The sequence below is a fragment of the Acinetobacter sp. YH01005 genome, from assembly GCF_013420465.1.
GTDB classification, from domain to species: domain Bacteria; phylum Pseudomonadota; class Gammaproteobacteria; order Pseudomonadales; family Moraxellaceae; genus Acinetobacter; species Acinetobacter amyesii.
In genome coordinates this window covers 1-57,671 of record NZ_VOYA01000013.1, presented here as the reverse complement: position 1 = coordinate 57,671, position 57,671 = coordinate 1, and the positions used below count along the sequence as shown (strand labels likewise).

51 protein-coding genes and 2 tRNA genes (1 of these 53 running past the window's edge) are annotated in these 57,671 nt (G+C 41.8%); 28 read left to right on the top strand and 25 right to left on the bottom strand.

Annotated features, from left to right (window positions below):
* Both FTT72_RS10615 and FTT72_RS10610 read left to right on the top strand, forming a co-directional pair.
* Nucleotides 1–291, top strand: the end of a protein-coding gene (locus tag FTT72_RS10615) for a 3-deoxy-D-manno-octulosonic acid transferase (RefSeq protein ID WP_180178335.1). 990 nt of this gene lie to the left of the window's left edge; 291 of the gene's 1,281 nt are visible here — the last part of the coding sequence; its start codon lies off the left edge, out of view; it ends in the stop codon at nucleotides 289–291.
* A gap of 227 nt (nucleotides 292–518) precedes the next feature.
* Complete coding sequence (locus FTT72_RS10610; RefSeq protein ID WP_180178334.1) at nucleotides 519–1,229, top strand: 16S rRNA (uracil(1498)-N(3))-methyltransferase; 711 nt, start codon at nucleotides 519–521, stop codon at nucleotides 1,227–1,229.
* Here FTT72_RS10610 and FTT72_RS10605 read toward each other — a convergent pair.
* On the bottom strand, nucleotides 1,215–2,186 hold the full coding sequence (locus FTT72_RS10605) for a mechanosensitive ion channel family protein (RefSeq protein ID WP_078193200.1): 972 nt from the start codon (nucleotides 2,184–2,186) through the stop codon (nucleotides 1,215–1,217). The genes FTT72_RS10610 and FTT72_RS10605 overlap by 15 nt on opposite strands.
* Nucleotides 2,187–2,309: 123 nt before the next feature.
* Nucleotides 2,310–2,888 carry a DUF805 domain-containing protein gene (locus FTT72_RS10600; protein ID WP_168379414.1) on the bottom strand — a complete coding sequence of 193 codons (579 nt, stop codon included), beginning with the start codon at nucleotides 2,886–2,888 and terminating at the stop codon, nucleotides 2,310–2,312.
* Nucleotides 2,889–3,172: 284 nt separating this feature from the next.
* Between FTT72_RS10600 and acs the strand changes: the two genes are divergently transcribed.
* The gene (gene acs / locus FTT72_RS10595; protein ID WP_180011584.1) at nucleotides 3,173–5,116 is read left to right on the top strand and encodes an acetate--CoA ligase; all 1,944 of its coding nucleotides are present in this window, start codon (nucleotides 3,173–3,175) and stop codon (nucleotides 5,114–5,116) included.
* A 305-nt stretch (nucleotides 5,117–5,421) separates the two neighbouring features.
* The gene (locus FTT72_RS10590) at nucleotides 5,422–6,600 is read left to right on the top strand and encodes an acyl-CoA dehydrogenase family protein (RefSeq protein ID WP_180178333.1); all 1,179 of its coding nucleotides are present in this window, start codon (nucleotides 5,422–5,424) and stop codon (nucleotides 6,598–6,600) included.
* 73 nt (nucleotides 6,601–6,673) lie between these two features.
* Here FTT72_RS10590 and FTT72_RS10585 read toward each other — a convergent pair whose 3' ends face one another.
* The 4 genes from FTT72_RS10585 to msuE all read right to left on the bottom strand — a co-directional run bounded on the left by FTT72_RS10585 (nucleotide 6,674) and on the right by msuE (nucleotide 11,204).
* The gene (locus FTT72_RS10585) at nucleotides 6,674–7,288 is read right to left on the bottom strand and encodes a riboflavin synthase subunit alpha (protein WP_180022763.1); all 615 of its coding nucleotides are present in this window, start codon (nucleotides 7,286–7,288) and stop codon (nucleotides 6,674–6,676) included.
* Nucleotides 7,289–7,412: 124 nt separating this feature from the next.
* A complete protein-coding gene (locus FTT72_RS10580) occupies nucleotides 7,413–8,831 on the bottom strand; it encodes a deoxyribodipyrimidine photo-lyase (protein ID WP_180178332.1) in 1,419 nt (472 codons plus the stop codon).
* A gap of 495 nt (nucleotides 8,832–9,326) precedes the next feature.
* The gene (sfnG, locus tag FTT72_RS10575) at nucleotides 9,327–10,433 is read right to left on the bottom strand and encodes a dimethylsulfone monooxygenase SfnG (protein WP_078190545.1); all 1,107 of its coding nucleotides are present in this window, start codon (nucleotides 10,431–10,433) and stop codon (nucleotides 9,327–9,329) included.
* A 39-nt stretch (nucleotides 10,434–10,472) separates the two neighbouring features.
* A complete protein-coding gene (gene msuE / locus FTT72_RS10570; protein WP_180175605.1) occupies nucleotides 10,473–11,204 on the bottom strand; it encodes an FMN reductase in 732 nt (243 codons plus the stop codon).
* Between the two features lie 374 nt (nucleotides 11,205–11,578).
* On the opposite strand from msuE, the gene FTT72_RS10565 reads away from it, so the two are divergent.
* On the top strand, nucleotides 11,579–12,229 hold the full coding sequence (locus FTT72_RS10565) for a response regulator transcription factor (RefSeq protein WP_078190543.1): 651 nt from the start codon (nucleotides 11,579–11,581) through the stop codon (nucleotides 12,227–12,229).
* Nucleotides 12,230–12,654: 425 nt separating this feature from the next.
* On the opposite strand, the gene FTT72_RS10560 is transcribed toward FTT72_RS10565, so the two are convergent.
* Entirely contained in the window at nucleotides 12,655–13,422 is a 768-nt protein-coding gene (locus FTT72_RS10560; RefSeq protein ID WP_180135104.1) for a hypothetical protein, read from the bottom strand.
* A gap of 429 nt (nucleotides 13,423–13,851) precedes the next feature.
* Nucleotides 13,852–17,340: a PAS domain-containing hybrid sensor histidine kinase/response regulator gene (locus tag FTT72_RS10555; protein WP_180022766.1), complete on the bottom strand. Its 3,489-nt coding sequence runs from the start codon at nucleotides 17,338–17,340 to the stop codon at nucleotides 13,852–13,854.
* Between the two features lie 181 nt (nucleotides 17,341–17,521).
* Between FTT72_RS10555 and FTT72_RS10550 the strand changes: the two genes are divergently transcribed.
* Complete coding sequence (locus tag FTT72_RS10550; RefSeq protein WP_078190540.1) at nucleotides 17,522–17,854, top strand: DUF485 domain-containing protein; 333 nt, start codon at nucleotides 17,522–17,524, stop codon at nucleotides 17,852–17,854.
* A 1-nt stretch (nucleotide 17,855) separates the two neighbouring features.
* Complete coding sequence (locus tag FTT72_RS10545) at nucleotides 17,856–19,571, top strand: cation acetate symporter (protein WP_180002715.1); 1,716 nt, start codon at nucleotides 17,856–17,858, stop codon at nucleotides 19,569–19,571.
* 88 nt (nucleotides 19,572–19,659) lie between these two features.
* Here FTT72_RS10545 and FTT72_RS10540 read toward each other — a convergent pair whose 3' ends face one another.
* Nucleotides 19,660–20,034: a hypothetical protein gene (locus FTT72_RS10540; protein ID WP_180008801.1), complete on the bottom strand. Its 375-nt coding sequence runs from the start codon at nucleotides 20,032–20,034 to the stop codon at nucleotides 19,660–19,662.
* 254 nt (nucleotides 20,035–20,288) lie between these two features.
* Here FTT72_RS10540 and FTT72_RS10535 point away from each other — a divergent pair, with 254 nt between their 5' ends.
* Nucleotides 20,289–20,984, top strand: a complete 696-nt coding sequence (locus FTT72_RS10535) for an ion channel (RefSeq protein WP_180178331.1) — start codon at nucleotides 20,289–20,291, stop codon at nucleotides 20,982–20,984.
* Nucleotides 20,985–21,042: 58 nt separating this feature from the next.
* On the opposite strand, the gene omp33-36 is transcribed toward FTT72_RS10535, so the two are convergent.
* Nucleotides 21,043–21,942, bottom strand: a complete 900-nt coding sequence (gene omp33-36, locus FTT72_RS10530) for a porin Omp33-36 (protein WP_180059333.1) — start codon at nucleotides 21,940–21,942, stop codon at nucleotides 21,043–21,045.
* Nucleotides 21,943–23,040: 1,098 nt separating this feature from the next.
* Here omp33-36 and FTT72_RS10525 point away from each other — a divergent pair.
* Nucleotides 23,041–24,747 (top strand): diguanylate cyclase, encoded by a 1,707-nt coding sequence (locus FTT72_RS10525; RefSeq protein ID WP_180173731.1) that lies wholly within the window; start codon nucleotides 23,041–23,043, stop codon nucleotides 24,745–24,747.
* A 59-nt stretch (nucleotides 24,748–24,806) separates the two neighbouring features.
* Here FTT72_RS10525 and FTT72_RS10520 read toward each other — a convergent pair whose 3' ends face one another.
* Entirely contained in the window at nucleotides 24,807–25,616 is an 810-nt protein-coding gene (locus tag FTT72_RS10520) for a toxin-antitoxin system YwqK family antitoxin (RefSeq protein WP_168379426.1), read from the bottom strand.
* A 202-nt stretch (nucleotides 25,617–25,818) separates the two neighbouring features.
* Between FTT72_RS10520 and blaOXA the strand changes: the two genes are divergently transcribed.
* Nucleotides 25,819–26,670, top strand: coding sequence for a class D beta-lactamase (gene blaOXA, locus FTT72_RS10515; RefSeq protein WP_373686913.1), 852 nt, complete (start codon nucleotides 25,819–25,821; stop codon nucleotides 26,668–26,670).
* Between the two features lie 390 nt (nucleotides 26,671–27,060).
* Here the strand turns inward: blaOXA and FTT72_RS10510 are convergent, their stop codons facing one another.
* Together FTT72_RS10510 and uvrA are read right to left on the bottom strand one after the other, a co-directional pair.
* Entirely contained in the window at nucleotides 27,061–27,600 is a 540-nt protein-coding gene (locus FTT72_RS10510; RefSeq protein ID WP_180178330.1) for a hypothetical protein, read from the bottom strand.
* A gap of 32 nt (nucleotides 27,601–27,632) precedes the next feature.
* Nucleotides 27,633–30,464, bottom strand: coding sequence for an excinuclease ABC subunit UvrA (gene uvrA / locus FTT72_RS10505; protein WP_180088773.1), 2,832 nt, complete (start codon nucleotides 30,462–30,464; stop codon nucleotides 27,633–27,635).
* A gap of 179 nt (nucleotides 30,465–30,643) precedes the next feature.
* Between uvrA and FTT72_RS10500 the strand changes: the two genes are divergently transcribed.
* From FTT72_RS10500 to FTT72_RS10490, 3 genes are all read left to right on the top strand, one after another.
* On the top strand, nucleotides 30,644–31,027 hold the full coding sequence (locus tag FTT72_RS10500; protein ID WP_180108840.1) for a hypothetical protein: 384 nt from the start codon (nucleotides 30,644–30,646) through the stop codon (nucleotides 31,025–31,027).
* Between the two features lie 134 nt (nucleotides 31,028–31,161).
* A complete protein-coding gene (locus tag FTT72_RS10495; RefSeq protein ID WP_078190528.1) occupies nucleotides 31,162–31,500 on the top strand; it encodes a GlpM family protein in 339 nt (112 codons plus the stop codon).
* Nucleotides 31,501–31,689: 189 nt separating this feature from the next.
* On the top strand, nucleotides 31,690–32,412 hold the full coding sequence (locus FTT72_RS10490; RefSeq protein WP_180173734.1) for a hypothetical protein: 723 nt from the start codon (nucleotides 31,690–31,692) through the stop codon (nucleotides 32,410–32,412).
* A 423-nt stretch (nucleotides 32,413–32,835) separates the two neighbouring features.
* Here FTT72_RS10490 and tenA read toward each other — a convergent pair whose 3' ends face one another.
* A complete protein-coding gene (gene tenA, locus FTT72_RS10485; protein ID WP_078193179.1) occupies nucleotides 32,836–33,501 on the bottom strand; it encodes a thiaminase II in 666 nt (221 codons plus the stop codon).
* A 207-nt stretch (nucleotides 33,502–33,708) separates the two neighbouring features.
* Between tenA and FTT72_RS10480 the strand changes: the two genes are divergently transcribed.
* From FTT72_RS10480 to ssb, 3 genes are all read left to right on the top strand, one after another.
* Complete coding sequence (locus FTT72_RS10480) at nucleotides 33,709–34,794, top strand: DUF475 domain-containing protein (protein ID WP_078190525.1); 1,086 nt, start codon at nucleotides 33,709–33,711, stop codon at nucleotides 34,792–34,794.
* Nucleotides 34,795–34,949: 155 nt separating this feature from the next.
* Complete coding sequence (locus tag FTT72_RS10475) at nucleotides 34,950–36,314, top strand: MFS transporter (protein ID WP_180113644.1); 1,365 nt, start codon at nucleotides 34,950–34,952, stop codon at nucleotides 36,312–36,314.
* A gap of 51 nt (nucleotides 36,315–36,365) precedes the next feature.
* Entirely contained in the window at nucleotides 36,366–36,953 is a 588-nt protein-coding gene (ssb, locus tag FTT72_RS10470; RefSeq protein ID WP_078190523.1) for a single-stranded DNA-binding protein, read from the top strand.
* A gap of 244 nt (nucleotides 36,954–37,197) precedes the next feature.
* On the opposite strand, the gene FTT72_RS16160 is transcribed toward ssb, so the two are convergent.
* Both FTT72_RS16160 and FTT72_RS10460 read right to left on the bottom strand, forming a co-directional pair.
* The gene (locus FTT72_RS16160) at nucleotides 37,198–37,674 is read right to left on the bottom strand and encodes a transposase family protein (RefSeq protein ID WP_218946159.1); all 477 of its coding nucleotides are present in this window, start codon (nucleotides 37,672–37,674) and stop codon (nucleotides 37,198–37,200) included.
* Entirely contained in the window at nucleotides 37,622–38,035 is a 414-nt protein-coding gene (locus FTT72_RS10460) for a transposase family protein (RefSeq protein ID WP_180002753.1), read from the bottom strand. The genes FTT72_RS16160 and FTT72_RS10460 overlap by 53 nt, the downstream gene beginning before the upstream one ends.
* Nucleotides 38,036–38,258: 223 nt before the next feature.
* Between FTT72_RS10460 and FTT72_RS10455 the strand changes: the two genes are divergently transcribed.
* A complete protein-coding gene (locus tag FTT72_RS10455) occupies nucleotides 38,259–39,263 on the top strand; it encodes a T6SS immunity protein Tli4 family protein (RefSeq protein ID WP_180002755.1) in 1,005 nt (334 codons plus the stop codon).
* A 486-nt stretch (nucleotides 39,264–39,749) separates the two neighbouring features.
* Nucleotides 39,750–40,313, top strand: a complete 564-nt coding sequence (ahpC, locus tag FTT72_RS10450) for an alkyl hydroperoxide reductase subunit C (RefSeq protein WP_078190520.1) — start codon at nucleotides 39,750–39,752, stop codon at nucleotides 40,311–40,313.
* 68 nt (nucleotides 40,314–40,381) lie between these two features.
* On the opposite strand, the gene FTT72_RS10445 is transcribed toward ahpC, so the two are convergent.
* Together FTT72_RS10445 and ycaC are read right to left on the bottom strand one after the other, a co-directional pair.
* Nucleotides 40,382–41,305: a LysR substrate-binding domain-containing protein gene (locus FTT72_RS10445; protein ID WP_180178329.1), complete on the bottom strand. Its 924-nt coding sequence runs from the start codon at nucleotides 41,303–41,305 to the stop codon at nucleotides 40,382–40,384.
* Between the two features lie 107 nt (nucleotides 41,306–41,412).
* On the bottom strand, nucleotides 41,413–42,045 hold the full coding sequence (gene ycaC, locus FTT72_RS10440; RefSeq protein ID WP_180025950.1) for an isochorismate family cysteine hydrolase YcaC: 633 nt from the start codon (nucleotides 42,043–42,045) through the stop codon (nucleotides 41,413–41,415).
* A 322-nt stretch (nucleotides 42,046–42,367) separates the two neighbouring features.
* Between ycaC and FTT72_RS10435 the strand changes: the two genes are divergently transcribed.
* The 3 genes from FTT72_RS10435 to FTT72_RS10425 all read left to right on the top strand — a co-directional run bounded on the left by FTT72_RS10435 (nucleotide 42,368) and on the right by FTT72_RS10425 (nucleotide 45,804).
* Nucleotides 42,368–43,246, top strand: coding sequence for a pirin family protein (locus tag FTT72_RS10435; RefSeq protein WP_180025915.1), 879 nt, complete (start codon nucleotides 42,368–42,370; stop codon nucleotides 43,244–43,246).
* A 430-nt stretch (nucleotides 43,247–43,676) separates the two neighbouring features.
* Nucleotides 43,677–44,975, top strand: coding sequence for an FAD-dependent oxidoreductase (locus FTT72_RS10430; RefSeq protein ID WP_180178328.1), 1,299 nt, complete (start codon nucleotides 43,677–43,679; stop codon nucleotides 44,973–44,975).
* Nucleotide 44,976: 1 nt separating this feature from the next.
* On the top strand, nucleotides 44,977–45,804 hold the full coding sequence (locus FTT72_RS10425) for a cyclopropane-fatty-acyl-phospholipid synthase family protein (protein WP_180178327.1): 828 nt from the start codon (nucleotides 44,977–44,979) through the stop codon (nucleotides 45,802–45,804).
* Between the two features lie 51 nt (nucleotides 45,805–45,855).
* Here the strand turns inward: FTT72_RS10425 and FTT72_RS10420 are convergent.
* From FTT72_RS10420 to FTT72_RS10410, 3 genes are all read right to left on the bottom strand, one after another.
* Nucleotides 45,856–45,931 (bottom strand) — tRNA-Thr (locus FTT72_RS10420).
* Nucleotides 45,932–46,120: 189 nt separating this feature from the next.
* On the bottom strand, nucleotides 46,121–46,348 hold the full coding sequence (locus tag FTT72_RS10415; protein WP_078190515.1) for a hypothetical protein: 228 nt from the start codon (nucleotides 46,346–46,348) through the stop codon (nucleotides 46,121–46,123).
* 428 nt (nucleotides 46,349–46,776) lie between these two features.
* Nucleotides 46,777–46,867 (bottom strand) — tRNA-Ser (locus tag FTT72_RS10410).
* A gap of 123 nt (nucleotides 46,868–46,990) precedes the next feature.
* Here FTT72_RS10410 and FTT72_RS10405 point away from each other — a divergent pair.
* A complete protein-coding gene (locus tag FTT72_RS10405; protein ID WP_078193161.1) occupies nucleotides 46,991–48,871 on the top strand; it encodes a potassium transporter Kup in 1,881 nt (626 codons plus the stop codon).
* A 202-nt stretch (nucleotides 48,872–49,073) separates the two neighbouring features.
* On the opposite strand, the gene FTT72_RS10400 is transcribed toward FTT72_RS10405, so the two are convergent.
* Nucleotides 49,074–49,790, bottom strand: a complete 717-nt coding sequence (locus tag FTT72_RS10400) for a hypothetical protein (RefSeq protein WP_180178326.1) — start codon at nucleotides 49,788–49,790, stop codon at nucleotides 49,074–49,076.
* A gap of 263 nt (nucleotides 49,791–50,053) precedes the next feature.
* On the opposite strand from FTT72_RS10400, the gene FTT72_RS10395 reads away from it, so the two are divergent.
* Both FTT72_RS10395 and FTT72_RS10390 read left to right on the top strand, forming a co-directional pair.
* A complete protein-coding gene (locus tag FTT72_RS10395) occupies nucleotides 50,054–51,142 on the top strand; it encodes a DNA/RNA non-specific endonuclease (RefSeq protein ID WP_180178325.1) in 1,089 nt (362 codons plus the stop codon).
* A 117-nt stretch (nucleotides 51,143–51,259) separates the two neighbouring features.
* Nucleotides 51,260–51,508 carry a hypothetical protein gene (locus FTT72_RS10390; protein ID WP_180110436.1) on the top strand — a complete coding sequence of 83 codons (249 nt, stop codon included), beginning with the start codon at nucleotides 51,260–51,262 and terminating at the stop codon, nucleotides 51,506–51,508.
* Nucleotides 51,509–51,605: 97 nt separating this feature from the next.
* Here the strand turns inward: FTT72_RS10390 and aqpZ are convergent, their stop codons facing one another.
* On the bottom strand, nucleotides 51,606–52,292 hold the full coding sequence (aqpZ, locus tag FTT72_RS10385; protein ID WP_180178324.1) for an aquaporin Z: 687 nt from the start codon (nucleotides 52,290–52,292) through the stop codon (nucleotides 51,606–51,608).
* A gap of 165 nt (nucleotides 52,293–52,457) precedes the next feature.
* Entirely contained in the window at nucleotides 52,458–53,468 is a 1,011-nt protein-coding gene (locus FTT72_RS10380; protein WP_180178323.1) for an AraC family transcriptional regulator, read from the bottom strand.
* A gap of 111 nt (nucleotides 53,469–53,579) precedes the next feature.
* Here FTT72_RS10380 and FTT72_RS10375 point away from each other — a divergent pair, with 111 nt between their 5' ends.
* Entirely contained in the window at nucleotides 53,580–54,200 is a 621-nt protein-coding gene (locus tag FTT72_RS10375; protein ID WP_180178322.1) for a hypothetical protein, read from the top strand.
* Nucleotides 54,201–54,575: 375 nt separating this feature from the next.
* On the opposite strand, the gene hisF is transcribed toward FTT72_RS10375, so the two are convergent.
* Nucleotides 54,576–55,337, bottom strand: coding sequence for an imidazole glycerol phosphate synthase subunit HisF (gene hisF, locus FTT72_RS10370; protein WP_320109244.1), 762 nt, complete (start codon nucleotides 55,335–55,337; stop codon nucleotides 54,576–54,578).
* A 110-nt stretch (nucleotides 55,338–55,447) separates the two neighbouring features.
* Between hisF and FTT72_RS10365 the strand changes: the two genes are divergently transcribed.
* The 3 genes from FTT72_RS10365 to FTT72_RS10355 are packed head-to-tail and all read left to right on the top strand — an operon-like array spanning nucleotide 55,448 to nucleotide 57,484.
* The gene (locus tag FTT72_RS10365) at nucleotides 55,448–56,398 is read left to right on the top strand and encodes a homoserine kinase (RefSeq protein WP_111884520.1); all 951 of its coding nucleotides are present in this window, start codon (nucleotides 55,448–55,450) and stop codon (nucleotides 56,396–56,398) included.
* Between the two features lie 27 nt (nucleotides 56,399–56,425).
* Nucleotides 56,426–57,052 carry a DUF1294 domain-containing protein gene (locus FTT72_RS10360; RefSeq protein ID WP_180022370.1) on the top strand — a complete coding sequence of 209 codons (627 nt, stop codon included), beginning with the start codon at nucleotides 56,426–56,428 and terminating at the stop codon, nucleotides 57,050–57,052.
* A 39-nt stretch (nucleotides 57,053–57,091) separates the two neighbouring features.
* Nucleotides 57,092–57,484: a hypothetical protein gene (locus FTT72_RS10355; RefSeq protein WP_168378990.1), complete on the top strand. Its 393-nt coding sequence runs from the start codon at nucleotides 57,092–57,094 to the stop codon at nucleotides 57,482–57,484.
* Nucleotides 57,485–57,671 lie beyond the last annotated feature (187 nt).

The window sequence follows — 57,671 nt, the reverse complement described above, 5'->3', positions numbered from 1 at the left end:
GGTTCTTTAAATGAACCTGGTGGTGGGCATAATATTTTGGAGCCCATTACGTTACATGTCCCGACAGTATTAGGTCAGCATTATTTTAATTTCCAAACCATTGTGGATGAGTTTGTAGCGGCCCATGCGGTTGTGGTTGTGCCGGATTTTGAGCAGGCGGTCAGTGCATTGGTTGACATCATTCAAAATACTGCGAAAGCGCGGGCTTTAAATGATGCAGCTCAGATGATTATGCAAAAGAATACAGGGTCATTGGCTCAACATATTCAGGTGATTGATCAGTACCTTTAAGTTTTAATTTTGCGATACATTAATTTTTATTAGGCAAGTTTTATCACGGCCTTATTTTATGGTGATCGTTGAACATCCTATTCGTAGGCATAATCTACTTTTAAAGGATTAAAAGTAGCAAAAATCCTCTGTACGCTGAAGGTACTTCCTGTACCTCAGCGCACAGGCGACATCCATGTCGCCTGTCCTCAATGACATATGCTTTGCGTGAATTGATATGGTTATTTATGAACATCGTCTTGCTTGATCCTAGTCAAACTGAATCTGAACTTTGGAGTATTAGCGCCAAACGTCAAATTGAGCATTTAAAAAACCATGTGAATATACAGGTGGGCGATACACTCAAAGTCGGTATTCGGGAAGGAAAACGCTATTTAACCCAAATCGTCAGTATCAGTGATGAGCGCATTCAACTTAAACCCTTACAAGAAGAAGAAGTACCTGCAAAGCATCCGGTGACTTTAATTGTGGCAATGCCTCGTCCGAAAGTGTTGCGCCGTCTGATCATGGATGCCGTCACTTTAGGTGTAGAAAAAATCATTTTGCTGCACAGTTATCGCGTGGATAAAAGCTATTGGCAGACCCCATTTTTACAGCAGCTCGATCACTATGTGACGTTGGGTTTGGAGCAGGCAGGTGACACCATTGCGCCCAAAATTGAACTGTATAAACGCTTTAAACCCTTTGTGGAGGATGTTTTACCGAGCATGATTTCATCGGACTATCCGGCTTATGTGGCGCATCCTTATGTTGAAGATGTGATGCCTACAGGGATTCAACATGGATGTACGATCATTATTGGACCTGAAGGTGGATTTATCCCTTATGAGGTGGATTTACTCATAAAAAACGGCTGCCAAGCAGTCAGCTTAGGCAACCGAATTATCCGGACAGAAACTGTGATTCCGTACGTTTTAGGGCGATTATTTAGCTGTTGACGCTTCTGTCTCAGCTTGATCACCACGGTAAACTTTAACTTCCTGTACAGGGTAAGGAATTGAAATTCCATTTTGATTGAATGCTTGGATAACGTGTTCTTGCACTTCACTGATTGAGTTCGCAGTGGTGGTTTCAGTGGTATCTACCCACCAACGGACATTCAGATTGACCGAGAAATCAGCCAAAGCATTCACGTTTACGGTAAATGCAGGCTGGCTCAAGATGGTTGGGTCTTTGTCCAAAATAGCCAAAACAATGTTTTTAGCTTTTTGAATATCATCTTCGTAACCAATACCCACCACAAATTCACAACGACGACGTTGATAAGCGGTATTCACCGTTACCGCACTGGTGTAAACCGTCGCGTTTGGAATCACGATACGACGACCATCTGGAGAACGTAGGAAGGTTGCACGGATCTGAATATCTTCAACAGTACCTTCCATTCCTGACACAATAATGTCATCACCGATTTTGAACGGTTCGCCGAGGAGAATCAAAATACCCGACAGTAAGTTCTGGAAAATATCTTTAAACGCGAAACCGATTGCGACCGAACCAATCCCCAATGCACTCATGAGCTGACCCGGTGTGAAACCTGGGATCGCAATGACCATTGCAATCAGGAAACCGAAGAACATAATGGCTGAGCTACCGACACGGTTCAGGACCAAAACTAGATTTTGTTTTGAATAAGAACGGTCAGTGAGCGCTTTACGAACAAAGAATCTAAAGAGTTTTGACAGTAGATAGAAGATCGTAAAAACAATTAATGCGATACAAATATAAGGCAGGCGTTCCCAAAATCCATCGACAAATTTATCGATCGTTGAGTATGCGTCATTATATTTAGAGGTATGTTCCAGCACGGTTTGTGCGGTTTTTTCTGTTGCCTCTTGCAAAAGTTGAGTCGTGCCTTGAGTGACATCACTCAAGGCATTTTCTTTTTCAGCCACGAGTTTTCCAAATGTTCAGATTTTTCGCTATTTTGCCTGAAATTAGTGGCGAAAATAACCCTCATTTACAGGCTTGCGAACAGATGTATCAAAATTCAGACAGGCTCAAATTCGGTCAGTGGCTTAGAAGTATTCAGTACCTTGTTGAATGATTTCTGTAGGCGATTCAATTTCTCCGCTACCCATCATATACGAGGTGATGCTACCTGTAGCCAAGAGCGACAAGACACTGATTAAAATCATCAACCATGCCAGAATTTTTTCCCAAACCGCAGCAGGGCGTGGCGCGCCGTATTGATTTACGGTCGGTGTGCCTGAGGCCAATAATAAATACAGGATAAAGAACAGATTGATCACGGGGATAAATAATAATAGTAGCAACCAACCGGCTTTATTGAGGTCATGCAGCCGACGCACGACAAAGACACAATAAAAATAAATGTAGAGAATAATAATCGCCAAATAGGCGAGGCCAGATACCCCTGTGAATATGCCAACAAATTGCTCATTTAACGCCATGGTATTGATGTTGAAAATACCCACAGCAAGGCTTAAGGCGATCAAGGCAAAAAAGCTGATGATATTGAGAAAGCCATACCAACCAATCATGCTCAGTCGACCAAAACGTCCATCTGGTTTCAAGGGATTGTCCGATGTAGTGTTCGTCTGACGGGAAAAGAAAGAAGAGTCTTGGGTATTCATGCTTGGGTCAACTCAACGTGTATGGAAGAATAAAAATGCGGAATGCTGAGTAAAATTACCTTTGCATTATAGGTTCAAATGAACTGATCAGATACTGAATTGAAACATGTTTTTGTTGAAATTTTGCTCAAAAATATGCTTTAAATGGGAAAGAATAATACGACCAAAGCATGATTGCTGCGATTAAAAATTAATCGTCATACTGCTGTGATGCAGAAATTATAAAAGTAGAAATGTGGCATGGCATCTCGTGATGAGATGAATCAGATCAAGGAAAATACAATATGAAAGAGATCTATCCAGTACCTGAAAGTTTTAAAAAAACCGCGCGCATCAATGAGTCGGAGTACTTTGAGCGTTATCAAAAATCGATTGAACAACCAGATGAGTTTTGGGCGGAGCAAGCGCAAAAGATCGATTGGATCAAACCGTTTACCCAAGTTAAAAATACCAATTTTAAGCAAGATGATTTCAAGATCGAGTGGTTTGCTGACGGTGAACTGAATGTCAGTGCCAACTGCCTCGATCGACATTTAAAAGAACATCCACATAAACCGGCCATTATTTGGGAAGGTGATCATCCTTCACGGCATAAAATCATTTCTTTTGAAGAACTGCATGATGAAACTTGCCGTTTTGCCAATGTGCTGAAAAAACATGGCGTGGGTAAAGGCGACCGTGTGGTGCTGTATATGCCAATGGTACCCGAAGCGGCAATTGCGATGTTGGCTTGTACCCGAATTGGTGCAGTACACTGCGTGGTTTTTGGCGGATTCTCACCAGACTCATTGGCAAGTCGTATTGATGATAGTCAGGCGAAAGTCGTGATTACTGCGGATTGTGGGATGCGTGGTGGTAAGCCCATCCCACTCAAAGAAAATGTCGACCTTGCACTCGACATCGAAGGCACATCTTCGGTTCAAAATGTCATTGTGGTGCACCGTACAGGTAACCCGATCGAAATGAAAGCGGATCGTGATTTGTGGTATCACATGGAAATCATGTCGGTTAATGATATTTGTCCACCTGAACCCATGAATGCCGAAGACCCGCTGTTTATTTTATATACATCAGGTTCAACTGGAAAACCGAAAGGTGTATTGCATACCACGGGAGGCTATTTAACCTATGTGAATTGTACTTTCCGTGAAGTTTTTGACTTAAAACAAGATGATGTGTTTTGGTGTACCGCAGATGTCGGATGGATCACTGGGCATTCATATGTATTGTATGGCCCATTGTCGAATGGTACCACGACCGTGATGTTTGAAGGGGTGCCGCAATATCCAAGTTGGGCTCGGACCGGACATATTGTCGATAAACATAACGTCACTATTTTATATACGGCACCGACTGCAATTCGCGCCATGATGCGAGAAGGGGATGCCTTTGTCCGAGAAAGTGACCGCAGTAGTCTGCGTTTACTAGGTTCGGTGGGTGAACCCATTAACCCAGAGGCATGGAATTGGTACTACACCGTGGTAGGTGAAAGCCGCTGCCCAGTGGTGGATACATGGTGGCAAACAGAGACGGGTGGTTTCATGATTACGCCATTGCCGGGAGCAACCGATTTAAAACCGGGTTCAGCGACGCGTCCATTCTTTGGTGTACAACCTGCGATTGTCGATGCTGAAGGCAATGAGCTTGAAGGTGCCGTAGAAGGCAATTTGGTGATTAAGGATTCTTGGCCGGGACAAATGCGAACCATTTGGGGTGATCCTGAGCGCTTTATTGAAGCTTATTTCTCCACTTATCCGGGGACGTATTTTACAGGTGATGGCGCACGTCGTGATGAGTCTGGCTACTATTGGATTACGGGCCGTGTGGATGATGTCTTGAACGTTTCAGGGCATCGATTAGGAACGGCTGAAATTGAAAGTGCGCTGGTTGCACATGATGCTGTGGCAGAGTCTGCGGTGGTGGGTATGCCGCATGATATTAAGGGACAGGGGATTTGCGCCTTTGTGACCTTACAAGCCGGGACAGCCGAGACGGATGAGTTGCGTCAGGAACTGGTGGCTTGGGTACGAAAAGTCCTTGGACCAGTGGCAACGCCAGATGCACTGCATTGGGCGCCAGCCTTACCAAAAACCCGTTCTGGTAAAATCATGCGCCGTATTTTAAGAAAAATTGCGGCCAATGAGCTGGACTCTTTAGGCGACACTTCGACCTTGGCAGAACCTCAAGTGGTTGAACATTTGATTGTGACGGTTTATCCGAAGTCATAAGAGCAATTTGAGCATGAGTGATCATGTTCTGATGAAAGTTCACTATGGCTTATACCAAGGATTATTAAAGCAATAATGAACGTCCTTTCTCCTATAAAAGTTGATTAGGATGAAGGGACGTTCATGATGCATTTTATCCATCCTAAATACGACGTATAAAATGATCAAATTATAAGTCGCCTGAATCTTGGTGACTTAGATTTCATGAGATATAGATTTTACAGATATAGACTGCAGGCATTGAGATAAGCTGAATGCCTCTACTTTGTTAAGCTAAAACGGTAACAGAATAATCAGACAGACATATGAACGCTTCAACTCCATTGACTCAAGATCCGATCGATATTGCCAAAAAACTGGCGGCAGAATTTGCCACGACGGCTGCTCAGCGTGATAAGCAGGGGGGAAATCCCAAAGCTGAACGTGATTTGATTCGTCAAAGTGGTTTGCTTGCATTGTCCATTGGAAAACAATACGGTGGACAGGGTGCAGATTGGCTGACGATTTTTAAAACCATTCAAACCATTGCTCAAGTGGATAGCTCATTGGCGCATGTTTATGGTTTCCATCATTTATTGATTGCAACGGTACAGTTGTTCGCGCAGCCAGAGCAATATGGCCCGTGGTTTGAACAGACTGCACGTGAGCATTTATTTTGGGGCAACACCCTAAACCCTTTAGACCGCCGTACTACAGCGACGCAACTGTCTGAACATGAATATGTGTTTCATGGCGATAAAAGTTTTTGTTCGGGTTCCATGGATTCCGACATTTTGCTGTGTTCTGGCTTCAATGAAGATGGAAAATTATTGATCGGGGTGATTCCTACAGCACGTGAAGGCGTCAGTTTTGTCGGCGATTGGGACAATATGGGACAACGTCAAACCGACAGTGGAAGCAGCCATTTTGAACAGGTCAAAATTTCCAAAGATGAATTACTACTGAACCCGGGGCCTTTGAGTACACCGTATTCAAGCTTACGTCCGTTGATTGCACAGTTGATCTTTGTGCATATGTTTTTGGGGGTGGCAGAAGGGGCTTTTGAAACAGCAAAACAGACGGTTCAAAACCAAAAAGCGTGGTCAAAATCATTGGCTGAAAATGCAGTGAATGACCCTTTCATTCAAAAGCATTTTGCTGAGTTTTATGTGCAATTAGAAAGTGTACGATTATTGGCAGATAAAGCGGTTCAGCGTTTGCAATGGGCTTGGGAGATTGGTGCAGCTTTAACGGCGGAACAACGTGGAGAAGTTTCTATTGCGATTGCAACAGCCAAAATTGCGGCCACCAATAGTGCGCTGTACATTACGCAAAATATTTTCCAAGTGATGGGCGCACGTGCCACGACGGCCAAATTGAATTTAGATCGCTTCTGGCGCAATGTACGTACCCAGACCTTACACGATCCGATTGATTATAAATATCAGGAGGTCGGTGAATGGGTGCTTACAGCCAAAGTGCCAGATCCAAGTTTTTATTCTTAAACGTATATTGCACATGAGCCAATAAAAAAGCCTCCGAAAGGGAGGCTTTTTTGCAATGTAATTTCAGTCGATCTTAACGCTGATGAATATTTTCTAAGGTATCGACTAAGGTTCGCGTTGTTTGATCAATTTCATAATTCACGGCATCACCGACTTGGACATCTTTCCATGTAGTGAGGCGCAGTGTTTCAGGAATGAGATCGATTGAAATTTCACTATTGGCACGATCAACACGGTTCACAGTCAAACTGCAACCATTGAGTCCAATAAAACCTTTGAGAAAGAAATATTTAATATTGCCTGCCGGAATGTGAATATCGAGATGAAAGGTTTCCCCACGATGTTCTAAGTTTTTGATCGTGGCTGTGCCTTCGATATGACCATATAGATTGTGACCACCATTTTCTGCGCCAACTTTGGCTGAGCGTTCGACATTGACCTCATCACCGGCCTTGAGAGCTTTTAGCGTGGTGAGTTGATTGGTCAAATCTGAGACATCAAAATGTACTTGGTTGGCTGCCAAATCAATATGTGTGGCCGTTAAACACACGCCATTAATCGCCACACTTGCCCCGATAAAGACATCATGAAAAAAATTCTGATGATTTGAAATCACCAAGGTTGTGAAGCCATTGCCTTGACGAATGTCTAAGACTTTTTCTAAACCTTGCACGATGCCTGTATACATGTGAGCGTCTCTAAAATGATTTGCGTTTTCTGTATTGTAGGGACAAAACGACCGATCGGCTATGCCTTAGAGTGACCATTTCAGTACAGCGTTTTGATCCCTAGCAGTTCGATCTTGGCAGTCTCTACAATGCTCGGAATGTTTCAATTGCCGCTAGGCGAGACTGCTTTAAATCGACAATCGGCTGAGGGTAGTTCAATTCTAGTTGAGGATTTTTGGCAAAGGGTTGGTGAATTTGTTTGGCATCCAAATCTGCGAGTTCAGGTAGCCATTGACGTAAATAATCCCCGTTCGGATCAAATTTCTGAGATTGGCTGATCGGGTTAAAAATCCGAAAATAAGGTACAGCATCTGTACCCGTCGAGGCGCACCATTGCCAACCGCCATTATTGGCCGCTAAGTCGCCATCGACAAGGTGCTGCATAAACCATTGCTCCCCCAACCGCCAATCGATCAGTAGATTCTTACTGAGGAACATGGCACAAATCATCCGCACCCGATTATGCATCCAACCCGTAGCCAGTAGTTGACGGATCCCTGCATCGACAATTGGAATGCCTGTCTGACCTTGCTGCCATGCAGCCAAGTCTTGTGGTGCATGGCGCCATTTTATTTTTAAGGTTTTGGTTTGAAACGGCTGGTGCTGAGATACCTGCGGGTAGTCAAATAAAATGTGTTGGTAAAATTCACGCCAAAGTAGCTCATCGAGCCACGTTTGTTGCCCTCTGTGGTCGATCTGGAAATAGCCACCTTGTTCACGAAACAGGGCTTGCAGACATTGGCGAATAGACAAGATGCCCAAGTTGAGATACATGCCAATTCGACTGGTAGCATTGAGCGCTGGATAGTCCCGATCATCAGCATAACGACTCAGATGTTGTTCTATAAATTCATCTAAGCACTGCTGTGCATGATTTTCCCCAATCGGCCAAAGCTCGATTTGAGCTGCTAACAGCCCTGCGGGATAAAAAGGACGAAGATCGAATTCGGTTTGCCACAGCGGATGCGAGGCGAGAGCCGCTTGGGCTTCAATAGCGGGATAACAAGTAGGCAGACTGATACTCAATTTTTCGTAGCAATTTTTCTTAAATGCACCGAAAACTTGATAAGGATGTCCAGATTGATTGCGAATACTGCCAACAGGAAACAGGGTGCGGTCATGGTACAGCTCAACAGAGATGTGCTGCTGTTCTAATAACTGTTGTACTTCGCGATCTCGTTTAAGTTCATTCACACCATGTTCAATATGTGCATGAACAGTGTGTATATTGAGCTGAGTACATAAGGTTAATAGCTCAGTGGCGATGTCTGACCAATCGGGAATATGCTGAATAATCAGTGGAATATTTAGTTCAGCCAATTGCTGTCGCAAAAGTTCCAGTTGGGCAAGATAGCGATGGATTTTAATAGGGGCATCATCATGCCTTGCCCATTGTTCAGGAGAAAGCGCAATAAAGGCAACAGTTGGACCAGACTGTGTCGCCTGCCACAGTGCGCTATGGTCATGTTGTCTTAAATCTTGTCGAAACCAAACAAGTTGCATGTTTATTGCCTCGTTTTTGTTGGAAATATCACCAGAATTACGGGGGTATCTATTGGTAATGAAATTATCTAAAAAATCGATTTCTATAAAAAAACCATATAATATCTATGGTTTAACTTAACCGATTGCGCACAATCCTGTCAGCTTAAGCGTACAAGTAACGAAGTTTTTAGACGCTATGCGCGCTTTTAAATTTTACCTAAGATGAACTTATACAGGAACAGGACGTTCCGGAACATAAAACAATAACAAAGTGTTCACCATCAGGACTGTGAAGCAAGACAGGAGTCATGCTTAAGTATCCATATAGAAAAAGCCCGACAGGATGTCGGGCTTTTTCTTTGTCTATAGGTTAGCTCATTTTCTAGAATCAAAGCATATCTTTAAATGGGACTCGAGATAAAAAATCCCCTAAGCCGAGCCTTAGGGGAGGAAAGTGAAGTGAGCCGATTGTGATTATTATGCTGATTTTATGAGCTGTGACTGCATCAACAATTATGCTGATTTAGCCTGCACAACTTGCTGCTGTTGAGCTTCCAGTTCACGAACCAGTGGCAACACTTTTTCGCCAAAGTATTCCACTTCTTCAATGAAGTGGAGAAAACCTGAGAGAACCAAATCGACGCCTACACTTTTGAGTTCCACAATGCGTTCTGCAATTTGTTGTGGCGTACCAATCAGATTGGTTTTAAAGCCGTCGTTGTATTGAACCAAATCTTCAAAAGTAGATTTTGCCCAGTTACCTTCGCCTTCTTTTGTGGATGCACCTGCTTCACGAGTTGCATCGCCAAAGGCATTGACCGCTTCAGTATTGGCATTGTCGATAATAGCTTGAAGCACCGCTTGGGCTTCTTCCTCAGTATCTCGGGCAATGATGAAGGCATTCACCCCGATTTTGACCTGATGGTTATTGGCCTTGGCTTTTTCACGAATATCATCGATCTGCTTTTTCAACTCAGCAGGGGTATTGCCGTTGGTGAAGTACCAATCGGAAACACGTGATGCCATGTCACGTGCTGCACGTGAACTGCCACCTTGGAAGATTTCAATATGCGGTTTTTGCACCGGTTTCGGAGATAGAGTGTAGTCTTTAAATTGATAGTATTTACCATCAAAACTAAAGTTATCCTGCGTCCAAACACCTTTTAGGCTACGAATGAATTCTTCAGAACGCGCATAGCGTTGATCATGCTCGGGCCATTCTTCTCCAATCGCATCAAACTCACCACGGAACCAACCACTCACGACATTAATCGCAATACGGCCATTGGTGAGATGATCGATGGTCGCCAATTGTTTCGCAGCCAGAGCTGGTTTCCAAGGGCCGGGTAAAATCGCGGCAATGACTTTGAGCTTTTCAGTTTTGGCCAAAATTCCATGGCTGAAACTAACCGATTCATGTTGATTTTCCGCGTTATAGCCTGCGGTAAAACGAATTTGAGTCAGCGCATAATCAAAGCCACTTTTTTCTGCAGCTTGTGCCAAACGCACGTTATAGTCATAGCTCCAATCGGTACGCTGTTCAATATTACTGACCACCAAACCACCACTGACGTTTGGTACCCAATACGCAAATGTAATGTTTTTTTCTTGTACTGACATTTTGCAAACCCTCGGGATCGAATTGTTATGCTGTGGTGTTTAAGCCACTTGCGTTTTTGGCTTTTTACTATGCAGTCGAGCTTCAGCGGCATCCAAACTTGGAACAGCTGCAGAAGGAAGAACTTCTTCTTGCTCGATTTGCTTATTAATGCCCAAGTTTTGGTTGGCTTGTTGAGACTTGGCTTTCACCACTTCAGCACGCTGACCTTTGGCTGGAGCCCATTCCAAAATCGGCAGCGCACGTGCTACAGCTAAAGTAATGCGGTCACGGAGTAATTCACTATGAATGGTGTATTCAGGGGTGAAATCACGATCTGTTGCATAGACCCCAATCGGTAATGTTTGCGCTTGGAAGAAACTGAATAATGGACGCAGTTGATGTTCAAGCACTAAGGCATGGCGTTCAGAACCACCCGAAGCTGCAAGCAAGACAGGTACATCGACCAATGCAGTTTGTTCGACAAAGTCAAAGAAGTGTTTAAACAGACCTGTAAATGAAGCACGGTAAACTGGTGTTCCAACAATCAGTGCATCAGCAGCTTCAACGGCAGCAAGGTCATCTTGTACACGTTGTGGCAATTGGTTACGGTAAATCGCCCCACCTAATAAATTGCCAATTTCACTAAACTTAATAAAATGCACATTGATTGGAGTCGCATTACCGAGCTCATCAACAATGGCTTGTACCAAAGCTTCAGTTTTAGATGGATTGTTTAGACCACCTGACACAGCAACAATATTCAGGGGTTTTTGTAGATTAATTTGAGACATTTTTTAAACCTAAAAGTGTGGTTTCTCGGAATGCCTTTTATTAATCCCGATGGGTGGATCACTGTAAAATAACGAAAATCAGAAAAGTTATCTGATTTTTAGATATATTGGAAAAACCACAAGATTCGTGAAATTTCAAATTTTAAACTGTTGATATTTCAACATATAATGCTTAGATATAAGCATTTTTACTGTGTTGATAAAATTTATATGAAAATATGATTAGATTTAAAGATTTATAGAAAATGCGAAAAAAGACGCATTTTAGGTGAAAATCTACATTTTAAATGCAAAAAAATAAGTTCTTGCATATCCTTCACATAGCATGTGTGGTTAGAATAGGGTCATTGTGCACAAGATCTCTCACGTTGCTTATGAATATTTTAATCGTTGATGATCACCCGCTGTTTCGTCATGCTTTAATTCAGGCGGTTCGTTATAGTTTGCCTCAGGCGCAAATTCATGAGACTGCAGCAGTCAATGAATGCTATGAACGTCTTGAAAATGGCCCTGAGCCTGATCTTGTGTTATTGGATTTAAACTTGCCGGGTGCTTCAGGCTTTTCTGCCTTGGTGCATATACGCGCACAATATCCATCGATTCCAATCATTGTGGTCTCTGCGCATGAAGAAGCGTCGATTATTCAACGTGCGATTGCACATGGCGCAATGGGTTATATTCCAAAATCTGCGCATCCAAGTCACATTGGTGAAGCGATTCGTCAAGTCTTAGAAGGCGAGATTTGGTTACCACCAAATTTACCAGCCAACATGAACTTTGACCCACGTGCTGCAGATGAAACGGCATTGGCAGAACGTATTCAGTCTTTAACACCGCAACAATTCCGCGTGTTAATGATGGTGGCGGAAGGTTTGTTGAATAAACAAATTGCCTATGAGTTGGATGTGTCTGAAGCAACCATCAAAGCACATGTGACGGCGATTTTCCGTAAGTTGGGCGTACAAAACCGAACTCAAGCTGTTTTGGCAATTAATGCATTGAATATTGAAGAAAAGAAAATCTAAGGATTTTTTCAAAAAAAAGACCTCCATCGTGGAGGTCTTTTTTTATGCTGTTTAAGCGATAGAACAATGCGAATTAAACCAATAACTGATATTACGCACCTAAAAGTAATTTCGCATTTTTAAAATGATTTTTAAGTCAGTTCGACGGAGTCTTACATCTAGGGATTAAATAAAGGGATCAGCCTTCGGCTGGAGGTACTTTTGTTTCGGCAAAAGTACCCAAAACCATTGTCATCCGCAAAACTCGTTCACTTGCGCCAAATTATTCAAAGTATCGCAAAAACATTTGTGATTAGAAGTCGTCCTGTCTCAAACACTTGCGGATGACGTTACCGCGTATCGTTCTTTTATTTGAATCAAATTGTGCTTCTGATGTTACTGCGTAACATCAGTTAATACCTTATATAAACAACTTCAACAATAACTTAAGCAATATAGTCTTGCTTAGGCGTCAGATCGGTACAATACAAAGGATTGAGCGCACATTGCAGTTCATCAATTTGTTCATCGGACACATAGCCGCGCGCTTTGAGATAATCTGCGACACGGTCATCACGTAAACTTAGAAAAGTAGCATCATAAACACCCAAATCCACAAATAGGGCTGCAGTTTCTAAGCTGTTAAAACGGTCCAGATAGACATCATTGTCGTACATCAGGAAGATATGGTCTTGCTTGGAGTTGGCATCGACATTTAAACGTTGTGCCAATTCAAATGGCGCTGTTTTAATAAACAGTAAATCAGATAATTCATCAAACTGTGTTTTATCCAGCTGGTTTTTGTCGGTTTTGACTTTACCGAGCCAAGCTTTAAATACTAAGACCGCACCACCACGCAGTAGCATGCTCCAAATCTGATGACGGGTGTCCAAACCTAAGCTATTGGATTCTGCTTCTAAATTTTGCAGCAGTAGATCTTCTTGTTCTGCCAGTCGATCGAATAAGCCAAGACCTTGGGGTTTGTAAGCATTCGGTGCAAAGACATCAAAATTCAGTTCGTCAAATACTTGTAAAGCGAGAGGAACGGCACTGCGATAGAGCGTTTCCAGCGCTTCGACTTGCACATCACTTAATTTGCTGAACTTAAATAATTGACGCCAATCGATCTCTGGCAAAATGGCATTGGCACCATACTGACGATGAAACTGTAGATTTTGATCAAAACCATGCGGCATTGTTTCTGAAATATTCACAAGATCACTCCTAATATGCGGGGGAGATCAGCTTCTCAAGTGTTGAGTTATGATGCTTCTTGAATTGGCTTGAAACTGATCAACTTCTTATGAATATTTTTAAAACGAACGGCCGCAGCTAAATATACGACTAAAGTTTTAGTTTTTATTTTTGGTTATAAAAATATGATTTAAATCAAATAGATTTTTAATTGTAACTAAGTGTACAAGTGTTCACTCACGCATTCGATATCTTTTGCCATAGGCAATCTTAATTTGATATTTATGGCTAATAAATAGACGAAATATCGGGGCTATTTTGAATGGTCTTGCCGTTGAGACAAATTTTTTTGCCAGTTAGGTAAGTTTAAGTAAAAGCAAGGTAAACAAAAGCCCATTTCATGTGAATGAAATGGGCTACTTTTCACAGAGCGATGTCCTGTAACAACGCTACTGATTTGAAATTTTTAAACCAGATAACCATGAACGCAGTGAAGCCGGTTTCAATGGTTTTTTCAGTAAGACGATGTTTAACTCTTTTAGACGTTGCGGTAGTTCAGGATCAGAATCTGCGGTAATCAGCGCCACAGGGACATTTTCCTGACGGTTATCTAAAATAAAGTCGAGACCGATCTTGTTGTTATTCAAGTGTTGGTCAACCAACCAAACTTGAATATTTTCTTGTTGAATCAACTCCATGGCCTGTTCAGGTTCAGTGGCTTTAAAGACTTGATAGCCCCATTTGGTCAGTAAGGTCGACATCCCTTCCAAAATGGTTTCATCATTGTCTAAGCACAGAATCTTATAGGCTTTGGTCTTCAGCGGAACCGCTTGAGTCGGTGCAGCGACCACTTTTGGCGCAGCGACCACAGGCACTTCAATCATAAAACACGAACCATGACCAAGTTCTGAGAACACATGCACTGGGTAGTCGAGTAGGCTGGTCATGCGTTGCACGATGGCTAAACCTAAGCCCAGACCCTGTTCGCCCCATGGAGAGGTATGTCCACAGCGTTCGAACTCTTGGAACAACTTAATGCGCTGTTCTTCCGCGATCCCAGGACCTGTATCCCAAACGCCAATACGAATATGTCCTGGACGTGCTGAACGTAGCACACCCACCACAACACGACCACGCGCCGTATAGCGTAGGGCATTGCTGACGAAGTTTTGAATAATACGACGAATCCACTGTGGGTCGGTGTCAATCCAGAACTGAGCATCATGTACGGTCAGTTTGATATTACGCTGTGCTGCAATCGATTTAAATTGCAGTTCAAGATCGCTGAGTAAGTCATGCAGTGGATAAGGCTGACGTTTCGGCTGGATCGTTCCACCTTCGAGTCGTGCAATATCCAAGAGGGCAGAGAGCATACTTTCCGCACCATGCAGCGCACGATCAAGTTGCTGAAGCGTTTTACGATCATCGTCATTTTGTACGCTTTGCTCGAGGGCGGTACTGAACAGGCGAGCAGCATGCATCGGTTGCAATAAGTCATGGCTTGCGGCAGCAATAAAGCGGCTTTTCGACATATTGGCTTTATCGGCTTGCTCACGTGCCAATTGTTGTTCAGACAGGGCATCTGCCAACTGTTGGGTACGGTCTTGTACACGCCCTTCAAGCAAGGCTTCATTTTCACGGAATGCAGTAATATCGGCAAAGGTCGTGACGAAACCGCCGCCTTCGATTGGGTTCCCGCGCATCTGAATTACACGGCCATCTTTACGGATCCGTTCAAATTCGTGTGCGCTGCCGACTTGCATCCAATGCATACGTTTACGCACATGTTCTTCGACTGAACCGGGACCACATTCGCCGCGTTCAGCGTTATAACGAATCAAGTCTGAAATTGGACAACCGACATAGACAATGTCTTTTGGATAATCAAACAGTTTGAGATATTGATTATTCCATGCCACCAAACACATATTTTCATCAACTACGGACACACCTTGAGTCATATGGTCGATCATGGTCATGATCAGGTTTTGGTTAAAGCGCTGCCACTGTGAGGCTTGGTCAAGAATATTTGCGACCTGACCGAGTGCTAAACCATTATTGACCATGGCTGTGGTGAGTAGGGTACGGGCAGATGCCGCACCGATGGTGCCGGCAAGATACTGTTCGGTAAAACGCCACCACATGCCGTTGGCGCTGCTATTTTCATTCAAAACGACATTGTTTTGTGCGCAGAACTGGTTGAAGGCGCGCATAGTTGGACCTTCACCGGTAATGCGTTTTGCCAAAGTAATCAGATCACCTACTTTTAAGCGTGCCACATCATGGTGAATATAGCTGATGTCGTTTGATGTACTTTGAGCCGGGAGGGGCTTGGTTTCATAATAAAAGAAACTTTCGGCCTGAATTTGCTCGGCAACACTTGGACGGAAGACGCGGGAAATCCAAATATAGAGGGTGATATTTAAACCCAGTGCCCAAACTACGCCATGGGTAAGTGGATCGAAAGATTCAAACCCTAACAGTGCTTCAGGACGTAACCAACTCAAGCCTAGCGGACCCTGACTTAAAAGATTTTCGGTAAATGTTTTAAATTGTTCAGGCAGGCTACGCAATACGGTTGGTAATAACAGGGTATAAGCCCACATGCCAAAGCCGACCAACAGACCTGCATATACGCCTTGCTTACTTCCGCCGCGCCAATATAAACCACCAATTAACGCCGGTGCAAACTGTGCCACAGCACTGAAGGCCAATAGGCCAAATACCGATAATTGGTCAATGTCATTGAAGAAATGGAAGAACAAGAAGCCCAATAACATGACCGCTAAAATACATACACGACGTGTGAATTTCAGTACGAGTGGTAGGCGTTTGTCATGACGTGACAATAAGCGTGTACGCCACAGTGCAGGCATGATCAAGTCATTACTGAGCATAATCGACAAGGCCACTGACGACACCAACAGCATACCTGTCGATGCTGAAAAACCACCGAGAAACGCAAGTAAGGTCAACCAGTCTTGGTTATAACTCAAAGGCAGTGAGAGCACGGCAACATCGGGGATTGCCAAGTAGGCAGGTGCTGCATGCAGCGCCCAACTGGCAATCGGGATGATCGCGATAATGGTTAAAATCAGATAAATGGCAAACCAACGACGAGCACCACGGATATGCTTTTCATCTCGCAGTTCAACCACCGCGACATGGAACTGACGTGGTAGACAAATAATCGCTAATGCAGCCAATAAAGTTTGAATCCAAAAGCTTTCTGGCACACCTTTGAGCTGAACATCTTTAAAGGTGGTGTTGATGTCATGGCTGATTTGAGCCATGTTTTCAGGTGATTCAAAAACAAAGAAAAATGCGACTGCAAGTAGTGCAAACAGCTTGACGAAAGACTCAAATGCCACAGCCAACATTAAGCCGCCGTGCTGTTCAGTATTGGCAATCTGTCGTGTCCCAAACATCATCGCCAAAATCGCCAATACACCAGTCAAAAACAGCACACTATTGGTGGTGCTGGTCAGACCAGCGGTCGGTTCTAAAATGACCGTTGCACTTAGGGCAATTGCACGTAGTTGCAAGGCTAAATAGGGAATAATGGCAATCACGGCAAGGATCGTGACTAATGACGCTAAGGGGCCACTTTTACCATATCGTGCTGCTACAAAGTCGGCAATCGATGAAATGGCATGATGCTGACGGACACGGCCTAAACGTCGCCAAATATCATAGCCGAGCGCAACAAATAGCAGCGGTCCTAGATAGATCGGCAGGAAAATAATGCCCTCACGAACCGCGGCACCTGTTGCGCCATAAAACGTCCAAGATGAACAGTAAACCCCTAAAGTTAGACTAAAGAGAAGCATTCTGCCGCGAGTACTGAGCCTGCTGGCATGCTTTTCACCAAAGAATGCACATACAAAGAGTAATGCGATGTAAAGGGCCAATACCCCGACGATAAGCCAACTATTCATAGAGCCTGCAGCATATTAATTCTCGCTTAATGATAACGCATCCATAGGCTTAGGGAGGTTATTGCTCAAAATTTAACGACCAAAGTCTAAATTACAAGAGATAAGGAACATTGGTAAGTTTAGCTTCGAAATAATTCGAATTAGAAAATTGCGCGCCAAGGTTCGGCGTAAGGAGAACATTATGGATGAGAGACAGGTAGAACAAATTCTACAGAATCCAAAATTTAAGGAAATGGTTAGCCGTAAAAGTAAGTTGAGCTGGACTTTGACGATCATCATGTTGGTGGTCTATGTCGGCTTCATGCTACTTGTGGGCTATAACAAAGAGTTCTTGATGCAATCCGTGAGTGGTGGTGTAACCACGATTGGTATGCCATTAGGTTTGAGCATTATTGTATTGTCATTCCTACTCTGTGGTGTGTATTCGTACATTGCAAATAATAAATTAGATGCATTAAACGAAGAAGCAATGCGTGAAGTAGAAGCAATTACTCAAGAAAAAGGACTTCACTAAGATGAAATGGAATTCATTGAAAGCAACAGCACTGGCGGCTCCCGCTCTGCTCATGTCAAGCATGGCAATGGCAGGACCAGATTTAGGTGAAGCACAGCAGCAAGCGACCAACTGGCACGCAATTATCATGTTTGCCATCTTTGTAGGTTTTACGCTGCTAATTACTAAATGGGCTGCAAAACAAACTACCAACACTGCAGATTTCTATACTGCTGGTGGTGGTATTTCAGGTTTCCAAAATGGTCTAGCGATTGCCGGTGACTATATGTCAGCAGCATCGTTCCTCGGTATTTCCGCAATGGTATTCAGTTCAGGCTTTGATGGCTTGCTGTATTCATTGGGCTTTATGGTGGGTTGGCCAATTGTATTGTTCTTAGTAGCAGAGCGTCTGCGTAACTTAGGTAAATTCAACTTATCTGACGTTGTATCGTTCCGTTTGGCTGAAAAACCAGTACGTACATTGGCAGCAATGAGCTCGCTGGTGGTTGTAGCGTTCTACCTAATCGCACAGATGGTAGGTGCAGGCCAGTTAATCAAATTGTTATTCGGTCTAAACTACAACATTGCGGTTGTGATTGTTGGCTTGCTGATGATGGCGTATGTAATCTTCGGCGGTATGTTGGCAACGACTTGGGTACAGATCATTAAAGCAGTGATGCTACTTTCTGGCGCAACGTTCATGGCATTCATGGTCATGAAGGGCGTGGGCTTCAGCTTCTCTGAAATGTTCTCACAATCTATTCAAGTTTTCTCTAAAGTTCACGAAGTGACTTTGGCAGAAGCGGGCAATATTATGGGGCCTGGTAAATTGGCTGCGAACCCAATTGATGCGATCTCTCTAGGTCTGGCATTAATGTTCGGTACAGCAGGTTTACCACACATCTTAATGCGTTTCTTCACGGTTAAAGATGCCAAAGAAGCGCGTAAATCAGTGGTTGTAGCAACAGGTTTCATTGGTTACTTCTACCTACTGACTTTCATCATTGGTTTTGGTGCGATCCTTTACGTTTCAAACAACCCACAATTCCTTGATGTTGCAAAAATGGCGGTAACTGGCAAGCTAGAGCTTGTTGGTGGTAACAACATGGCTGCGGTGCATTTATCTGATGCATTAGGCGGTGATTTGTTCATGGGCTTCATTTCAGCGGTGGCATTCGCAACGATTCTTGCAGTTGTTGCAGGTCTAACATTGTCTGGTGCTTCAGCTATTTCACATGACTTGTATGCAAACGTATTCAAGAAAGGTCAAACAACGCCAGAATCTGAACTTCGTATGTCTAAAATCGCGACTTTAGGTCTTGCGATCTTCGCGATGATTTTAGGTATCTTGTTCGAGAAACAAAACGTTGCATTCATGGTTGGCTTGGCGTTCTCTGTAGCAGCATGTGCAAACTTCCCAGTACTTGTATTGTCTATGTTCTGGAGAGGCTTGACCACTCGCGGCGCAGTGATTGGCGGTTTAGTAGGTCTGCTTACAGCAGTGACCCTAATTATCTTATCTAAAGCAGTTTGGGTAGATACATTCGCAATCTCTGAAACACCAATTAACCCATTCAATGGTCCTGCTATCTTTGCAATGCCATTGGCATTCATCTGCTGCTGGTTGTTCTCTGTGACTGATAATTCAGCACAAGCACAAGCTGAGCGTAAAGCATTCGATGCACAGTATGTACGTTCACAAACTGGTATTGGTATCTCTGGTGCTTCAGATCACTAATCTGAATCGCCTAAAAAGCCCCTAATAAGGGGCTTTTTTTATATTTAGTGAATGATATGACGCAGAGGTTTGTAGACAAATCTCTGTCCTATTTGCGTGTATAATTTTCTCCATTGATCGACATTTTCCAATGGCCTTGATCATCTTGATAAGGCGAGCGCTGAATGGTGAATTGTTGAGAGAAATTATCCTGACCGATGCTAAAGCTCTGATCACCAAAACTGCTCAAATGGGCTTTTATTCGCGACTGTTCAGCACCACTGAAGGTTTGGTTGGCAATACTTTTTTCAGTATGTTCTTGATGGTAATACGTCACTTCGCCCGACGATTTGATCACTAATTCACTGTGGTTGTTTTGCCAAGTCCCCACATAATTTTCATGGCCTTTGAGGAGCGGACTGTTTTGTGTACAGGCAGAGAGCATGAGCAGACAGAGGGGTGCAAATACGAGATGTTTTTTCATAATGAAATCTACCACGCAGGAGATTTCTTTAAATGTGCGCCTGAATGCTGAAACTTACAATAGGCTTTTTGAGGCTCATAGGTGATAAAAAAACTGAGGCAGAACAGTAGGCATATGTGATGTTTTTCAGGACACGCTCAACAAATCTTTGCAGTAGAAGAAACTTGCTTCATGCTAATTTAAAATCAATCAGTTGATGATGCTTCAGATTGATCATTTCAGCGCATGATAAAAAAATATAGAGATTGAAAATAATGCAAGGATTCGTGGATTTTTGGAAAAGCTTTAGACTTTTACCCTCAGCATGGCTGTTACTGGTGCAGTTTCTGATCTTGGTTTTAACCGCGATTACCCGAGAAAGTCTGTCTTTTCGTGCGCTAATTTGGGTACTTGGGGTGTCGGTACTATTGATCATTGCCAAAGTGATTCGCCAAACTCCAATGTTTACGATTCTAGGACTGAGTTTTGTTGGCTGCGCCGTATTGTTTTCTACTTTGATTATGCTCGGTGTAAATCATCCGAATATTCAAATTATTGCGCATGGTTTTGAAGCCTGTGCGTATTTTAGTGCCGCTTATGGCGTATTGCGTTATATGTTTGCCGATCGCTATTTAACCAAAGATGAACTTTTTGCAGCAGGGGCAGTATTTACCCTCATCGCATGGGGTTTTGCTTTTCTCTATAGTATTTGTCAGCTGATTTATCCGGATAGTTTTGTAAATCCTGCAGAGCCGGGCATGCAGTCGTGGTTAGATTTATTATTTTTAAGTTTTAGTTTGCAGTCTGCCACGGGCTTGTCGGATCTCATGCCTGTGAGTGCGCCTGCACGGGTCTTGGCTATGCTTCAAATGTTCTGTGGGGTGATGTATTTGGCTCTCATCGTTTCACGTTTAATAGCATTGCAATATATTGCCCATTTACCGGAACGCCATGAGCCCAAAGACAAATAATGGCAGGAAAAAAAAGGACGCAATTGCGTCCTTTTCTATATTCAGTATCTAATATGAATTAGAAACGGAATTTAGCATTTACGCCAACAGTTTGAGTGTCAAGCGCTACAGCATCTTCAAATGCATCGTTTTTAGCTTCATAGTTAGCATTTACATAGCTAGCACCAACTGAAACAGCTGGAGTAACGAAGTAGTTTACGTTAGCAGCTAAAGCTTTGTCAGGAGAACCAGCATAGCTAGATTCCATGTAAGAAACGCCAACGCTTAGTTTAGGGTTAAGGTAAAGTGTAGTGCCTAGGTTGTAAGCAGTGTCATCACCGTAGATGATGCCTGATTCGAAACCAATTGCCATGTTAGTGTCGTCGATTGCGCCAACATATTTAGCACGTGCAGTGATTGCATCTTGGTCTTGGCCAATAGTTGTAGCTTCAGCAGCAGCTTTAGCAACACCGTTGCCCATAACGTTGAACGCGTCAACAGCAGCTTGGTCAGCAACGCTAGTGTAACCAACAGCAACTAAGAAGTTTTGAGTTGGAAGTGCACCAACTTCTAAAGCATAACGGTCGCCATTGTTGTCAGCGAATTTTTGGTTTTTGCTGTCAAGAATAGTGTGGCTGTAAGACGCGCTTGCATATACAGGAACAACTTTAGTTGGAACATAAGCTTCAGCTTTAGCACCGAAGTTATGAGCAATTACGTCAGTACCTTCTGAACCAACTTCACCGTAGTTGTAAGCAACAGCTACGTTAGAAGCTTGGTTTAAGAATGCAGCTTCTGCTAAAGGACCTTTTGTAGAGTCAACATTTTTGAAGTAGTAAGTACCTTGAACACCACCAATGAAATCTTTGTCATTTGCAGTTGTGTCGATGTATTCTGCTTGGCCTTGAACTTCAAATTGGTAAGCTTGAGCACCGGTCATGGCTAATAATAAAGCAGTGGCTAAACCGAGTTTTTTCATGATTTTCTACCAGTTGTTACAAATGGATTAAACATTGAGCATTGTATTGTAACAATATATTAAGTCAATGATCCTAAAGGTTATTATTCAGTCTCTGACTCAGATCTTTATTTCATAATAAGAAATTCAGTTTTTACTCTAACTAATAAGTCACTGAAAAAAAATCATTGAGAACAATTAAGTAAGTTTGATTAAATTCTTAATTAAAAAAATACACTTGAAAAAATACACAACTTTTCAATCTGAAATAACAATTATTATTGTTATTTTAATTCAAAATAACATTTATTGTAGTGGGTAAATTCTAACGCTTTTCACGCATTTGAAGCGATAAATTGCGGTTTTGACTGCCGAATTGTTGGGCAAAAACTGTTTATTTGCATAGTAAATGGACGTTTTTGTTTTAAATCTGAGGTCTACTTCACTTAAATGAATATCTTAGTGATAAATTTAATATCCTTGTGAAATACTTGGCTTTACATCAGGTTTTATTTGATTCATAATTTGCCAATCGAGTCGTCACACAGTTTAAAAGTGTGACTTTGACCCTGATTCTCCATCATTTGTTTTTTATTCGCCCAGCTTTCCCCAAGGTTGGGCTTTTTTTTGTCTAAAAATGGAACTTTACCGCAAAGATTATAGATAAAACGGAGATGGAATAAAAATAAATGCCCTTTTATGGTGCATATATTATTGAATTTATCATCGAGTTCAGTAGGTCCAGACAAAAAAAATCCTGATTTTCATGGAAAATCAGGATTTTTTAGCCAAAATTTTCGGGAAACTAAAATATTCTGCTGAGGAAGAAATTTAGTGTGCCCTAATACGGTGCATTCTGCACCAATTTATTGCAATTGTAAATATTTATTTAAGCAAGTTCATAAAAAAATTTATTCCTTTCAAATATGTTGCTGTTTTTTAGCAAATTATCTCGTTTTAAAATGATAAAAATGTGACAGATTCAACACATTTGTATAGAATTTAGCTGTATAAATGTTCATTTTATAAATTAATAAATTATTGATCATTAATTTAAATATTCCCGCGTTTAGTTGATAAGTGGGTTGGGGTATGCAACAAGTGTGGGGCATAAAATAGATGGAAACATTACGAACAGAGCATATTAGTAAGCGCTTGCAACTTGCGATGCTAGTAATCGTCTTGTCTATCGTATTTATTAGTGTTCCACTGATTGTGAGCAGTTATCAAAACTACCTCAAAAATGCTCAAGCGCTGAAAGAAATTCAGATGCTAAAAATGGTGGCAGATTTAACCAACCAAATTTCTCGTGAACGTGCGCCAGCTAACAGTGCAATGTCGAGTCAAGGTCTTCAGCGTGAGCAAAAAATTATTGAGTTGGCTGAATATCGTCAAGGCGTTGATCGGCAATATCAAGATACACTGAAAGTTTTAAAAGAAACGGGCTTTGCACCGATCGCCCAGCAGTTAGAGTCCAATTTATATCCATATTTGTTGCAGGGTCGCAAAACGGTCGATCAATATATTGCGCTGCCGACACAACAGCGTGACGCTAAAAAATTGGATCATGCCATTTTGGCGATGTTCCAAGCTTGGGATCAAAGCTATATTGCCATGCAGAAATTGGTCAATCATTCACATGGTAAAGATACCCGTGTATCGAATTATTACACGCTGATTTTATTACTGGCTGAATTACGTGATCAGGCAGGACGAGTCGCGTCCAATATTATGGCTGCAGTATCGTTTCAACAGGAAATTCCTGAACAAAATTTAGCGCGGAGTTTACAAACCCAGCGTCAAACACGCTATTTGTGGGAGTTGATTAATGTCGTGCAGTCCGAACATGACAAAACACCCGAGTTTAAACAGTTACATCATGCGGTACGAACGGAATTTTTAGATAAAGGTTTGCCAATTATTGATGGTTTGGCTCAAAAAAGTCTTCAACATCAGCGTTATCACATGGATGGCACCCAGCTCACTGATGCAATGGTCAATAAATTTGTCACAGTGGTGGAATTGCAAAGTTATATTTTAGATTACAGTCTCAAAGTAGCTGCGGATGAACAACGTGAAGCGCGAAATAAATTGATTTTCACGCTTTTTGTCTCGCTCGTGTCATTACTGACTGCATTATTAACGATGTTCTATGCCAAGAAATGGGTGTTTGAACCTTTAATTCGTGCTCGTAATCAGTTATTTAAACTGGCTCGGCACCGACAAATGGATCAAGGCGTGATTGAACCTGCCAAAGTAGGTTATCTCAGTTTATTTGATGCCATTCAGCATATTGAAAACATGTTGGAACAACGTGATGCCTTTGAATTTCAGCTTAAACATATTGCCAATACTGACTCACTCACCAATGTCGCCAATCGTTTTGCCTTAGATGAATATATTAAATTTCGCGACAGCCAAAATTCAGGCTTTTTACATACAGCACTGATCGTGATTGATATTGATCACTTTAAACAGGTCAATGATCGCTATGGGCATATTGTCGGCGATTTGGTGATTCAACATGTTGCCAATCAATTACGACAACATATTCGTTCATCCGACTTGGTGGTGCGATATGGTGGAGATGAGTTTTTAGTCCTGATCGAGGGGATTGATATGCTCAAAGCCCAGCACATTGCCGAAACCATACGGCATGATATTCAGCATGTGAATTTCAATTTGGCAGAAGACGAAGCAGATCTCATCGTGACGGTGAGTATTGGTGTTGCAGTGGGTGCCAAAAGCTGGATCGATTTATTAGAGCGCGCAGACCAAGCATTATTTAAAGCCAAAGCTGCGGGGCGTGACCGTGTTTCAGCCTAAACGCAGCTTGATATTCATAAATATCTTGGCAGATTCATAAAGTTAGCTAGAAAAATCAATTAATCTTCATCTTTATATAATTTATTGCAGGCTTGTTGGTTCATTTGACTACCATCTTCATTCCAACACTGGGCTTGGGTAATTTTGCCTAAATCGTACTGAAGCACCGCTTCAGGTTGCCCATTGTCATACCAAATTTTATAACTGTTATGACGAACGCCATTACGATAATAACCTTGGCGTTCTAGTTTGCCGTTTTCAAACCACATTTTCAGCTCGCCAATCAATTTATTGTTTTGAAAATTGGCATAGGTCCACGGTTTACCATTACTGTACCAGCGTTGGCGCAGGCCATGCTCGATACCATTTTTATAATTTTGAGAAAAAGCCAGTTGGCCATTCGGATGCCAAATTTTGTAATCCCCCTGAGATTCACCATTGATGATGCTACTTTCTTGCTCTTTTATCCCATTGGCAAACCAAAACTCGAGTTTGCCTTCGTACTCCCCATTTTTATAGGCAATGCGGCTACGGGATTTGCCGTTGGGGAAGAAACTTTCAAATACGCCTGAGCCTTGAATACCATCTGGAAAGTGAATTAGATGTTCACATTCACCATTTTTAATTTTGCTGTTGCTCAGAAAGATGGTGGTTAGGGCATTGCCATTGGCATAGACATATTGATTTTCATAGATCCCTTTGTGTGAAGTCGGGGTACTGAGGGCTTTACACTGCGGCTTATCTTTCCATGGGCTAAGATCAGGGTCTTCTTGTGAGACAAACAGCACCATGTATTCGTTTAGATAGCCATCGGCAAAGCTATATATTGGACATAATAAGAGACTGAAACTTAAGATAAATTTATTCATTGTTAGTATGCTTTTATATTTTAAAAAGTTAAAAATTATTCGTTGTTGAGTCCACGATAGGCGTCATCATAAGGATGTTTTGTTTAAAAATAAATAGTGGATGCGCTAAGTTTGGAACAGATACAAGACTGTTGAAAAGTACACAATTCAGGTTTGAACTTCATCTTATACTGTGGACTTTAAACGCCATAAAAATAGTGCAATGAAAAAAATATATCTATCGTTGATGACTGTCCTGAGTTTGACAGCATGTACAGCAAATGAAGGCATGTTGGATTCATCTCAACACTTAAAACAAACGGCTCAAGCCAATTTAGCAAATTCACGGGTGAGTGAAATTCCATCTTTATTTAATCAAGCACAGACACAGGCGGTATTTGTCACATTTGATGGTCAGAGCATGAGCCATTATGGCAATGACTTACAGCGCGCCCACACTGAATACATTCCTGCATCTACCTTTAAAATGTTAAATGCTTTAATTGGTTTGCAGCATCAGAAGGCGACAACCACTGAAGTTTTTAAATGGAAAGGTGAAAAACGTGCTTTCCCGTCATGGGAAAAAGACCTGACTTTGGGTGAAGCGATGCAAGCGTCTGCGGTGCCTGTTTATCAGGAACTGGCAAGGCGAATGGGTTTGGCGTTAATGCAACAAGAAGTCAAACGGGTCGGTTTTGGCAATGCCAATATTGGCAAACAGGTGGATAATTTTTGGTTGGTTGGGCCGTTAAAGATTACGCCCGAGCAAGAAGCCAAATTTGCGTATCAGCTTGCGACAGAGAAATTACCGTTTGATGTCGCGGTACAAAAGCAAGTCAAAGACATGCTTTATATTGAAAGTCGTGGCGATGCGAAGTTGTATGCCAAGAGTGGTTGGGGCATGGATGTTGAACCCCAAGTCGGTTGGTATACCGGTTGGGTGGATGATGGTCATGGCAAGATCATGTCGTTTAGTTTGAATATGCAGATGGCAGCAGGGGATGATGTGGCGGAGCGTAAGCAGTTAACTTTGGATGTGTTGGATAAGTTGGGTGTGTTTCATTATTTACGTTAATTTTTTGAGTTTTAAGTTTGCATGTCCTCGCTTTGCATTGGGGTTGAGTTTCCATTGTGTAGGACGTTGCTACTTTTGAAAGCACAAAAGTAGGCAAAATGCTTTTGTTTGGTTGAAGGTAAGTCCGAAAAGTTCCAGTTGAATGTATAAATAATGGTGCGAATTTTGTTGATGGATTTAGTTAAGGTTATTTTCAAAAAAATATGCTTTTCTAAACGTCCTCGCTTAGCATTGGGTTTGAGTTTCCATTGTGTAGGAGATCCCTACTTTTGAACGCACAAAAGTAAGCAAAATGCTTTTGTTTGGCTGAGGGCACATCCGTGCTGCCCCACTCAAACAGGCGACATCCATGTCGCCGTCATGTGATTGAATGTTGTGAAGAACAAGAATTTATTTAGAAATGGCTTTGTTTAAGCTCGTATAAAGTGATTTTCTAGCTTCTAAAATTTCAAATCTATATTGAGCAGTTGTTTCAACATTGATAGATCCATTTTTACAAAGTGTATAAGCGTTAAATTTTCTGAGTAATTCGCCATAAATTCTTAGCTTTTCTTGTTGTTCAATATATCCATGTAAAAGAAGTAAACCTTCATTTTTGCTAAGTAAATTAAAGTCATTAAAAAGTGCGTGTCTTAGAGGTTTAAGTCTGTCTGAAATCTCATTAAGAGCTGGTTGAGATTGTTTTGTTTCAAATTCAAAAATTGCCCAAATTTTTAAAACGAGATGATTTATTTCCTCGAGATCTTTGGAAATATTGGTCAATAAATTACGATTATATAGAAGGTTATCTTTTGCTACTGATGCTGAAATATTTGCCTTTTGATTTAAGTAGGTAATTACGCCAGTTATCAGTGCTCCTAAACCAATTTTTACGGCTGTATCAATTATCTCTAATAAAGTCATATAAATAAAAAACGGTGAATGAATCACCGTTTTATCATGCACTTAAAGGAAAGAGAATCTTATTTCAACATCGGCTTTAAAAATTTCGCTGTATGCGACACTTTATTCTTCGCAACAACTTCAGGTGTACCTTCGGCAATAATCATACCGCCACCCGCACCACCTTCAGGGCCTAAGTCCACAATCCAATCGGCAGTTTTAATCACATCCAAGTTATGCTCAATCACTACAATGGTATTGCCCTTATTACGCAGCTCATGCAGGATGTCGAGCAACTTGGCAATATCATGGAAGTGTAGACCAGTTGTTGGTTCATCAAGTACATACAAGGTTTTGCCTGTATCGCGCTTCGCCAACTCACGAGCCAATTTGACACGCTGCGCTTCACCACCTGAAAGTGTGGTTGCAGACTGACCCAAACGGATATAGCCCAAGCCCACTTGGTTCAAGGTTTCCAAACGACGGTGGATCACAGGAATGGCATCGAAGAAATGCATCGCATCTTCAACCGTCATTTCTAAGACATCAGAAATGTTACGACCTTTATAGCCAACTTCTAACGTTTCGCGGTTATAGCGCTTGCCGTGGCAGGCATCACAAGGCACATACATATCAGGTAAGAAGTGCATTGCAACCTTAATCATACCGTCGCCTTCACAGGCCTCACAGCGACCGCCTTTCACGTTAAACGAGAATCGACCTGCAGCATAGCCACGTGCTTTGGCTTCAGGGGTTTGCGCAAACAGTTCACGAATAGGGGTAAACAAACCGGTATATGTTGCAGGGTTTGAACGTGGTGTACGACCGATTGGGCTTTGGTCAATATCAACGACTTTATCGAGGAACTGTAAGCCATCAATCGAATCAAATTTCTCAGCCGTTAATGTGGTTGCACCATTCAATTGAGTCGCTGCAAGCGGCAATAATGTCCGGTTAATCAGCGTCGATTTACCTGAACCTGATACACCTGTCACACAGGTCATCACACCTAAAGGAATAGTCAAATCGACATTTTTCAGGTTATGACCCGCAGCGCCCATTAACTTAATTTGCTCTTCAGGTTTTGGCGGTTGTGTGCGTGTTTTCGGCACATCAATACTGAGCTTTCCTGATAGATATTGACCAGTTAATGAATCTGGATTTGCCAAAATTTCATCATACGTCCCTTCGGCAATCACATGACCGCCATGCACACCTGCACCGGGGCCAATATCAATAATATGGTCGGCGGCACGGATCGCATCTTCATCATGTTCTACAACTAATACGGTATTACCTAAGTCACGCAAACGTACTAGGGTTTCCAATAGGCGGTCATTATCACGCTGATGCAAACCAATAGAGGGTTCATCCAGCACGTACATTACGCCCATCAGGCCCGCGCCAATTTGCGAAGCCAAACGAATACGCTGAGCTTCACCACCCGACAGTGTTTCTGCCGAACGCGATAAACTTAAATAGTTCAAACCGACAGAGACTAGGAAGTGCAAACGTTCACGAATCTCTTTGAAAATCTTGTCAGCAATTTCGCCTTTGGCACCGCTTAAGTTGAGGTCTTGATAATAGCTTTCAGCATCGCCAATCGACATCTTGGTGATTTGCGCGATGGTTTTATCTTTAACTCGGACATGACGTGAAATTTCATTGAGACGTGAGCCACCGCAAGCATCACATGCGGCATTGGATAAATACTGTGCTAAATCCTCACGCACATAGTTCGACTCCGTTTCACGATAGCGACGCTCTAGGTGAGGTAGAATCCCTTCAAAGGCTTGCACACGTTTGTGCGAACGACCACGTTCATCAATATAGCTGAGGTCAACTTTTTCCTTGCCTGTACCATAAAGGAATTTCTTTTTGGTGTCGGCATCGAGTTCATTCCACGGTGTGTCTAGAGAATAACCAAAATGATCGGCAACTTTTTGGATCATGCTGTAGTAATACGGACGTTGACGGTCCCAACCACGGATTGCCCCTTGGCTAATCGAAACTTCATTATTGGGAATCAATTTGTCAGCACTAAAATGGCTGCGTGTGCCTAAACCATCACAAACAGGGCATGCACCGAATGGATTGTTGAAGGAAAATAGCCGTGGTTCAAGTTCACCAACGGCACGTTCACATTCAGGGCAAGAGTGTTTCGCAGAAAATACGCGGTCTTCTTGTTCGCCTTTCATCCACGACAAAATGGCAATATCGCCGCCCATGCGTAAAGCCGTTTCAAAGCTTTCTGCAATACGGTTACCGAGGTCATCACGAACTTTAAAACGGTCAACAACGACTTCGATGGTGTGCTTTTTCTTTTTGTCTAATTCGGGTGGTGTGTCGATATCAATGACTTCACCATCGACACGGGCACGGACAAAACCCTGACCTTGTAATTGTTCGAACAAGTTGGTGTATTCACCCTTACGGTCACGGACCACAGGGGCAAGCAACATAAGCGCCGTACCTTCTTCTAGACCTTTGACGGTATCAACCATTTCAGACACAGTCTGAGCCACCATCGGGAGGTCATGTTCAGGACAATACGGCGTGCCGACACGGGCATAGAGTAGACGTAAATAGTCGTAAATTTCGGTGATTGTTCCCACTGTTGAGCGTGGGTTGTGGCTCGTTGATTTTTGTTCGATGGCAATCGCAGGACTCAAGCCTTCAATCGAGTCAACTTCGGGCTTTTCCATTTGCGAAAGGAATTGGCGTGCATAGGCAGATAAGGACTCGACATAGCGACGTTGACCTTCAGCATACAAGGTATCAAAAGCCAAAGAGGACTTCCCTGAACCAGAAAGACCCGTAATGACCACAAACTTGTCGCGTGGAATATCGAGTGACACATTTTTTAAGTTATGGGTACGTGCGCCTCGAATACGGATATGGCTTTGGCTCATGCAAGGGGTCCTAAAATATTCATCGAAAAACCTATATATGATAGCGCATGAAAAATGTTCAAGTGTAATTTAAACCTAGATTTATGCGTGACTTTGTGAGAAAAATGGCCGAATCAAAATATAGCTGTCTGTGCCGATGCTCTAAAACATCTGCAAATCAGCAATCTAGGACTTTTAACATGAAATGGCAACTTCATCTCAATCCAATATTAGCTGTGATGGGTTTATTGATGTGTAGTGTGTTTTTGAGTGCATGTACCGAAAATCAGACACCGAAAGTGCAAAAATATGACAGCTTAGAACAAGCAACTTTGGCGCTGAATACCGAAAGTGAAAAAATTGATCTGTATATTGCGAAATTAGGTCAGGCCAAAACAGACGCTGAAAAAAAGCAGCTGGCTTGTGAAAAGATTCCTCAACAGTTTGATTTAGTTTTGGCAATTGTCGAAAACAATCAACATTTGATGAGCGCTGAAGATTTAAAAGTTCAAGCGCAGTTTAAGCACATGGCTGAGCAACAAAAAGCGCGCTTTACATCTAGCCTGTGGTGTAAAGGAGTATAAAGATAAAGGTGTTATGACTGTTTTAAGTTCATCATTTAAATCTCCTGTGTCATGTGCATAAAAATGCATTGGAAAATCTCAGGACTATCGCAGAAAAGGCGTAAAATGCAGTTTTCTCTAAACTATTGAATGCCATGTTGTCCTTATTTCTCAAAAGCTTAATGGGTGCCTTTGTTGTGGTATTAATTGCTTTGCTGTCTAAAAGTAAGGCGTTTTATATTGCAGGACTGGTCCCATTGTTTCCGACTTTTGCACTGATTGCTCATGTGATTGTGGCAAATGATCAGGGTGCAGCCGCATTACAAAAAACAGCGTTGTTTGGACTCTGGTCTCTCATCCCCTATTTCATTTATTTATTAATGGTGTATCTGCTCGCAACACGTATGAGCTTAACGGCATGTTTGAGTGTAGCAACTTTGAGTTGGGTGCTTGCTGCGGCTGTTTTGATTTATGCATGGCAGAGTTTTCAGTAAGCATCAAAAGCCTATATCGTTGCTGATTCAGATCAACTTTTTATGGGTTCTAGATCATTTATAAAACAATAGATATGGCTAAAATTATGATGAATTTCCAATCGTTAAATGTGTGATTTGGAATGTAAGTATTTGAATAGTTAATTATAATTCTGACAGAACAGCAAATAATCATGATAAGAGCAAATAATGTTAAAACAATTTTGGGTGATCATCTGCCTCATGTTTTCAAGCCAAATCCTGTGGGCTGAAGACAGTCAAATCCTCGCGTTTGAACAGTTTATTGACTCTGCAGCAGAGCAGCGCTATAGCGTGAGCGTGCCTGCGGTCGCGCAAAATGAACAGCTATGGTCTGTGGTATATATGGTGCTACAAACCAACCAAGTCCCTGATAACACCGTATTGGACTTTAAAGTCGTTCCCCAAGGCTTATTATTGAAAAATAATCCTGCACAAAAAATACAAGAGTATGCTTTTGACGGCGTGCAGTTGGCACAGACAAAAGACTATGTACTGTCCCAATTTTCCGATTTGAGTGAACAACTGGAAGATCAAACGGGCAAGAAAGTGCAGGATGCATCGCTCTTTGATACTAGTCGTGTCCATGTATATGCCCGCGTCGAAGATTGGGTGCCAGACTATAATGCTCAAGCTACCCAACTGAATATTGAACTGGGCAAACTCAATGAAATGCAGGTGAAAGGGCTGTATTTGATTTTAGGTAAAGGCGAAAAGCCCAAAGATTTATTGGCCATTGCTCAACTTGATCCGATGATCAAATCACAATTTCATTCAGAAGAAATGCAGGAACGTAAAGCAGCGCGCAGTGAATTGCGTGAAGCACGTTTTGCGATTTTTTTGGTGATTATCGCGATGGGGATTTTCCTCGGATGGTATCGTTTTAAACGCTAATACACTGAATGATCGTGTAAGGTCATTTGAACCGAATCCAACCGTATTAAAAAAAGGATCTAAAAGTAATTTTAGATCCTTAAATTTTTATACATTTTAACTGATGTTATGCAGTAAAATCAGAAGCGCAATTTGATTCAAATAAAAGAACGATACGCGGTAAAGTCATCCGCAAGTGTTTGAGACAGGACGACTTCTAATCACAAATGTTTTTGCGATACTTTGAATAATTTGACGCTAGTGAACGAGTTTTGCGGATGACAATGGTTTTGGGTACTTTTGCCGAAACAAAAGTACCTCCAGCCGAAGGCTGATCCCTTTATTCAAACTCTGGATGTAAGATTCCATCGAATAGACTTAAAAAGCATATTAAAAATGCGAAATTACTTTTACGGGCGTAACATCAGAGCTTAAATCAATAGCTTATTCAACAGGCCAAGTCCGCTGTTGATACGCGCTGTCCCAGAACATCCATTCTAATTTTGCGCCGTTCGTGTAGGCGGCATGCATTTTTTCACGTGTATCTGCATCACAGCGGGCGGCCACTCGATCAATGGTTTGAATCACGTTTTGCACAGCAGTATTGAAGTCTTCACCTGAGTAGGTGTCGATCCATGCTTGGTAAGGGTTATTAGGCACAGATTGGCTGACAATGGCTTTGCCGACTTCAGCATAGATCCAAAAGCAAGGCAGGAGTGAGGCAAGGACCACAGGGTAACTTTCTGACCATGCTGTCGCTGTTAGAAACGAAGTGTAATGATGGCAGGCAAGGGTTAATGGGGTATTTTCAAACTGTTCTTTGCTGATGTTGAAACCTTGCATAAAGTCATTGTGCAGACTGCGTTCCACCACGATGGCAATTTTTGCGGCTTCAGAAAACTGAATCACATCGTCGGCATCAAACGCCTTGGCTGCACACACCGCAAGCGCACGACCATAGGCCAATAAATAATGGGCATCCTGAATGACATAGTGGCAAAAGGCGTCGCGGCTTAAACTGCCCTGAGCCAATTCCTGATTAAACGGTAGATGGAGAATCTGCTGATATAACGCGGTATTACGTTGCCAAACTTCTTCAGAAAAACGCATTGAACATTCCTGTCGTTAAAAATGAAAGACGGGTCTACACCATGATGCGATGTAATTGAGAGCCTCCATCTTAGAGTGTTTATTCAAAATGTAACGAATAATTTTTGGTTTCAATTCTGAAAAGCGGCATAATTGCGCCATAAACTTAGCTTCAAACTGGGTATTCCCTCATTTTGAAATCTTATTGAATGAATAGGTCGATCTATCATGATGAAACATTTTGGTTTCTCAATCGTATTTACGATCGTGTGTCTTGCTATTTCTGCATATTGGGGTCTGAATCATGGCCCAAATGCAGGCGTGCAAGCCATGCTGACAGCACTGACCATTACTGCCATTTTAGCGGTGATGGAAGTGTCTTTGTCTTTTGACAATGCCGTTGTCAATGCATCCGTACTCCGTGGTTGGGACCATTTTTGGAAAATGATTTTCTTAACTGTCGGGATCGTGATTGCTGTCTTTGGTATGCGTCTGATTTTCCCAATTGTGATCGTGGCTGTAACTGCAGACATGGGTGCAATGGAAGTGGTTCAAATGGCGTTGAATGATCCAATTCAGTATTCAGCTAAATTGATGGCACATCATGCAGAAATTGCGGCCTTTGGTGGTGCTTTCTTATTATTGGTGTTCCTGAACTTCTTCTTAGATGAAGGGAAAGATACCCATTGGTTCCGTTGGTTAGAGCGTCGTTTGGCCAATCTTGCAAACGTTCCTGCGATGTCCGTGTTTATTGCCCTAATTGCGTTATTGGTGATGGCGGCAAACGTGGCTGAAGCCTCTCGTCTAGCGGTTGTAATGGCGGGTATTTGGGGGATCGTGGTGTATATCGGTGTCCAAGTACTGAGTCATTTATTGGGTGGCGAACCTGAAGTCGATGAAAACGGTAATGCGGTTGGACATGATGCAAATGGCGTACCGACAGGCGTGATCAAAGCAGGTTTTGGTGGTTTCCTTTACCTTGAAGTACTCGATGCCTCATTCAGTTTTGATGGAGTGATTGGTGCATTTGCGATTACCTCTGATGTCGTGATCATTATGCTCGGTCTTGCTATTGGTGCAATGTTCGTGCGTTCGATGACCATTTACTTAGTAGATAAAGGCACCTTAGATGCTTATATCTTCCTTGAACATGGTGCGCATTATGCGATTGGTGCTTTGGCCTTCATTATGTTGGCGAGTGGCACGGGTCTGCATGTCCCTGAAGTGGTAACGGGTCTAATTGGTGTGGCATTTATTGTTTGGGCGGTGATTGCCTCTATTCAATATAAAAAGCGCCAAGAAAGTCTAGGCTAATTTAAATTTGCCTAATATCTCCCAAAAAGCGCAGCATCAGCTGCGCTTTTTATTTGTCCAATCATCAGGATATTTAAAATCAATAAAAATCCTGCTTCGCTTTAAGCTGAATGTCCTATAATCCCATTCCAAGATTAATGAATTTTTAACCAGCTATGATGAATGCTCTTGAACGACGCTCAACTTTTGCTTTGAGTAGTATTTTCGCCTTACGTATGCTGGGGCTGTTCATGATTATTCCTGTTTTCTCTGTGGCAGGTCAGCAATATGCAGGGGCAACACCGGCACTCATTGGTTTAGCGGTGGGTGTCTATGGGTTGACCCAAGCAATTTTACAGATTCCGTTTAGTTTGATTGCAGACCGTTATAGCCGTAAACCGTTGGTGGTGATCGGGCTGCTGTTGTTTGCTTTAGGCGGTGCAATTGCGGCGATGTCCGATAGCATCTATGGCGTAATTATCGGGCGTGCGATAGCCGGTGGTGGCGCTGTGTCTGCGGTAGTGATGGCTTTGCTAGCCGATGTCACACGTGAAGAACAGCGCACTAAAGCCATGGCGATGATGGGGATGAGTATCGGTTTGTCCTTTGTGGTGGCGTTTAGCCTTGGGCCTTGGCTCACAGGTTTAGTCGGTATCTCGGGTTTATTTTGGGTGACCACCATCATGGGACTTGCCGCGATTGCGATGTTGCTATTGGTACCGAAAGTAACGCGTCATCATAAAAATTTTCAACAAGGTTATCTGACGCAATTGAAGCAAGTGCTGAAAATGCCTGATCTAAATCGGTTGCACGTTTCAGTCTTTGCATTGCATTTACTACTCACAGCGATGTTTATTTATGTGCCATCTCAGTTGATTGACTTCGCCAATATTCCCTTGCATTCGCATGGTCTGGTATATTTGCCGCTTTTGGTCGTGAGCCTGTTTTTTGCCTTTCCGAGCATTATTCTGGCGGAAAAATATCGCAAAATGCGTGGCATTTTCTTGACCGCCATTGGTGGCATTATTCTAGGATTGGGCATCTTAATTTTTGGTTTCGAATCTAAATATATTCTGCTTACTGGCTTAGGATTATTCTTTATTGCATTTAATGTGATGGAAGCATTATTACCGTCATGGTTATCGAAAGCGGCTCCAATTCAGTCTAAAGCGACAGCCATGGGCGTGAACGCCAGCAGTCAGTTTCTGGGGGCATTTTTTGGTGGTATGATTGGCGGGCAACTTTTGTTGCTAAATGATACGGCAATGGGATGGGGCATCCTGACAGGGCTAGCCATTTTATGGTTGATCATTAGTTTTGGGTTGGCTCAGCCGCGTTATTTATCGTCTATGGTTTTCAGTTTGCCTGAAGATAAAGAAACGGATGAATGGACTTCTCAGCTTTTAGCAATTCGTGGTATTGAAGAAGTTGTGGTGATGTCTGACCAGCAAGTGGCTTATGTAAAAGTGGATAAGCAGCAGATGGATGAATCTGCGCGACAACATTTAACGCACTTGTTAGGGAAAGAGGTAGCCATTTAACCATAACTCTTATAAAGTAAATAATAGAAACAAATAGGAAGAATACGTCTGATGCGTGGTGTAAATAAGGTCATTTTAGTTGGTACTTTGGGTCGTGACCCTGAAACAAAAACTTTCCCAAATGGTGGTTCTCTCACTCAGTTCTCAATTGCAACGAGTGATTCATGGACAGATAAAAATACAGGTGAACGTAAAGAGCAAACAGAATGGCACCGTATTGTGTTACATAACCGCTTAGGTGAAATTGCACAGCAATATTTGCGCAAAGGTTCTAAAGTTTATATTGAAGGTTCATTACGTACTCGTCAGTGGACAGATCAAGGCGGTCAAGAGCGTTACACGACTGAAATTCGTGGTGAACAAATGCAAATGCTTGACAATAATCGCCAACAAGGCGAACAAGGTCAAGGCGGTGATTTTGGTCAGCCTCGTTTTAATAACCAACAAGGTGGTTATAACAATAACCAAAACCAAGGTGGCTACGGTAATAACTCAAACCAAGGCGGTTATGGCAATAACCAACCGGCTCAAGGCAATAGCTATGGCAACAACAACCCAGGTGGTTTTGCGCCAAAACAACAGCCTGCACCGACACCGGCTCCTGCAGCAGCAGATTTAGATGATGACTTACCGTTTTAGTACACCCTAGAGACTATATTTTGTAAAGTTTATAAAATTATTCTTTATATATAGTAAGTTAAAAGAAAGTTTACAGATATTAGAAATAATTCTGTAAACTTTTTTATTATTTTACAGTTCAAAAGTTTTATTTGATTATCAGTAACTACATGACAATATTTGTGACTTTTACCAGTGCCCCATTAGTTCCAAGTAGTGCAGCCTGATAATAAAATACAAATTACTGTTAAAAAATAGACCTCTTTCATAAATCATTTTTACTCAATTCCGAGTTATAGATTCCTGCGATTAAACGGAATCTCAAACCCAGCCTTTTACCTCTATTTCGGTAACGTTCAGCAAGAATTTTAAAGGTCTTCAGGCGACCAAATACATGCTCGATCCCGATTCTTCTTTTGTTGATTGCCTGATTATAGATTTTGAGTTCAGGTTCCAGTTTACAGCGTCTTTTGGCTTTTAACGGCAATAGGCTATTAGGGTACACAGCATAAATTCCCTGATAGCCTTTATCTGCAAGGATAAAAGCACCTGAAGGAATCTGCTTTAAATTGCGTTTTAATAGCTCGAAATCGTGCACCATACCGCGATCAGTGCATAAACTCAGAATTTGCTGAGTTTTATAATGAATGATGGCCTGTACTTTAAAGGTATGCGTCTTTTTCTTGCCACTATAGCTTTTCTTCTGTTTTTTTAGGCCTTTGAATTGGAATTTCTGTGGCATCCACGATCACCACATTCCAGTCGATCCCTTCGCCTTCAGGCAAATTCTTCGGTAAATTAAACAGATTGGATTGAATCAGGCAATCTTCAACATGACGTACAATTCTTGAGGCTGTTGACTCTGAAACCCCGTAACTCGTAGCAACGTGAAATAAAGTTCGGTATTCCCGCCAATAGCTCAGACAGAGTAGAACCTGATCCTCCACACTTAACTTGGGTGGTCTGCCTTTAGCTGGAACATGCTTCTGCAATTGCTCAACCATTAAATAAAAGGTTGACCATGAGATGCCGGTATATCGCTTAAACTGTGTTTCAGAAAGCTTCTTCTTTGAATCAATGTATTTCATCCGCAGATTATGCATGAATGCTAAGAAAGTTAGAGTACAAATATCAATCAAAAAGGTGCTCGTTTTTTGATTTATGCAAGATGTCTAATATAAATTATATTTATTCATTACATTCTCTTAGTACTTAATTTTTTATCAATATATCAATTAAATTTTACAAATTTTGATAAATATAATTTAAACGTATAGTTTAGAAATTAATAACACTAACATTATTTAATATTCGAGAGAAATACCAATGAAAACAATTGTTAAACTAGCTTTAATGACTTCAATGTTTATAAGTGCTAGTTACTCCCACGCAAACAATAATTCTAAGGTATTTAGTCCAATGGTTGACTTAAAAAACGCTAAAAGTTTTTGTGCTGGCAGATATACGATCCAATTGCCTAAAAATGTCGAGCAGATCGCTGGTGGTGATATATTCAACTCATTCCAAATCAAGAGTAAAACTGGATCATCCGTTGCTGAATTAAATGCTGAATATGCATCATTAAAAGATTACTTTACTAGTAAAGTATCTAAAATTACTTTGGACACAGAATTAAAAATATTTGGGTCTAAGTCAGTACGTATTTTCTCAGGGAAAGCTGGAACTATTGAAGGTGCTCCTTTACAGCTTCATTTTTGGGTCTTAGATCGGAATACATTGTTCAAGTTTGAGATCCCATACATGCCAGAGAAGAAAGGTCTAGTTTTTGATGAAATGAACAAGATCATTGCGAATATCAGTGCTCGCAACAACGATACAGTTCCTTCTGAGAAAGGTGTTTGTATCTTAAATGGATTTATTAAAGATTCTGATTCACAGTTCCGAAGAAGTACACATACGATTGCATTCAAAATGAGCGATATGCCATCTGTGAGAACAAGTATGCAAGTCGATGCTGTTGCTCATCAATTGCCAGATTTAATTACTCGCACAGAAAGCAATCTAAAACGTGATGGAATTCTTCATTTAACGTACACATCATTCAAAACAATCAGAAAAGGTACAAAAAACCAAACTAGTGGTGATCAACTCACTGGATCGGAATGGGTAAGCAAAGCTCCAATGAAAGGCAGAAATGGGATTATTGCAACTTGGGAACATGCAGGAACAGCTCAGAAGATTAATGATCCAGCGGTAAAGTATGAGTTTGATTCTGGATACGATGGAAGTAATGTTCGGACTTCAGACCTTTCAGAAAAAGAAGCCCTAAAAATATATGAATCAATTCTTGAAACAATAAAAAAATTCTAGGAATAATTATGACGATTGAAAAAACTCCTATTGATAGTACTGGGGGATTGCTTCAAGTCTGTTGTGACTCCAAGCACTAATAAAACTATTTGCAATGCCGTTATTGGGCCTAAATTGGTTGTGCCTATTATTTTTATACCGGGCATCATGGGCTCAAATGTTGAACCAATGGAATCTAAGAAAGTATGGTTCCCTGCAACCGAAAGTTATTGTCGGGCATGGTTATCACATAAAGTCAAAACGCCACCATCACACTATAAACAACAGTTTACACAGGCTGCTTGGCAGACCCTCTTTATGGATATAAAGCCTTGCACCCATTGAACTTGATTGCTTTGTACGATGGAAAGGCAAAGATTGATTTAAATAACAAATCTAAAAATCCGATAGTTTTTATAAAAAAGTTCGGTTTTACCTATGGTTTGATATGTCGTATTCTAGCTTCAACAGATAAGCAATCCCTGAAATGAGTTAGAGGAATATCAAATGAGTTTAATTAATACTGAAGTAAAACCATTTAACGCTACCGCTTACCAAGACGGTCAATTTATTGAAGTTTCAGAAAAAGACTTCTACGGTAAATGGTCTGTGGTGTTCTTCTATCCTGCTGACTTTACGTTTGTATGTCCAACAGAATTAGGCGATCTTGCTGATCACTATGCTGAATTCAAAAAAATGGGTGTAGAAATTTATTCAGTATCTACTGATACACACTTCACGCATAAAGCTTGGCACGATTCTTCTGAAGAAATTAAGAAAATCGAATACCCAATGGTTGGCGATCCAACTTGGACACTTGCGAAAAACTTTGATGTTTTAATTGAAGCGGATGGTCTTGCTGACCGTGGTACTTTCGTGATCGACCCTGAAGGTAAAATCCAAATCGTTGAAATCAACGCAGGTGGTATCGGCCGTGATGCTTCTGAATTGATGCGTAAAGTAAAAGCTGCTCAATATGTACATGCACACCCAGGTGAAGTATGTCCTGCAAAATGGAAAGAAGGTGAAGCGACGCTTGCACCATCGATCGACCTAGTGGGTAAAATCTAATTTGGTGATCCAACCGTAGATTTAAAAAAGCCAGAACTCAGTTCTGGCTTTTTTTATGGTCAAGAACATTAAACTAAATAGCCATCATGTTCTGGAGCATAGTCACGAATTCCATCGACTAAATAGTCAATTAATCTCTCCATGACTAGGCGCTGACCTTTACGGGAAGCGTATACCAATTGTACCGTACCGACATTTGAGCACCATTCGGGGAAGAGGTGAATTAAACGACCTGCCTCAATATCTGCTTGTACCGTTAAATACGGTAAGTCTGCGATGCCTAAACCATCGAGTACCGCATAATAAGCACCGGCTAAGTCATTGCTTTTAATTCGAGGTTGTAAGGCAATTTCAATCTGCTCTTGCTGTCCGGTATGATGCAAATGCCATTGATAGCGGTTTTTCTGTGTACCCAAAACGATACTCGGAAATTCTGTCAATTCGAAAATATGCTTTAACTCGCGTCCTTGTAAAAGATCTGGACTAATCACTAAGCAATGCACGGTTTTAATCACGTCACGTACAATAATGCTCGAGTCTTCATTTTTACTAAAATTGGTACGAATCGCTAAATCAATGTCGTCATGCAAGACATCTACACGGCGGCTAGACAGCTCAAGTTCGACCTGAACTTTGGGATGATCTTTTAAAAATTGATTTAACAAGGGGCGAATTTGATGTTCCATCATGACCGGTGGACAACTAATTTTAACCAAGCCTTCAAGTTCACTTTTTTGCTTCAGGAGCACCTGATGCGCACATTCAACTTGTTCGATCACTTTTATGCATTCTTCATACAATTCTTGGCCTAATGTCGTGACCTTAAAGTGTCGGGTAGAACGCTGAATAAGGGTGACATTATATTTGGCTTCGAGATCTAAAATGCGTCGGCTTAATTTTGATTTTGTTATATTTGATGCTTCACTTGCAGCGCTAAAACCTCCATGTTTCACCACCAAGTAAAAGTAGTAATAGTCATCAAATGAATGCATGGATCACCTTATGCAGTGAAAAATTATTTCAATTCAAATCATCATACGTCAATTTATACATCAGGTATAAAAAAAGCGGCTCGAAGCCGCTTTTTACTACTGAAGGATTATTTCTTTTCAGTATTTTGCGTATAGCTGTTGATGAGGTTGCGGTAGTCCGGTATATGGTTGCCGAAAAGCGCACCTAAACCTTCAATATCATTACGCCAGTCGCGGTGTAATTCACACGCGGTACCAAACCACGTCATAAGCTGCGCACCCGCTTGCGTCATACGTTGCCAAGCTGAGTCACGGGTTAAATGGTTGAATGTACCTGAAGCATCGGTCACCACAAAGACGTCAAAGTCTTCTTCTAAAGCAGACAAGGTTGGAAATGCAACACAAACCTCAGTCACTACACCGGCAATAATCAATTGCTTTTTGCCTGTTGCTTTGACGGCTTTCACAAAGTCTTCATTGTCCCAAGCATTAATTTGACCTGGGCGTGCAATATAAGGTGCGTCAGGGAACATCTCTTTGAGTTCTGGAACCAATGGACCGTTTGGACCTTGTTCAAAACTGGTGGTGAGAATCGTTGGAAGATTAAAATATTTTGCGGCTGCAGCCAGTGCGAGCACATTATTTTTAAATTTATCTGGATCAATGTCGCGAACCAATGAAAGTAGACCTGTTTGATGGTCAACTAAAAGTACCGCGGCATTATCTTTGTCTAAACGAACGTAAGGTTTGCCCCATTTTATTGTCCTCTTTCCTGTTTGCAACTACGCAGGATCAGATGAAATCTGCGTGTTAACTAGATTTAGAATAGTTGTAAAAATGAGACAATGAAATGGGTTTGAATGAGAAGCTCAATCATAAAATTGGGATAATTCATCGTTGTATATGACTTAAAGCTTAGAATTTCGAAATTAATGCTTGGTTTTGAGTGAGGTGCAGATTTTATGTCTGAGTATTGTTCTAATTTTGAGATATAGAATGCTATCTGGAAGATGGTCAGTAAGTATTTCAAAGCTTAAAATAAGCGCTATGTTCATCCTATCGTATGAATATAGGAGCTAAGAAATGAAAAAAGTAATTGGTGTTTATCGTAATCAGCAAATGCACTGGGTGGGCGATGGTTTTCCAGTCAAAAGCTTATTTTCCTATGATCGTCTAGGTCAGGCGATTAGCCCATTTTTGCTTTTGGATTATGCGGCACCTTATCAGTTCGATCCCACCACTGCACGGCATGGTGTAGGTTCACATCCACATCGTGGTTTTGAAACGGTGACTATCGCCTACAGCGGTGAAGTGACTCATAAGGACTCAAGTGGTGGTGGCGGCACAATTCAAACAGGCGATGTGCAATGGATGACCGCAGGGTCGGGTCTGGTGCATGAAGAATTTCATTCGCCTGAATTTGCTCAAGCAGGTGGTCTTTTTGAAATGGTTCAATTGTGGGTGAATTTACCGGCAAAAGACAAAATGACCCAGCCTCGTTATCAAGCGATCACACGCCAAGATATTCCTCGCATAGACATGGATGAAGGTGCAGGGCATATTCGGGTGATTGCTGGTGAAATGGGTGGTCACCTTGGGCCTGCACAAACCTTTAGTCCAGTGAATGTCTGGGATGGTGAATTGAAAGCTCAATATGAAACCACCTTACATGTACCTGAAGGGCATAACACCATTTTGGTGGTCTTGAAGGGTGAGGTTGTGGTGAATGAAAGCCATAAAGTTCAAGACAGTTCGATGGTCATGTTTGCCAAAGATGATATCGCCATTCAGCTACAAGCGTTGCAGGACACACAATTTCTGTTACTTAGCGGTGAGCCACTAAATGAGCCGATTCAAGGTTATGGCCCATTTGTGATGAATAGCAAAGCTGAAATTATTCAAGCCTTTGATGATTTCAATAACGGAAAATTTGGTGAAATTGCGCTAGCGCATGAGGCTTAAGTGAAATTCATGCCGTTGAAATAGCCGAAAAAAAAGCCTCTGAACAGTCAGAGGCTTTTTTATTGAGCGCTGTAGTATTTATAGTTGTCATGATTTAAATATCATTTTACTTTTTATAAATTGTGATGAATTTATCACTTTCTTATGTGGCGCATCTTAGCGAGACTTGGCTTTAAAGTAAACCGAAAGTTATAAAAATGGTTAATTTAATTGTTTGGTTTTATAGGGTAATTAAAATTTTAAAGAAAAATATGTTTAAAAAACAAAGCTTAAATTGTGTGCTTTTTGACTGTAAATATTTGTAAATTTAACTTAAAAACGGCTGTACTGAAATCCATACAAAAAGTGCGAATCTGGTATTTTTTAATAGCTATTTTTAACTTCTGATCAGTCATACTTTTAAACTGTGTTTTATAGATGGAAAAGAAAATTGGAAATTGCAGTCATCGGTAGTGGCATGGCTGGGCTGGCTACCGCAAGAATTCTTAAAGACGCAGGGCATAACATTACAATTTTCGAAGCTCTGCCTGGTCGTGGTATGGATAGCCACAGCACTGAGTTTGAAGGCGGCTTGATCGATGCCCCTTTGCGTGTGATGAATCCACACCTCTGGAAAAATACCTTAAGTTTGGCGACCCATTTAGGGATTAAAACCTTCCCCGTCCGTACCTATATGGCATGCAGTTGGCTATTTGAAGATCGTACAGAAACGTGGTTGACCACCAGTCGTAGCCGTATTGGTAATTTCCCAATTATTAATAACCGTAAAGGCTTACAACAATATGGCTGGCGTTTAGTCAAAGGAATGTTGCAACTCAAAGCCGCGATCACTCGATTTTTTAAATCAAAAAATCAGGACATCACGCTTGCCGAGTTCATTAATAAAAATGAAATTGAAGAAGTATTTTGGCATGGTGCGGTCATGCCAGTGTTGTATACCATTTGCACCTGTAACCCGAAAACGATTGGCGAATGGCCTGCTAAACCGCTGTTGATTTTCTTGCGTCAATTGACCAATGGCGATGCCTTGCTGCGTATCCAAGGTGGTACACCTGCGTTGGTTGATAAACTGATTGAAGGTTTAAATATTCAAAGTGGTACGGCAATTACCAAAGTGCACGAGCAAGACGATAAAGTCTTGGTGGAAACTGAGGCCGGAGCACATCATCTATTCGATCGTGTGGTAGTTGCGACACCAACCACCAAAACTGAAAAATTTTTAGATTCAACCCAGTTTGCTGACGATATTGAGCTCTTAAAGAAATTTAAATTTGAGCAAGGTCAGTTGGTGATCCACACTGATCAAACCGTGATGCCACCGAAGCGTAAAGATTGGTCTGTACTAAGTTATATGATGGATCGTAAATTTACCCGTCAGCAATTTACCGTATGGCTCAACTCAATCGAGCCGAGCTTGGTGGGTAAAACCCCTGTGTTCCAAACCTGGCAGCCAGTGACACCGATTGATCCTAAAAAAGTGATCTCTTCGGTCAGTTTGACACGTGCAGTGGTGGATTCACATACCGTGGCGCTGAATAAAGAGTTACAGCAACGACATTTATCCCCTGAGCGTAAAGTCTTCTTCTGTGGCTCATGGTCTTGTGACGGTCTGCCGATTTTAGAGTCTGCGGTAACGTCTGCTATGCATATTGCAGAAATTTTTGGTGCACCATTGCCGTTTGTAGGTTTAAAACCTAAAGTGGAGGTTGCCCCTCAACTCGGTTACTAACATGAAATGGCTTCAAGCAATTCGTCAGCACATCCCTAGCCATAAATATGCGATTAACAGTCGATTACTCGGAGATGATGCGGAGCTTGCTTGGAGCAATTTGGGCTATTGGGATGATGCAAAATCATCCTATCCTGCAGCCTGTCAAAAACTCGCTTTATATCTTGCCGAATCCATTCAATTAACATCTACAGATCGTGTTTTAGACCTTGGTTGTGGGCAGGGCGCGAGCTTGGTTTTTTGGATGGAACATTTTCAAATTCAAAACTTATCCGCAGTCGAATTGCAAACCGAATGTGTGGAAAAAATCCAAAAAAATTTAAATTCAAAAATCAAAATACAACAAGATTCATTTTTGAATTTAAAAAATATTTATCCACAAAACGCTATGGATGCAGTGCTGTGTATTGATGCTGCGTATCATAGTGATTTGAATTTATTGCTTTTATCAGTTGTTAATGTTTTGAATTCAAAAGGACGCTTTGCTTTTCACTATTTAATGTTGTCCGATACGTTTTTGAATTTAAATTCATTACAGCGACTGCAATATCAAAGTCTGTTGAAAGCAGCAGATGTGAATTTGAAAAATTTAAATTCAAAGCAAAATTTACAACACCAAGTGCAACAGGCAGGTTTCGAAAATATCCAGATTGAAGATATCAGCGAATTCGTATTTCAGGGTTTTGCCGATTATATTCAAGAACAAAAAAGTCAGACGAGCCTGAGTCATGTGGATCAATTCAAAATCAAGATGACGGCAAAATTGTGCGAAAAGTTGTATCGAGACGGGCTGATTCGTTATGTGCAGATTAGCGCGAGGAAGCCATAAAAGAGTGGCTCTAAAAACATCAAAGCCTCACTAAAAAGCGAGGCTAAGAAATGGTGCCGGCACACGGATTCGAACTGTGGACCTACTGATTACAAGTCAGTTGCTCTACCAACTGAGCTATGCCGGCGTTGTGGAATGCATTCTACAGATTTTTTGAAGTGGTGCAAGTTAAAAAAACAGCAAATCGAATGTAATTTATACGTTTGATTTATTCAGCATTCAACCGATGTTTGGCTCTAAAACCAGAGAAATAAAATTAGGCAATGTTTCGCCCACAAGATGTGGGCGAAAAAATAGGATGGATGCACGTTGTGTGCTATTTCATTCTTAAAATTTGGTCTAGATCCTGTGCGCATTCTTCAAGTGTATATGCCATCTCCAGTTGCATTTGCGGGCGGAGTTCATTGGCGAGCTTTCGCCATTCGTCAATCAGACGCTGTGCTTTTTGAATTTTATGTTTATTGATGTCTTTGGCAAGGGTTGGGGTATAGCCACCACGTTTGGCGTTCTTGATCTGCTTAACATAATTCTGGCTGTTATTCATGTTCTCTCCCGAATAGCAGTGATATATGAAAGGTGTTTTTTAAGTTTTTCGTTGATCAAGTTAAAAGTACCGCAATCGCGTTTCAGTTCTATGATGTTTAAATTAATGAATAATTTTTTGAATAGCACCTATATTGAGAGGATGATTTATTTTTAGCATAGGCTTAAGTAATTGTCTTTAGAATATAAAATTTGTATTTGTAAATAAACGTGTCTTTCTTACTGCCAATAAAAAATCCATAAGTCGTGCATTAGGAAAAAAACGTGTGATTTAAATCCATCAATCAGGACTTAAATACTGTGAAGTTATTGAGCTAAACAAATAGAAGATCAATTAGGGGAATATTTAATATTGAGAACAATAAAATTAAAAAAGGCCTAAATTTTATCAATTTAGACCTTCATTCTGCTTGGCATTGCAGTTTGTTCTGGCGGTGAAAGAGGGATTCGAACCCTCGAAACGCTATAAACGTTTACACACTTTCCAGGCGTGCTCCTTCAGCCACTCGGACACTTCACCTTTTGCGCGGTGGGATAATAGCGAAAAAAATATATTCTGCCAAGAGAAACAATTGAATTAGACAAAAACATCTTGAGCGGTGCTATGATTCGCAAAAATCCTGTCTAAATTGAAGACAATTATATGCAAAGTACTGCACAAAAAGCCGCATTGCCTGCCATCACCTTGGCAGCTTTGGGCGTAGTATTCGGAGACATTGGGACGAGCCCATTATATGCGCTGCGCCAATGTTTCCTCACAGCACATTTGGCGATTAGCGAAGCGTCTGTGCTGGGTATTCTGTCCCTGATTTTCTGGTGCATCATGCTGACGATTAGTTTTAAATACGTCAGCATCATCATGCGTGCAGATAACAATGGCGAGGGCGGTATTATGTCGCTGTTGGCCTTGAATCTACGAACCACACGAATTGCCGAAAACAAAAAAATTTACCTGATTGCCCTTGGCTTTATTGGGGCATCTTTGTTCTTTGGTGATGGGATCATTACCCCCGCAATCTCCGTGTTATCTGCGATTGAAGGTTTAAGTATTGCGACGCCGATGTTTAACCAATGGCTGCAACCCTTATCGATTGGTATTTTGGCGGGGCTATTTTTAGTGCAACGCCATGGCACAGGAACAATGGGTAAGTTCTTTGGTCCCTTGACGCTCATGTGGTTTTTATCCATTGGCGGTTTTGGACTATGGAGTATTTCGCAAACGCCATTTGTGTTGACCATGATCAGTCCACATTGGGCCTTCAATTTTGTGGTTCAGCAGCCTTATGTTGCATTCTTGACCATGGGTGCGGTCATCTTGACGATGACAGGTGGTGAGGCAATCTATGCCGATATGGGGCATTTTGGCCGACTCCCAATCCGCTTGGCATGGTTTATTGTGGTCATGCCGTGCTTGCTGTTGAACTATGCAGGCCAAGGTGCCTTGCTACTGCGTAATCCTGAAGCTTTAGCCAATCCATTTTATATGCTGATCCCTGAATGGGCATTGTATCCAATGATTGCTTTGGCGACAGCGGCCGCGGTGATTGCCTCTCAAGCGGTGATCACAGGGGTATTCTCTATGGTCAATCAGGCGATTCAATTGCGTTATTTGCCGCGTTTGACAGTGAAACATACCTCTGAAGTTGAACGTGGTCAGATTTATTTACCATTTATTAACTGGGCATTGTTTATCTCGGTGCTGATCTTGATCTTGCTGTTTGAAAACAGTGCGAACTTGGCCAGTGCGTACGGCGTAGCTGTGACCATGACCATGCTCTGCGGTACGATTTTGATCTCAGTTTTGGCTTATGGTTTATGGCGTTGGCCGGTTTGGAAAGTGGCAATATTTGCAGTGCCATTTTTATTGATTGATTTGATCTTTGTTGCATCGACATCATTAAAAATTGCAGCGGGCGGTTGGGTTCCAATCCTGATTGGTGCGGTATTGTTTACGATTTTAATGACGTGGAAAGATGGACGGGCATTGGTGCTCAATCGGCTCGGTAAAGATGCTTTGCCTATTGACCTGTTTATTCGCAGTGTCAGCATGGGTAGTGAAACCAAGTTTGTTCCAGGTGATGCCGTATTCTTGACAGGAACGCCTGAGATCGTGCCTCATGCCATGTTGCATAATATTAAGCACAACAAAGTTCTGCATGAACGCAATATTATGGTTACGGTCAACACCCGAGATGTGCCATTTGTACCCGAAAATGAGCGGGTGATCACGGAAAAACTAGATGATCGATTCTATCGAATCACGATGTTTTATGGGTTTAAAGATCAGCCGAATATTCCTGCCGCTTTGGAGCATGCGTATCGTGAATTGGGCTTTGAATTTGATTTAATGCAAATCAGTTTCTTTATTTCCAGAGACCGTATTATTCATACATTGGGTGAAGGAATGGCACCTTGGCGAGAAAAGCTGTTTATCTCTATGCAGCGAAATACCAGTCCAGTCAGCGATTTTTATCAAATTCCAACCAACCGTGTGGTTGAGTTGGGCAGTCAGATTGAAATTTAAGACGTAGATTGAACTTTTAGGCATAGATTTAAAAGTTAAACATGAAAAAGCCAGATCAATTCTGGCTTTTTTTATCTGTAATAATTGAATTTTTTTAGTCCAAAGACATAGAGATCATTCTGTTGCTTTTTCCTGGGAGGAGTATGCGAGCAAAGCAACAGAATGAAGATGTTGCGTTATTTCATCCTTGAAAATACGCTGATTAGTTGATTGTCGCGTCTACATCTGCAGAGGCTTCAGGCGCAGCTTGGATGGCTTCGTCAGCAACAGGTGCTTCTGGGTTGGCTTGAATTGATGCATCTGCAGGATTTACACTTTGAGTCTCAGGTGCTGCCATAAAAGCATCTTGTTGTCCTTGAGGAGCTTCAGGCAATGCAGCCAATGCACTATCGGCATTGACTGGCGCTTCTGCAGAAGAGGCAATGACGGGTGCAGCGTTGTTATCCGCTGATACGGCTTCAGGTGCTTGCTGTGCTGTTTCCACAGGTGCTTCAGTTACCGCGGCTTCAGGTGTATTGGCCACTGCTGTTTGTTCAGTTGGAACGGACTGCTCTGTAGGTGCAGCAGCTACACTTTGCTGTTCATTTGCGAGTGCATTTTCCGCTTCAGTTACTGCTTGTTCAGCATTTGCAGGGACTGCAGGGGCATTCGGATCGATTTGGTTTGCCTGAGCCTGTTCAGGGTTTAAGGGCTGTTCTGTTGCAGCGGCATTGACTTGTCCGGCAGGAGCTTCAACCAATTGAACTTGGCCACTTGAAACTAAGTCCTGAATGGAACCAGGTTGACCATTCACGGTGGTCACAAATTTGACTTTAGATAAGCTTTCTAATGTATCACCGGGTTGAATCGGCGGCTCTGCAAATGCTGCTGCGCTCATTAAACCTGAAATTAAACCTAAACCTAAAATTTTAGAATGCATAATCACTCCGTATATTTTTATCGCAATTTTTCGTATTTTTACCTTGTCATAATTCTTGAGGCGAATTCAATGAAACATACGCAACTGCTTCATGACCTCCTATAAAGAACTGCACAACTGCGACATAAAGTTACATCAACTGCTGCTTTGTTAAACAATATTTGTGTGATTGTTAAGCAAATTAAAAAAGAAAAGTGTACTAAAATTTGCACCCTTGCTAAGCTGCGGAAAAATAGTCCTTTTAGAAGTCATTGTTGTAAGTCATGGTCAAAAAGAAACGCAATTCAGCAAATCCGCTTTCACAGTTATTTGGGCAAAATGGCATAAAAGTGCTGTTGGGTCTGGTGGCAACAGGAAGCTTTGCTATTGCTTTCGGGCAAGAAAAAATTCAACAACTTGTTTCTATGAGCAGCACTTCAAATAGCGCCTGTTTGGACCAATTTTATCGTGAAGTGCCACCTTATTTGGTCCGTGAAAGCCTACATAAAAACAGTTTTCCACTGTGTTTTAATGGCTTTAATGTCATGTATTCGGGGATATCCAAGACACCGCTTTGGGTTGCAGAAGCATTAACCCCCGCACGACTGAGTCAAAAAATTCCGCGTGAAGATAACTTTCATGAAGAGACTCGCGTGCCGTCTGAATATCGGGCTTTGCTTTCAGACTATAAATCTTCAGGCTATGACCGTGGACACATGGCGCCAAATGCCGATATGCCCAATAAAGCTGCGCAGTTAGATAGTTTTTCTTTGGCCAATATGGTGCCGCAAGCTCCAAAAAATAATCAGCAAGTGTGGCGTGAGTTAGAAGAAGCCACACGGGCGATAGTGACCAAACAAAAGCAAGATGTCTATGTGGTAACGGGGCCGGTATATAGTGCGAAAAAATTAAAAACCATCGGGCAAGGGGTCATCGTGCCGACCGCTACTTATAAGGCGATCTATTTGCCGAAAAAAGGTGTTGCAGGCGTGTACTATGCGGACAATACCTTGCGTGATACGGCACCGACAGTCAAAGTCATGAGTATTTGTGCGCTAGAAGAACTGACTGGAATTAATTTCTTTCCAGAATTAACTGAAGACCAAAAGCGTAATACCTACCGTTTGCCACTCAAAGCCACCCAAGTAAAAGCAAATCAAGATATCGCTTATTTGCATTGGGATGCTGAAAGCCAGTGTGCTGCAGATGTCGCAGAAGACAAGATTTTAAGCTTGCAAAAAGACTTTAAATCGAGTGGTGGTTCTGTGGGCGAGTCATCCACGGCAAGCAGTGGAAATGACAACAATCAAGATGCCTTGGTCAAACAATTGATTGAAGAAATTCTGCAATATCTGATACAGATTTTGAAATAATCGAGCAGATAATAGCGCTGAACGGCGAGTGATGAAGAAGATCATTGCTTGCAGTTGAAATCTTTTTCACGTATTTCTATTGCTGCATCACTACAACAAAAAAGAAGGATATCCATCATGTTCAAAGCATTTGAAAATGACACTGCGTCGCATGCAATTCATGACTTAACACTAGAAAATGGCCAAGATCGAATTAATATTTATGGCAACTTACAGGTGACGAAAGACCAAGCGGGTTTAGCTGCAGCGAAAGCTTTACAGGCATTTTTCAATGATGTGGTGACAACGCTTGAGGCGGATACCAACTTAGCTGAAAAAATAGTGCAGGGCGGTGAAGAAAACGAAGTGGAAAATCCATTTCTTTAATGTTGTTTCACCGGCTGTCGAAGGAAGCAAAACTCAATTCGGGATGAATGAAAAAAGCTCACAGATTGTGAGCTTTTTTTGTGGCGTATTTTTCTATTTATGCATCTTTTGTCATCAGTTTATAGATGACAGCACCAATCACCGCGCCAATGATAGGGGCTACCCAAAACAGCCAAACTTGTGAAAGTGCAGCAGTTTCAGCAAAGAATGCCACACCCATACTACGAGCTGGGTTGACCGAAGTATTGGTGACGGGAATGCTGATGAGATGGATCAATGTAAGCGCAAGACCAATCGCAATTGGGGCAAATCCGGCAGGAGCACGTTTATCCGTTGCTCCCATGATCACAATCAGAAAGCCAGCCGTCAGCACAATTTCAATGATTAATGCTGAGAGTATTGAGTATTTGCCCGGAGATAATTCACCATAGCCATTGGTGGCAAAACCGCCGACACCGGTAAATCCGGCCTGACCTTGTACAATGATGAATAGAATAAATGCGGCGAGGGTTGCACCCAGCAATTGAGAAATAATATAGGGTGCTAGTTCTTTCGCTTCAAAACGACCACCGGCCCACAAGCCGATACTCACGGCAGGGTTAAAATGTCCCCCTGAGATATGACCCAGCGCATAAGCAGCCGTTAATACGGTTAAACCGAAGGCCAGTGCCACGCCTGCGAAGCCAATGCCAAGTTCAGGAAAGGCCGCAGCCAAGACCGCACTACCACAACCACCAAAGACCAGCCAAAACGTACCGATCAGTTCTGCTAAATATTTATTCATTTAAAATTCCATTTGTTTTTGTCATTTGGAATAGATTTTCAATCTTTCACTCAGCATGAGTGCAATATAGTTGTGAAGTGTTGTTTTATTCATTTATTGAATATGCATAGCTTTAATGGATTTTGCTGAAAATCACAATATATAAAATGATAACTGCGTCACATTTTAACTTGCTGCTTCAATTTGCGATAAGCGCCATTGCTGTGGGGTTAAATTTCGCCATTGTTTAAAAGCACGTTGAAATGCACTCTGTTCTGAATAACCCAGCAGTAGCGCAATTTCCTGCAAACTTAAATGTGGGTCTCTTAAAAATTCTTCAGCCATCATACAGCGGACCTCCTGCATGCGTTGCTGATAGGTGCTGCCTTGTTGTTGTAAATGGCGTTGTAATTGTCGGACGGACAGATTCAGTTGATTAGCGACATGTTCAATTTGGAACTGATTTTTTTGTAAACCCATTAAGATGGCTTGCTGTAAGCGTTGGTCGATTTGCGTGGTATTCGGCAGCTTTTCCAATAAAGACTGTGCCTGTTGCATTAACAGTTTTTGTAAGGTCTGATCGCCTTGGGAAAAGGGGCGAGACAGTTCTTGAATGGGAATAATAACCTTCGACTTTTCTTGGGAAAATCGAACTTTACAGCGAAAATATTGTTCATACTGAGCGACATTTTTCGGTGCAGGATTATGAAAATGCACTTCGTGTAAATTGATATCTTCAAAACGCATGAATAATTTTAGAAACTGCAGCATTAAGGCAATCGCAATTTCATCGGTCAATTGATTGGCCATATTCATGGGTAAATCATTCCAACCGATCGAGAAAAAATCATTTTGAATATCAATCAGCAATGGACTACCATCGAAGATTAAGCGATGAAAATCATGGTAGCGGAGCAGCGCTTCGCCTAAGTTTTCACAGGACAGGGCAATATACGCAATGATGCCAATATGTTTGGGTTGCACATGTTCTGCAATTTCTAAACCCAGCGCTGGCTTTTGGATCTTTTGATCCAAATCCATCAATAAATCACGCCAAACGGCATAATCAAAACGTTCTAAGTTTTGAACTTTATTCAGTTTTTCAGGAATAGCAATGCCTTGGGCTTGGTGATAAGCATAGAGCAAATGGCCCAGTCCTCCATAGACCGATCCTGTATAGTCCTTGAGTTGTTGCATATTTTTTTAATTCTAAATTTTGTCGTGTTTTGTCAATAATATTAAAAAAAACGGTCAATATCTAGCTCTTTTCATTACCTATAGTGGAGCTAAGAAAAGGAGATATTGGTCATGTTAAAAGGTTTTATTGCAGGGTTGGTCGTCGCCAATGCCTTTGAATGGTTCGCACATAAATATGTTTTGCATGGGACGCATCGGTCAGGCAAGCCACGTTTTAGTCCAGTACCGAAAAGCATGAAATCACATTGGGAACATCATCGTGAAATTCGAAAAACAGATTTTCATGATCATGGTTATGTTGAAGGTGTACAGAACTGGCGCACGAAAAATGAAATATTGTCACTGGTGGCAGTTTCAGCTGTATTTGTCCCGCTGTTTTATCCCATTTCCAAAGGAATAAGTTTGTCGGTGCTGTATTGCGCAGGGAATTATTATTATATCCATCGTCGCGCACATCTTGAGCCAGAGTGGGCGATGAAAAAGATTCCATGGCACTATGACCACCATATGAACTCAAATCAGGATGCCAATTGGTGTGTGACTAAGCCGTGGTTTGATTATATTTTAGGGACGCGGGTGATCTCCTCGGCAAAATTACAGGAACAGAACCCATTGGGTGTGTTACTACCGACAGCGATTGCGAAACCATTGTCACACTGGGTCAATCGGGTATTTCCTGCAAAGTGGGTCGCTGAGCGTGAAAAGCCAGTTGCACTTCTTGAAACGGTCTAATATGAATGCACTGTGCGTTTTGACAACGAGCGTTGCTACCCATTTGAGCTGTCGCAATTTGTCAATAAATTATGAATCTACTGTCAATCAAATACAGTGTAAATGCCCTATATTTAAATCATCAAAAGGCTTGTACACGACGAGTTGATTGATGAAGTTGCTATGTATATTTTTTCATTTGTTTTAAGTATCAGACCAAGTGCTGTAGTTTTTCTTGGTTTATAGGAGCCGACAAGGCTCCTTTTTTTATGTCTATAGTAAATCAATTGCATGGGCGATGCTCTGCTACAAATCAATGGCGTTGCATCAAAAACACCAAAGCAAAAAAAAGAGCGAATCATCGCTCTTTTTCAATCTTCATTGAAAACAAGCCCATTAAAGACGCATTTCAATGCCTTGTTCTGCTAGATATTTTTTCGCTTCAGGAATGGTGTGTTGACCAAAGTGGAAAATAGAGGCTGCAAGCACCGCATCTGCACCGCCTTTTAAAATACCATCGGCCAAATGTTGTAGATTACCGACACCACCAGAAGCAATGGTTGGAATGGTCACACGGTCATTGATATTACGCATCAGTTCAATGTCATAACCGGCTTTGGTTCCATCGGCATCCATCGAGGTGATAAGTAATTCACCTGCACCGAAGTCCGCCATTTTTACTGCCCATTCGATGGCATCGATACCGGTTTCTTTACGACCACCGTGGGTGAAAATTTCCCATTTATTGTCGCCAGTTTTTTTCGCATCAATAGCAACCACAATACACTGTGCGCCAAAACGCTGAGAGGCTTCTTGTACAAATTCAGGGTTATAAATAGCCGCAGAGTTAATCGAAACTTTGTCCGCACCCGCATTTAATAACAGGCGGATATCTTCTACTTTACGCACGCCACCACCGACTGTTAATGGCACAAATACAGACTCAGCCATACGCTCTACCGTACGGTAAGTGGTATCACGACCATTTGAGGTTGCGGTAATGTCTAAGAAGGTAATTTCGTCCGCACCTTGTTCGTTATAACGGCGTGCAACTTCAACTGGATCGCCTGCATCACGAATATCAAGAAATTGAACACCTTTCACTACACGACCGTTGTCCACGTCGAGGCAAGGAATAATACGTTTAGCAAGCATAATTTTTTCCAAAAATAACAGCCGATTATGAAACTTCGCGACTTAGATGCTACACCTTAGTAGTCGGAGCGGTTATTCTATCAAAAATATGTAAGTTTTTTCGCAGGTTTTCTATGTCGGTTTATACCACTTTGACTTTAAAGGAAGTTCAGGATTTTGCAGCACCTTATGGACTGGAGGTGATTGACCTGATTCCGATTCAAGGCGGTATTCAAAATACCAACTATTTTATTGTTTGCGAAAATGGCACGCAGTATGTATTAACTGTTTTTGAAGAGATGGACGAGCAAGGTGCAGGGGAACTGGTCCCTGTACTTGAACATTTGGGGCAGGCTGGTCTAGCTGTGCCTGTACCGCTGAATCATTCGGGTAAAGCGATTCATAGCTTAAAGGATAAACCTGCACAGATTGCGCCACGCATGCAAGGTCAACATCCCATGCCTGCGAGCTTAGCGCAAGCAGAAGCGATTGCTGTAGCCCAAGCGAAAATGCATGTGGCTTTACAAGATTTCCCTTTGGAACGTGCAGAATATCGTGATCATGCTTATTGGTTACAAGTTTCACGTGATATTCGTCCAACATTAAATGAAGCAGATACCACGTTACTTAACAATCTGTTGGGCTTATATGACATCTTAACGGCGATGTATCCAGACCGTCCTACCGGTTTTATTCATTCTGATCTGTTCCGTGACAATACTCTATTTGAAGGCGATCAACTCAACGGCATTTTAGACTTTTATGAGTTAAATAAAGACGAACTCTTGTTTGATATTGCTATTACTTTAAATGACTTTTGTACTGAATATCCGGATGTACATTTGAATGAAGACAAAGCCATTGCCTTTTTAAATGCCTATGAAAGCGTGCGTCCATTAACCGCAGATGAAAAATCATGCCTAGAGTTATATTTGGCAATGGCGGCGGGTCGCTTCTGGATGATGCGTTTACAGGTGGCACAGAAAAATGCGGCAGAAGGCCGTACAGGGGATGATATTTTGCAGAAAAACCCTGCTGAAATGCGTAATATGCTGATTGAACGATTAAAATTCGTCACTGCATAAATTTTAAAAACAACGAGGGGGAAAAGCATGCGTGATCAAGGACGCTTAGTAGAATGGTTTGATGACAAGGGCTATGGCTTCATTCAACCGAACGATAGCACCAAAGATCGCGTATTTTTGCACATTAAAGATTTTTCCCGTCCCGGCCCACGACCAATCGTGGGCTGCGCGTTGGATTATGCTGTGATCTTAGACGAACGCGGACGCTTTCGTGCACAGCAAGTGCATTATTTAAAAGCCTCACAAACCAAAGCTACACAACGCCCTAATAAAAAAAATGTGGTGCAGATGCCGCGTCAGGCAGAGCCGATGCAAATCTTGTGCATCATTTATATCCTCGCCTTGGCGGGTTTGTCTGTGGCGGGTTTACTCAGTGGCATGGTGCTGCTTTTTGTGAGTATTATCAATGTCCTGACCTATTGGTTCTACGCTCAAGATAAAGAAGCTGCGCAAATGGGGAACCGACGCGTGCCAGAAAATACACTGCATCTTTTGTCTTTTTTAGGTGGGTGGCCGGCGGCATGGCTGGCTCAGCAACGTTTGCGGCATAAAACACAAAAACAACCATTTCGAAAAATATATTTCTGTACTATAGCCTTTAACATATTACTGATTTTATGGCTGATTTCACCATTTAATATCCTGCATATCTAGGGTGGAATGATCCGCAAAATCATCATGACGGAGAGCGAAATGAATTATTCCATTGATAAAGATCCAAACCGCCTGCTCACGATTATTTTGTATATTCTTTATATTGTGGCGATTTTTTCTGCCGGCTTGCTTGCGGTCCTCGCGTTGATTATCAATTACGTCAAACGCAGTGATGTGCGCGGCACGATTTTTGAAAGCCATTTCACTTGGCAGATTCGCACGTTTTGGTGGTATCTCATTTGGAACATCATTGCTTTCGTGCCTTTTATTTTTCTGTTCTTTACCGGCAATAATGCCAATGCTTTTGCAGGTGTAGCACTGGGAGCGAGTACCTTCTGCGTCACGGTAATCGGACTGTCTTGGTTATGGATTGTGTACCGCGCGATTAAAGGTTTAATCCGTGTCAATGACAACCGACCGATGTATGAGTAATGCGAGTTTAAAGATTTTTAGCATAAAAAATCTTGGCATCAAAAAAGCGACCTAATGGGTCACTGCTGTCCCATAGTTTGCTTTAAATAAAAAAACCTGAGTCCTAACAGTTAAAATATGAGTGCAAACAAACACTTTAACGACCAGGATTCAGGTTTTGTCACATCAGAATACCGTATTTCATGAG

Excerpts from the sequence above, each read along its gene's own strand:
- FTT72_RS10380 (WP_180178323.1), bottom strand. The coding sequence starts at position 53,468 with ATGCAACAACTCAAGGACTATACAGGATCGGTCTATGGAGGACTGGGC.
- ahpC (WP_078190520.1), top strand. The coding sequence starts at position 39,750 with ATGAGTTTAATTAATACTGAAGTAAAACCATTTAACGCTACCGCTTAC.
- FTT72_RS16160 (WP_218946159.1), bottom strand. The coding sequence starts at position 37,674 with ATGCCACAGAAATTCCAATTCAAAGGCCTAAAAAAACAGAAGAAAAGC.
- FTT72_RS10520 (WP_168379426.1), bottom strand. The coding sequence starts at position 25,616 with ATGAATAAATTTATCTTAAGTTTCAGTCTCTTATTATGTCCAATATAT.
- omp33-36 (WP_180059333.1), bottom strand. The coding sequence starts at position 21,942 with ATGAAAAAACTCGGTTTAGCCACTGCTTTATTATTAGCCATGACCGGT.
- FTT72_RS10405 (WP_078193161.1), top strand. The coding sequence starts at position 46,991 with ATGCAAAGTACTGCACAAAAAGCCGCATTGCCTGCCATCACCTTGGCA.
- blaOXA (WP_373686913.1), top strand. The coding sequence starts at position 25,819 with ATGAAAAAAATATATCTATCGTTGATGACTGTCCTGAGTTTGACAGCA.
- FTT72_RS10390 (WP_180110436.1), top strand. The coding sequence starts at position 51,260 with ATGTTCAAAGCATTTGAAAATGACACTGCGTCGCATGCAATTCATGAC.
- acs (WP_180011584.1), top strand. The coding sequence starts at position 3,173 with ATGAAAGAGATCTATCCAGTACCTGAAAGTTTTAAAAAAACCGCGCGC.
- FTT72_RS10550 (WP_078190540.1), top strand. The coding sequence starts at position 17,522 with ATGGATGAGAGACAGGTAGAACAAATTCTACAGAATCCAAAATTTAAG.
- FTT72_RS10375 (WP_180178322.1), top strand. The coding sequence starts at position 53,580 with ATGTTAAAAGGTTTTATTGCAGGGTTGGTCGTCGCCAATGCCTTTGAA.
- FTT72_RS10355 (WP_168378990.1), top strand. The coding sequence starts at position 57,092 with ATGAATTATTCCATTGATAAAGATCCAAACCGCCTGCTCACGATTATT.
- ssb (WP_078190523.1), top strand. The coding sequence starts at position 36,366 with ATGCGTGGTGTAAATAAGGTCATTTTAGTTGGTACTTTGGGTCGTGAC.
- FTT72_RS10525 (WP_180173731.1), top strand. The coding sequence starts at position 23,041 with ATGGAAACATTACGAACAGAGCATATTAGTAAGCGCTTGCAACTTGCG.
- FTT72_RS10540 (WP_180008801.1), bottom strand. The coding sequence starts at position 20,034 with ATGAAAAAACATCTCGTATTTGCACCCCTCTGTCTGCTCATGCTCTCT.
- FTT72_RS10445 (WP_180178329.1), bottom strand. The coding sequence starts at position 41,305 with ATGCATTCATTTGATGACTATTACTACTTTTACTTGGTGGTGAAACAT.
- uvrA (WP_180088773.1), bottom strand. The coding sequence starts at position 30,464 with ATGAGCCAAAGCCATATCCGTATTCGAGGCGCACGTACCCATAACTTA.
- FTT72_RS10545 (WP_180002715.1), top strand. The coding sequence starts at position 17,856 with ATGAAATGGAATTCATTGAAAGCAACAGCACTGGCGGCTCCCGCTCTG.
- FTT72_RS10425 (WP_180178327.1), top strand. The coding sequence starts at position 44,977 with ATGAAATGGCTTCAAGCAATTCGTCAGCACATCCCTAGCCATAAATAT.
- FTT72_RS10590 (WP_180178333.1), top strand. The coding sequence starts at position 5,422 with ATGAACGCTTCAACTCCATTGACTCAAGATCCGATCGATATTGCCAAA.
- FTT72_RS10400 (WP_180178326.1), bottom strand. The coding sequence starts at position 49,790 with ATGCATTCTAAAATTTTAGGTTTAGGTTTAATTTCAGGTTTAATGAGC.
- aqpZ (WP_180178324.1), bottom strand. The coding sequence starts at position 52,292 with ATGAATAAATATTTAGCAGAACTGATCGGTACGTTTTGGCTGGTCTTT.
- FTT72_RS10565 (WP_078190543.1), top strand. The coding sequence starts at position 11,579 with ATGAATATTTTAATCGTTGATGATCACCCGCTGTTTCGTCATGCTTTA.
- FTT72_RS10495 (WP_078190528.1), top strand. The coding sequence starts at position 31,162 with ATGTTGTCCTTATTTCTCAAAAGCTTAATGGGTGCCTTTGTTGTGGTA.
- FTT72_RS10395 (WP_180178325.1), top strand. The coding sequence starts at position 50,054 with ATGGTCAAAAAGAAACGCAATTCAGCAAATCCGCTTTCACAGTTATTT.
- tenA (WP_078193179.1), bottom strand. The coding sequence starts at position 33,501 with ATGCGTTTTTCTGAAGAAGTTTGGCAACGTAATACCGCGTTATATCAG.
- FTT72_RS10610 (WP_180178334.1), top strand. The coding sequence starts at position 519 with ATGAACATCGTCTTGCTTGATCCTAGTCAAACTGAATCTGAACTTTGG.
- FTT72_RS10455 (WP_180002755.1), top strand. The coding sequence starts at position 38,259 with ATGAAAACAATTGTTAAACTAGCTTTAATGACTTCAATGTTTATAAGT.
- FTT72_RS10435 (WP_180025915.1), top strand. The coding sequence starts at position 42,368 with ATGAAAAAAGTAATTGGTGTTTATCGTAATCAGCAAATGCACTGGGTG.
- FTT72_RS10500 (WP_180108840.1), top strand. The coding sequence starts at position 30,644 with ATGAAATGGCAACTTCATCTCAATCCAATATTAGCTGTGATGGGTTTA.
- FTT72_RS10365 (WP_111884520.1), top strand. The coding sequence starts at position 55,448 with ATGTCGGTTTATACCACTTTGACTTTAAAGGAAGTTCAGGATTTTGCA.
- FTT72_RS10415 (WP_078190515.1), bottom strand. The coding sequence starts at position 46,348 with ATGAATAACAGCCAGAATTATGTTAAGCAGATCAAGAACGCCAAACGT.
- FTT72_RS10360 (WP_180022370.1), top strand. The coding sequence starts at position 56,426 with ATGCGTGATCAAGGACGCTTAGTAGAATGGTTTGATGACAAGGGCTAT.
- FTT72_RS10460 (WP_180002753.1), bottom strand. The coding sequence starts at position 38,035 with ATGCATAATCTGCGGATGAAATACATTGATTCAAAGAAGAAGCTTTCT.
- FTT72_RS10535 (WP_180178331.1), top strand. The coding sequence starts at position 20,289 with ATGCAAGGATTCGTGGATTTTTGGAAAAGCTTTAGACTTTTACCCTCA.
- FTT72_RS10600 (WP_168379414.1), bottom strand. The coding sequence starts at position 2,888 with ATGAATACCCAAGACTCTTCTTTCTTTTCCCGTCAGACGAACACTACA.
- msuE (WP_180175605.1), bottom strand. The coding sequence starts at position 11,204 with ATGTCTCAAATTAATCTACAAAAACCCCTGAATATTGTTGCTGTGTCA.
- FTT72_RS10480 (WP_078190525.1), top strand. The coding sequence starts at position 33,709 with ATGATGAAACATTTTGGTTTCTCAATCGTATTTACGATCGTGTGTCTT.
- FTT72_RS10490 (WP_180173734.1), top strand. The coding sequence starts at position 31,690 with ATGTTAAAACAATTTTGGGTGATCATCTGCCTCATGTTTTCAAGCCAA.
- FTT72_RS10580 (WP_180178332.1), bottom strand. The coding sequence starts at position 8,831 with ATGCAACTTGTTTGGTTTCGACAAGATTTAAGACAACATGACCATAGC.
- sfnG (WP_078190545.1), bottom strand. The coding sequence starts at position 10,433 with ATGTCAGTACAAGAAAAAAACATTACATTTGCGTATTGGGTACCAAAC.
- FTT72_RS10555 (WP_180022766.1), bottom strand. The coding sequence starts at position 17,340 with ATGAATAGTTGGCTTATCGTCGGGGTATTGGCCCTTTACATCGCATTA.
- FTT72_RS10585 (WP_180022763.1), bottom strand. The coding sequence starts at position 7,288 with ATGTATACAGGCATCGTGCAAGGTTTAGAAAAAGTCTTAGACATTCGT.
- FTT72_RS10475 (WP_180113644.1), top strand. The coding sequence starts at position 34,950 with ATGATGAATGCTCTTGAACGACGCTCAACTTTTGCTTTGAGTAGTATT.